We start from the raw sequence: 56,300 nt of genomic DNA, 5'->3' as shown, positions 1-56,300 counted from the left end.
GGCGAAGTACGGACCGCTCGAAGCTGCGGCGATGGTAAAGGCCGGCCAGGCTCCAGACAAGCTGCAACCCAGGGTCGAGGCACGATGCGAAATCGACACCGCCGCAGATGATCTCGATCGGCTCGACCGCCGCGGCGGACGGCTGATCACCCCAGACGACGCGGAGTGGCCACAGCTGGCGTTCACCGTGTTCGGTTCAGCGGAGGTACGGCAGAAGGAATCCGGGCGGACACCGCTGGTGTTGTGGGCGATCGGCCCGGCCCGGTTGGACCGGGTTGCGGCGCGGGCCGCGGCAATTGTCGGCACCCGGGCGGCCACCGCCTACGGCGAGCACGTCGCCGCGGATCTGGGCGCGGGCCTGGCCGAACGGGATGTCGCAGTGGTGTCGGGCGCCGCCTACGGGATCGATGGTGCCGCGCACCGGGCAGCCCTCGGCGTGGACGGCGTCACCGTCGCCGTGCTGGCCTGCGGTATCGATGTTCCTTATCCGGCAGGGCATTCCGCGCTGTTGCACCGGATCGGCGGCAGCGGGCTGGTGGTCACCGAGTATCCGCCCGGTGTGCGTCCGGCCCGGCACCGGTTCCTGACCCGAAACCGGCTGGTGGCTGCGCTGTCGGGCGCGACCGTGGTGGTGGAGGCGGGGTTGCGCAGCGGTGCCGCCAACACCGCGGCCTGGGCCGAGCTGATGGGCCGGCCGGTGTGCGCGGTGCCGGGCCCGGTGACCTCGTCGGCCTCCGCGGGCTGTCATGCCCTGCTGCGCCGTGACGACGTGCAACTGATCAGCCGCCCGGAGCAGGTGGTGGAGATCGTCGGGCGCATCGGTGAGCTGGCCGAGGACCCCGAGCATCCGCAGACGCCATTGGACGGGCTGTCCCGGGAGGAGACGCTGGTGTACGAGGCGTTGCCGGGGCGGGGCACCCGCACCGTGGAGGAGATCGCGGTGGCTGCCGGTATGCCCGCCGAACAGGTGCTCGGGCCGCTGGCGTTACTGGAGATGTCCGGGCGGGTACAGCGACGAGAGGGCCAGTGGCGGATCGCGCGGGGATGAACAATGTCCGCCGCGTAGCCGACCACCCGGGTGGACCGGCTCGTAGAGTGGTCCGGGAGATGCTGAAACGATTGCGAAGGAAGATTGTGGCGGGACGTCCGATTCACACATTCGAGGTGATCAGCACCGAGCAGCTGGCACCACACATGATCCGACTGATCCTCGGCGGGGTCGGGTTCGACACCTTCAAACCGGGTGAATTCGCCGATTCCTACGTCAAGATCGCCATCGTCGATCCCAGCGTGGACATCCTGGAACTCCCGCATCCGCTCACCCTGGACAGCTTCGACAAACTTCCCGAGCACAAGCGACCCACCGTGCGCACCTACACCGTGCGCTCGGTCGACGACTCGCTACGCCAGATCGCCATCGACTTCGTCGTGCACGGCGAGCAGGGCGTCGCCGGACCGTGGGCGGCCGCGGCCAAACCCGGTGACCCCGTCTACCTGATGGGACCGAACGGCGCGTACGTCCCCAACCCGGATGCGGACTGGCATCTGCTGGCAGGTGACGAAGCAGGCCTGCCCGCCATCAGCGCGGCGCTGGAGGCGTTGCCGCCCAACGCGATCGGCAAGGCCTTCATCGAGGTGAGCGGGCCGGACGACGAGATCCCGCTCAAGGCGCCCGAGGGCGTCGACGTGCACTGGATCTACCGCGGCGGCCGCGCCGACCTGGTCAGCGACAACATCGCCGGGGACAACGCGCCGCTGGTCGCCGCGGTCAAGGAGATGGCGTGGCTGCCCGGGCAGGTGCAGGTGTTCGTGCACGGCGAGGCGCAGACCGTGATGCACAATCTACGGCCCTACCTGCGCAAGGAACGCGGCGTGGACGCCAAGTGGGCATCCATCTCCGGGTACTGGCGGCGCGGCCGCACCGAAGAGACCTTCCGGCAATGGAAGGCCGAACTGGCCAAGGCGGAGGCCGGACAGCAAGACTGACCCCATGGCATTCGGCGACTACCAGCTCGAGATCTACCTGCAGGGCCTGGCCGGGGTGGTGCCATCGCTACCGATGGCCTTCGCCGAACTGGAGACCCGCGCCCAGTCGGCGATGTCACCGTCGGTGTGGTCCTACGTCGCCGGCGGGGCCGGTGACGAGCGGACCCAGCAGGTCAACGTCACCGCCTTCGAACACTGGGGTCTGATGCCCCGGATGGGTGTCGGCGCCACCGAACGCGACCTGACCGTCGACCTGTTCGGGATGACACTGCCCTCGCCGGTATTCATGGCGCCCATCGGGGTCACCGGGATCTGCAGCCGCGACGGGCACGGCGACCTGGCCGTCGCGCGCGCCGCCGCCCGCACCGGGGTGCCGATGACGGTGTCCACCCTGACCGCGGACCCACTGGAGGACATCGCCGCCGAATTCGGGGACACCCCAGGCTTTTTCCAGCTCTACACACCCAAAGATCGCGACTTGGCCGCCAGCTTCGTGGCCCGCGCCGAGGCCGCCGGTTACCGCGCCATCGTGGTCACCCTGGACACCTGGGTGCCCGGCTGGCGTCCCCGCGATCTGAGCACGTCGAACTTCCCGCAGCTACGCGGACACTGCCTGTCGAACTACACCAGCGACCCGGTGTTCCGGACCGCGCTGGCCCAGCCGCCCGAGCAGAACCCGCAGGGTGCGGTGCTGCAGTGGGTGTCCACCTTCGGGCAGCCGGTCACCTGGGACGACCTGGCCTGGCTGCGCACCCTGACCACGCTGCCGCTGCTGGCCAAGGGCATCTGTCACCCCGACGATGTGCGCCGGGCCCGCGACGCCGGCGTCGACGGCATCTACTGCTCCAACCACGGCGGCCGCCAGGCCAACGGCGGGGTCCCGGCCATCGACTGTCTGCCCGACGTGGTGGCCGCCGCCGACGGCATGCCGGTGCTCTTCGACTCCGGGGTGCGCAGCGGCGCCGACATCGTCAAGGCGCTGGCGCTGGGCGCCACCGCGGTCGGCGTGGGGCGGCCGTATGTATACGGGCTGGCCCTGGGCGGCACCGACGGCGTCGTGCACGTACTGTGCTCCCTGCTGGCCGAGACCGACCTGATCATGGCGATCGACGGCTACCCGGCGCTGACCGATCTCACCCCGGATACGTTGCGGCGCGTCCCCTAGACAGCGCGGCGCCATCTGCGACGGTAGGGGAGTGCAAGCCCTTCTCGAAGAGTTCGACGAGTACCTGGCGCTGCAGCGGGGCCGCTCGGCGCACACCCGGCGCGCCTACCTCAGCGACCTGCGTTCGCTGTTCGAGTTCACCGGTGGCGGGTTGGAGACGTTGACGCTGCCACGACTGCGGTCCTGGCTGGCCGCCCAGGCGGGGGCGGGCGCGGCGCGCACCACACTGGCCCGGCGCACCTCGGCGATCAAGACGTTCACCGCCTGGGCGGTGGGCCGCGGGCTGCTCACCGCCGACCCGGCGGCCCGGTTGCAGACCCCCAAGGCGCACCGCACCCTGCCCTCGGTGCTACGCCAGGACCAGGCTCTCGACGCCATGGACGCCCTCAATTCCGGTGCGCAGCAGGGAGATCCGATCGCCCTGCGGGACCGTCTGATCGTCGAGCTGCTCTATGCCACCGGGATCCGGGTCAGCGAGCTGTGCGGCCTGGACATCGACGACGTGGACCGCTCCCGGCGGGTGCTCCAGGTGCTCGGCAAGGGCAACAAGCAGCGCACCGTGCCGTTCGGGGAACCCGCCGAGGATGCGTTGACCGCCTGGCTGGACACCGGCCGGCCCGCGCTGGCCATCCCGGCCTCGGGGCCGGCGCTGCTGCTGGGCGCCCGCGGCGGGCGACTCGACCAGCGTCAGGCCCGCACCGTGGTGCACCAGACCATGTCCGCCGTCGACGGCGCCCCCGACATCGGCCCGCACGGACTGCGGCACAGCGCGGCCACCCACCTGCTGGAGGGTGGTGCGGATCTGCGCGTCGTACAGGAGTTGCTCGGGCATTCGACCCTGGCGACCACCCAGCTCTACACCCACGTCACGGTCGCCCGGCTGCGGGCCGTGCACGACCAGGCGCATCCGCGCGCCTGACATGCTCGAAGCCGTCCGCGCCGTCATCGACCTCGCCTCGGGGCCCGTCTCCTATCTGACCTGGGTTCCCGTCCAGCCGGCTCCCGCCCCGACGGTGCTGCTGCTGCACGGCGGCGGGGTGGACAACGCCTCGTTGTCGTGGGGATCGCTCGGCCCCCGGCTCGCCGACACCGGTTACCGCGTCATCGCCCCGGATCACCCCGGTTACGGGCACAGCCCATCGGCGCCGCAGCCGGTGACCCAGGAACGACTGGTCGGCTACGTCCGGGAATTCACCGACGCGCTCGGCCTCGACCGGTATGCCGTCGGCGGGCTGTCGCTCGGGGGCGGCATGACGATCGGGCACCTGCTGGACCGCCCGGACCGGGTGACCGCCGCGATGCTGCTGGGCAGCTACGGCATCATGCCCCGGCTCTCCGACGGGCCGCTGTCGCTGCCCCGACAGCTCCTGACCTGGGCGATGCTGCGCACCGGTCTGCTGGGCTCGACGACCCGGTGGGTCGGGGCGCACCGCACCCTGATGGTCGCGAGCCTGCGCCAGTTGATCCGGAACCCGGCTCAGCTGACCGATGACCTGATCGACGAGGTGATGGCCGCCGCCGCCTGCCCGGGTGGGTTCACCGCATTCGCCCAGTGGCAGCGCGATCAGGTCCGGTGGAACCGGTTGCGCACCGACTACACGCCCCGGCTGCCGTCCATCACGGTCCCGGTGCTGTTGGTGCACGGTGATCGCGACACCGGTGTGCCGATCGCGCGTGCCCGAGCCGCTGCCCGGGCGATCCCGGGTGCCTGGCTGACGGAAGTCCCCGGGGTCGGGCACTGGGTGCAGCGCGATGCCCCCGACGTGGTGCTCGATGCGATGGTGGAGTTCCTGGGCGGGCCCACGGTCAGCCGGGGCGCACGGGCTTGAGCCGGATCGGCGTGACCTCCAGCAGGCCCAGCGGATCCACGTAGTCCGCCCGCGCGGCCGGGCCCCACATCGCACCCCAGTGCAGGCACGCGGCCACCGGACAGCCGGCATGCCCGTCCAGCAGCACTCCCAGCGCCGACCCGGCCTGCACCGCCTGCCCGGGCCGCACCGCCGCGCGCACCGGTTCATAGCTGGTGCGCAACCCGCCCGGGTGCTGCACCGAGACCAGCGGCCGCCCGGCCAATTCACCGGCGAACACCACCGTGCCCGCCGCGCCCGCGTACACCGGCTGACCTGTGACCCCGGCCAGGTCCACCCCGCGGTGACCGCGGGTCCAGTCCGGTCGGGGTGCGTCGAACGCACGGGTCACCGTGGGCTCGGGGTGCAGCGGCCAGCGCAGTCCGGCGCTCTCGGCCGACGCCGGCGCAGCGCACAGCAGCACCGCCGCGAACACCGCGAGAAGCCGCATCACTTCACTTCAGTACGCCGGAGACGTCGGCAGAAGGGGCTCGGGCCAGGATGTGGACGAACCGGGGACTGTGCATTCTTCGGGTGGTAAAAGCACAGGTTCCAACGGTGTAAACTTCTCCCCGCAGCTCACATCCGTGGGCTGACTTCGCGCGCCTGCACCGCAACCGCTCCCACCGGGTTGCGACCAGCATGCCGGGCGGTCCTGATCCGGGAAACCGAATCGGGTCCGGCAGCAAGCAGGCGCCAGGGTCCGGTATCACCCGATTCCGGACGACAACCGAGAATGAAGGCTGGCCAAAACATGGCTGTTGTAACCATGAAGCAGCTGCTCGACAGCGGCGCTCACTTCGGGCATCAGACCCGACGCTGGAACCCCAAGATGAAGCGGTTCATCTTCACCGACCGCAACGGCATCTACATCATCGATCTGCAGCAGACGCTGACCTACATCGACTCGGCCTACGAGTTCGTCAAGGAAACCGTCGCGCACGGCGGCAGCATCATGTTCGTCGGCACCAAGAAGCAGGCGCAGGAATCGATCGCCGAAGAGGCCACCCGCGTCGGCATGCCGTACGTGAACCAGCGCTGGCTCGGCGGCATGCTCACCAACTTCTCCACCGTGCACAAGCGCCTTCAGCGGATGAAGGAGCTGGAGGCCATGGAGCAGACCGGTGGCTTCGAGGGTCGCACCAAGAAGGAAATCCTCATGCTCACGCGTGAGAAGAACAAGCTGGAGCGGTCGCTCGGCGGTATCCGCGACATGGCCAAGGTTCCCTCGGCCGTCTGGGTCGTCGACACCAACAAGGAGCACCTGGCGGTCGCCGAGGCTCGCAAGCTGAACATCCCGGTCATCGCGATCCTGGACACCAACTGCGATCCCGACGTGGTCGACTACCCGATCCCGGGCAACGACGACGCGATCCGTTCGGCCGCACTGCTGACCAAGGTGATCGCCTCCGCGGTCGCCGAGGGCCTGCAGGCGCGTTCGGGTGGCAAGGCCGAGGCCGAGACTGCCGAGCCGCTCGCCGAGTGGGAGCAGGAGCTGCTGGCCGGTGCGACCACCAGCCCCGCCGAAGGCGCTGCTGCCGCCGAAACCCCCACCGACGCTTCCTAATCTCCAGGAGAGAGCTGTTATGGCGAACTACACCGCTGCCGACGTCAAGCGACTGCGGGAGCTGACCGGCGCAGGAATGATGGACTGCAAGAACGCGCTGGCCGAGAGCGACGGCGATTTCGACAAGGCCGTCGAGGTGCTGCGCATCAAGGGTGCCAAGGACGTCGGCAAGCGCGCCGAGCGCGCGACCGCCGAGGGCCTGGTGGCAGCCAAGGACGGCGCACTCATCGAGCTGAACTCGGAGACCGACTTCGTCGCGAAGAACGCCGAGTTCCAGGCGCTGGCCGACAAGGTCGTCACCGCCGCCGCGGCCGCCAAGGCCGGCGACGTGGACGTCCTCAAGGCCGTCGAGGTCGACGGCACCACGGTCGAGCAGCTGATCGCCGACCTGTCGGCCAAGATCGGCGAGAAGCTCGAACTGCGCCGGGTGGCCTACTTCGACGGTCAGGTCGAGACCTACCTGCACAAGCGGGCGGCCGACCTGCCGCCCGCCGTGGGTGTGCTCGTCGAGTTCACGGGTGACTCGCAGGACGCCGCACACGCGGTCGCCCTGCAGATCGCTGCGCTGAAGGCCAAGTACCTCACCCGCGAGGACGTGCCCGAGGACATCGTCGCCAACGAGCGTCGTATCGCCGAGGAGACCGCCAAGGAGGAGGGCAAGCCCGAGCAGGCGCTGCCCAAGATCGTGGAGGGTCGCGTCACCGGCTTCTACAAGGACGTCGTGCTGCTGGACCAGCCGTCGGTGTCCGACAACAAGAAGACCGTCAAGGCGCTGCTCGACGAGGCCGGCGTGACCGTGTCGCGGTTCGTCCGCTTCGAGGTCGGCCAGGCCTGATCCAGACCAGAAGAACCCCGCGTCACCTCGGTGGCGCGGGGTTCTCTGCTTTTACGGCCACCCGCTGGTACGTGCTGGTACCGTCGGGGCATGGCTCGCATCCACGCCTTCGGCGATGACGCTCTCGGGGATCTGGACGCGGTGGGACTGGTCGCCGCGCTGCGCGAGGGTGCGGTGTCCCGGCGCGAGCTGATCGACGCGGCGATCGCGCGTGTCGAGGCCGTCGATCCGGTGCTCAACGGGCTGGCGTACCGGGCGTTCGACTCGGCTCGCGCGGCCGCCCCGCACGGCGGTTTCCTGTCCGGGGTTCCTACCTTCGTCAAGGACAACGCCAACGTGGCGGGCATGCCCACGATGGAGGGCACCGACGCCTGGACGCCGCGACCGGCTGCCAGGGACGGCGACTGGGCCCGCACCTACCTGGGCACCGGACTGGTGGCGCTGGGTAAAACGCAGCTCTCCGAGTTCGGTTTCAGCGCCTCGGCCGAGCATCCCCGCCTGGGCTCCGTACGCAATCCGTGGAACACCGAGTACACCGCCGGGGCCTCCTCGTCGGGGTCGGGGGCGTTCGTCGCCGCCGGGGTGGTGCCCATCGCGCACGCCAACGACGGCGGCGGATCGATCCGGATCCCGGCGGCCTGCAACGGGCTGGTGGGCCTCAAACCCTCCCGCGGACGGCTGCCGCTGGACAAGCAGATGCGTCAGATGCCGATCCGCATCGTCGCCAACGGTGTGCTGACCCGCTCGGTGCGCGACACCGCGGCCTTCTACCGGGAGGCCGAACTGCTCTGGCGCAATCCGAAGCTCCCCGCGATCGGTGACGTCGCGGGCCCCGGCAGGCGTCGGCTGAACATCGCCATGTGCACGGAATCGATTGCGCGGCAAGCCAGCCCGGAGGTCTGCGAGATCGTCGAGAAGTCCGTCGCACTGCTGGAGGGGCTCGGCCACCGGGTGACCCGGATCGGCAATCCGGTGCCGGCCAGCTTCATGGAGGATTTCCTGCTGTACTGGGCGCTGCTGTCCTACGCCCTGGTGCGTGGCGGCAAGCGGACGTTCGGGCCGAGTTTCGATCGCACCCGGCTCGACAACCTCACCCTCGGGCTGGAGGACCACGCGGCCCGCAATCTGGCCAAGCTGCCCCTGACGATGACCAGGCTGGCCCGCACCCGTCGGGCCACCGCCCGGGCCACCGCTCGCTACGACGTGGTGCTCACCCCGACGCTGGCCGAGGCGACCCCCCGACTGGGTCACCTGGACCCCACCGCCGACTACCGCCAGATCATCGACCGGCTGGTGGATTGGGTGGCGTTCACGCCGCTGCAGAACGTCACCGGCGAACCGGCGATCTCGTTGCCGCTCGGGCAGTCCGAGTCCGGGTTGCCGGTCGGGATGATGTTCGGCGCCCCGGTCGGACACGACCGGAGGCTGTTGGAGCTGGCCTACGAGATCGAGCAGGCCGCACCGTTCCGGCGCATCCAGGACTGAACCGGCGACGAATTCCGTTGCGGGCGCGACATCTTGTCTTAATGGCGATGGGATCGGCGTAACCAGGCCGATACCTCAGGTCGCTTTCGACGAAACACGGCGGGCTCAACATTCCCTTCGTGGAGCCCCTCGCACCCACAATCGTTCGGTCACCGGAGATCGCCCGCGTATCGGGAAACACCTTCGGGTGCCTGGTCCGATTCGCGGTCGCGAACATCCGGCGGCGCCCGGAACGCTTTGTGCTCGCTGTCCTCGGCATCGCCCTGGCGATCGCCTGTGTCACCGTCGTGCGCACCATCTCGGCGAGTTTCGCCGCCACCGGCGCCGACTCGGTCACCGATGTCCTTGGTGCCGACCAGCTCTGGGTGGTGCCCGCCGGCGGCGTGCGCTACGACCCGGACGCCCGGGCGCTGATCGCCGACGGTCCCGCGCCGGCCTTCACCGCCCCCGCGGGCTGGACGGCCACCCGCACCCTGTCCGGTACGACCACCGTCGACGGCGCCACGGTGTCGCTGCGCGGATCCGACGCGGTGCCCGGCGGACAGGCCACGGTCGGGGTCGCGGCCGCCGCCCGGCTCGGGATCGCGGCCGGGGACACCGTGGCGATCGGCGGTCGTCCGGTCTCCGTGGGCATCGTCGGTGACGGCGAAACAATCACGGTGGCAACAGATCTGGCCCACGGTATCGTCGGCGAGAACGGATGGTGGACGGTCGCCGCACCGGCCGGGGAGGAGCATCGCCGCGATCTTGCCAAGGTATTCGGTGCCGCCACCGGGCTACCGTCGACGGCCGACCCGTCGGTGCGGCCCGAGCCCGGCGGGCCCGGCCTGATCTATGACACGGTGGGCGGATCGGGACCGTTGACCTTCGAGCAGAAGTTCTCCGCCCTGTTCTCGGGCAAGGTCACCGGTTCCACCCTCGGAGTGATCTCCACGATCGGTCTCATCCTGGGCTTCGTCATCGCGGTGTCCTCCTTCCTGGCCGCGGTGTCCGAGCGCAAACGCGAGTTCGGCATCATGTCCAGCATCGGGCTCGCCGACGAGGTGCTGTACTTCTTCCTGGTCGAATCCGGCATCGTCTTTTTCACCGCGTACCTCGTCGGGATCCTCGGAGCGGGAGCGGCTGTCGCGCTGGTCATCCCGGAGATCGCGACGCTTGCGGCATGGGCGCAGGCAGCGGGCATGGTGGCGGCGTTCATCCCGGCCATGGCCATCGTCGGCGCGCTGGTACCCGTGCACCGGCTGTTGCAGCAGCGCCCGGTCGATCTGCTGGGGGGCCGGTGATGAGATACGGCCTGACCTACGGCTGGCTGTCGGCGCGGCGCCGGTTGCGCGAGATGATCCTGCCGGCGGTCACCACCGCCACCGGCGCATTCCTGGTCGTGATCGTGTTCGGGATGTCGGCGGGCATCACCACCCAGGCCGCCGCACTCGGCAACGCCGACGAAATCGCCGCGGCCGTGGTGCTGATCGCGGTCACCGTACTGCTCGTCGGCGTGGTCGAGGTCGCGGTGGCAACCACCCGCACCGTGGCCAACCGCACCCGCGAGCTCGGCGTGCTCGCAGCCAACGGCATCCGGCGGACGCCGGTCGTGACGGCACTGCTGGTCGAGCCGGTGCTGGCGGCGGTGGCGGGGGCCGCCGGCGGCGCGGCGCTGGCCGCGATCACCGGAATCACGCTGGGGCTCACCGGGTTCGCACCCGGAGGTGTCGACGCCGCCGGACTGGCGTCGGGGGCTGCCATCGCGGTGGTGGTCAGCATCGTGGCGGCCGTGGCCACCAGCATCGTCCCGACCTGGAATGCCGCGTCGCGGCCACCGATCCGATCACTGAACAGCGGAGGATAGACATGACCGCCATCGACGAGACCGCCGTACCGGTCGCGCCCGAGACCACGCCGACCCCCGTCGTCGACGTCACCGACGTCTGGAAACTCCACAAGCTCGGCGACGAGGTGGTCAAGGCCCTGATCGCCGTCGAACTCAAAGTTCTGCCAGGCGAGTTCGTCTGCCTGATGGGGCCCAGCGGCAGCGGCAAGTCGACGCTGCTGAACATCATCGGCGGCCTGGACCGGCCCACCAAGGGCACGGTGTCGATCGCCGGACGCGACACCGCGACGCTGACCGAGAGCCAGTTCGCCGCGCTGCGCCACGACACCGTGGGGTTCATCTTCCAGAGCTACAATTTGATCCCGTTCCTGTCGGCGGTCGAAAACGTGGAACTGCCATTGATGTTCGAGCCGTATGACCGCAAGGCTCTGCGCCGGCGGGCCGTCGAACTGCTGGAGATCGTCGGGCTCGGGCACCGAATCCACCACCAGCCGACCAAGATGTCCGGCGGCGAGCAGCAGCGGACCGCCATCGCACGGTCGCTGATCAGCAATCCCACGCTCGTGTTGGCCGACGAACCGACGGCCAACCTGGACCACCGTACGGGGGAGACGGTGGTCCGTATGCTGCGCGACCTGTGCTCGACGCTGGGCGTCACGGTCGTCGCCAGCACCCATGACCCCACGGTGGCCGACGAAGCGAGCCGTGTCGTACGGATGAAGGACGGACAGATCCTATGACAGCAGAACTTGAGGCGGTCACCCCGGCCGAGCGGGACAAGCTGATGACCACCGAGCTTGTCCCCGAACAGATCCTGCCCAAGGTGATGACCACATTCGGCCTGACCGCGGCCTACGTGTTCATCATCTGCTGGATCACCGGTTCGTCGGTGATGGCGGGCGGCGGCTGGACCGCGATCCCGATGTGGGTGCTGGGCATCCTGACCTTTTTGGTCCCGGCCGGGATGGCCGTCGTCGAACTCGGTAACCTGTGGCCGGGACAGGGCGGTGTGTACATCTGGGCCACCCGCACGATGGGGGAGACCTGGGGCTTCATCGGCGGATACCTGTCCTGGGTGCCGGTGATCCTCAACGCCGCGTCCTCGCCGGCGATCGTCCTGCAACTGTTGCTCTTGGCGTTTCACGCCGAGATCGGGCTCACCGCGAGCATCATCCTGCAATTGGTCATCCTGTGGACCGTGATCGGGCTGGCGCTGGCCAAACTCGCAGCCAACCAGAAGATCATGAACATCGTCTTCGTCGTCTACGGCGTCCTGACACTCACCATCTTCATCTCGGGTCTGCTGTTCGCGGTGAACAACGGTTCGGCGACCCCGTTCAGCTGGGCGGAGGCCACCATCCCGAACTTCGCGGTGGCCGGATTCCTCTACGGCACCGTGCTGCTCTACCTCCTGGGGGTCGAGACGCCCTACAACATGGGCGCGGAATTCCTGTCCGTGCGCAAGAGCGGTCCCAAGATGATCCTCTGGGGTTCAACGGCTCTGGTGGCGATCTACCTGCTGACCACCCTGGGCACCATGATGGCGTTGCCCGGCGACCAGATCGATCCGGTGACCGGGGTGATCGGCATGCTGGACGTCGCCGGGTTCCCCGGCCTGATGGAGGTCGGCGCCGTCGTGCTGGCCTTCATTGTCATCGTGGCGTTGATGACCTACCAGGTCGCCTATTCCCGGCTGATTTTCGTCTCCGGGCTGGAACGGCACCTGCCGCGGATCTTCACCCACCTCAACCCGCGCACCCGTAACCCGGTGAGCGCCATCCTGATCCAGGGCGTCATCTCCTCGCTCATCCTGGTCGGGCTGTACTCCCAGAGCAGCATGGCCAATGTGACGGTCTATCTGCAGGGCGGGCTGAGCACGGTGTGGCTACTGTCCGGCTTTTTCTTCCTCATCCCGGTCGTGGTGGCGCGCAAGCGGTATGCCGACCGCTATGCGAACGAGGAGTTCTGGCGTATCCCCGGCGGCATGGTGGGGGTGTGGATCACCGTCACCGTCGGCTCCCTGGCCACCGTCGGCGGCATCTACTACTCCTTCGTCACCCCATGGCTGGATGTCCCGCAGGCGACCTGGATGACCTGGGTCGGCTGCATCAGTCTCGGCATGTTCGCCCTCGGACTCACCGTCTATATCTTCGGTCGCCGCTCGGCGCGCAAGGTGTCCCAGGACGACGCACTGGCCCACCTGGCCGTATTCGACCTCACCAAGACAGAACCGGAGGACACCACCCCATGACGATGGAGCACACCGTGCTGGGCACCGAACTCACCGAGGGCGCCACCCGGTACCCGCTCGATCCGCTGAGCGGGGCCGAGATCGAGGCGGCGGCCGCCGTCATCACGGGGTCGGATTACGCCACCCCGACGCTGAAGTTCGTGATGATCCAGCTGGCCGAGCCGGCCAAGGCCGCTGACCTGACGTTCAAGGGGCGCCAGGACATTCCACGACAGGCGTTCGTGACGATGTATGACGCCGCGGCCAAGTCGATCTACGAAGCTGTCGTCGACATCGAGGCCCGGGTCATCGACTCCTGGACCCCGATTCCGGGCCGGTTCCCGTCCTATCTCGTCGAGCACATGACCGGCGTGGAGGAGAAGGTGCGCGAGGACCCGCGCTGGCAGGAGGCGCTCCGCAAACGGGGCGTCACCGACTTCGGGCTGGCCATGATCGACCCGTGGCCCGCCGGGTACTACGGTGCACAGGACGACCATGAGAACTCGCCGCTGATCTGTCGCCCACTGACTTTCATCCGGGCCGCCGCATCGGAGAACGGGTACGCCCGCCCGGTCGAGGGGCTGATCGTCACCTTCGACCTCGACACCATGACCGTGCTCGACATCGAGGACCACGGGGTGGTGGCACTGCCCGGCAAGGGAGGCAACTACACCGAGCGGTTCATGTTCAGCCCCGACAACCGTCCGGCGTTCAGCGGATTCCGCGACGATGTGAAGACCATCGAGATCACCCAGCCCGACGGTCCCAGCTTCACCGTGGACGGCTGGAATGTGCAGTGGCAGAAGTGGTCGCTGCGGGTCGGATTCAACCCGCGGGAAGGCCTGGTGCTGCACGAGATCACCTACGACGACCGGGGCACCGTGCGGCCCATCATGTACCGGGCGGCGCTGTCGGAGATGGTGGTGCCCTACGGGGATTCCTCGCCGACGCACTGGAACAAGAACGTCTTCGACATGGGTGAGGTGGGCATGGGCTTCTCGGCCAACCCGCTCACCCTGGGCTGTGACTGCCTGGGGGAGATCTTCTACTTCGACGGCACCGTCAACGACTCCGACGGGAACGCCGTCACCATCCCCAACGCCATCTGCATGCACGAGGAGGACTACGGGATCTCCTGGAAGCACACCGATTTCCGCACCGGTGAGGTCGAGGTGCGCCGTTCCCGGCGACTGGTGATCTCGATGATCTGCACTGTCGGCAACTACGAGTACGGCTTCTTCTGGTACCTGTACAACGACGCCTCCATCGAGATGGAGGTCAAGCTGACCGGCGTGCTGACCACCGGGGCGGTGCCCGAGGGGGAGACGCCGCGCTGGGGCAAGATGGTGGCGCCGGGGATGTACGGCCCGAACCATCAGCACTTCTTCAATTTCCGGATGGACATGAGCATCGACGGGCCGGGAAACAGTGTCTACGAAGTGGATTCGATCCCCGAGCCCGACCCGGCGCTCAACCCGCACCACAACGCGTGGATCACCCGGGACACCCTGGTGGCCTCCGAGGCCACGGGTGCGCGCGATTGGGACCACGCCACCGGGCGCTACTGGAAGGTGGTCAATCCGTCCAAGCTCAACGAGTTCGGTGCGCCGGTGGGCTACAAGCTGATGCCCAAGGACATCGTGCCGGTGATGGTGCAGAAGGGTTCGGTCATCTACGACCGGGCGCGGTTCGTGCAGCACAACCTGTGGGTGACCAAGTACGACGCCAAGGAGCTCTACGCGGCCGGGGACTATATGTACCAGTGCGCCGACGCGCAGGGGCTACCCGAGTACGTGGCCGACGACGCGCCGCTGGAGGACACCGATGTGGTGCTCTGGTACACCGTCGGGGCCCATCACGTGGTCTGCCCCGAGGACTGGCCGGTGATGCCGTGCCACTACACCGGATTCAAACTCAAGCCGGTGGGGTTCTTCGACGGCAACCCGGCCTTGGATCTGCCACCGTCACCGCCGAAGGCCTGCCACAGCCACTAGGTACGTCCGTGTTCAGAGCTCGGCATCGGTACCGACGGCGGCCAGGATGCGCTTCAGCGCATCCCGGTCCTCGGCGCTGAGATGGCCGAGCACCCGCCGTTCGGCCGCGCGCACCCCCTCGTCGGTGCGCTTGAGCAGCGCGTGACCCTCCCGGGTGAGTTCGGCCGGCCGCGCGCGCCCCGAGGGCACACTGGTCGGCCGCGCCACCAGTCCGCGGTCCTGCAGCGCGCGCAGCACCATGTTCATCGCCTGCGGGGAGACGGCGACGTCCCGGGCCAACTCGGCATTCGACCGTCCGGGCGCCTTGGCCAGGATGCGCATGCAGATGTACTGCGGGAACGCGAGATCCAGCGGCTCCAGGACGTTGGTGGTGACATCTGCGCGCAGCGTCGACGCCGCTCGGTTCAGCAGGTAGCCGAGCGGCTGATCCGTCAGGTGCTCACCCATGTCAAGCATATTGACACATATCAACCACGTTGATATACCGGAGTCATGACCACACCACAGCCGGAAATGTTCGAGCAGGCCTACCGAGGCGATGCTCCCGAGTTCGAGAACGCACGCCCGCCGTGGAGCATCGGCGCGCCCCAACCCGAGATCGCGGCCCTCATCGAGGCCGGCAAGGTGCACGGCGACGTGCTCGACGCCGGCTGCGGTGAGGCGGCGACCGCCCTGGATCTGGCCGCCCGGGGGTTCACCACCGTCGGCCTCGATCTCTCACCCACCGCCATCGACCTGGCCCGTGCCCAGGCCGCCGAACGCGGGCTGACCAACGCCACCTTCGAGGTGGCCGATATCAGTGCGTTCACCGGCTACGACGGCCGGTTCGGCACCATCATCGACAGCACGCTGTTCCACTCCATGCCGGTCGAGCTGCGCGAGGGTTACCAGCAGTCCATCGTGCGTGCCGCCGCCCCGGGCGCCTCGTACTTCGTGCTGGTCTTCGATGCCGCCGCGGTGCCCGCCGGCAGCCCGATCCACGCGGTGACCGAGGACGAATTGCGCGCGGCAGTGGGCAAGCATTGGCAGATCGACGAGATCCGGCCGGCCCGCATCCACGCCAACCTGCCCGATGCGGTGGCCGAGGCCGGTGTCTTCACCGTCGACGGCATGCGCGACGAAGGCGACGGCCGCCGCTCGGTCGGCGCCTGGCTGCTGAGCGCACACCTGGGCTGAACAAGCGCACGGATCGCATCCCGCCGCCGACAGGACACGCCCTCGCCACCCGAACGTGGCGAGGGCGCCCTCATGAGGCAGGATTGCAGGGGCCGTCCGCGCGGAGTCGCCTGGATGGCGATTCGGTGTGTCGGGACAGCTAGGAGTCTGATGACGGAGCCAGACAACGCCGGCCCGGGAGTCATCCGGCCTGCGTACAGGCGGGTACTGCTGAAGCTCGGTGGCGAGATGTTCGGCGGCGGGCAGGTCGGTCTGGATCCTGACGTGGTGGCCCTGGTGGCCCGTCAGATCGCCGACGTCGTCCGCGCAGGTGCGCAGGTCGCCGTGGTCATCGGTGGCGGCAACTTCTTCCGCGGCGCCCAGTTGCAGCAGCGCGGCATGGAGCGCACCCGCAGCGACTACATGGGCATGCTCGGCACCGTGATGAACAGCCTTGCCCTGCAGGACTTCCTGCAGAAGGAAGGGATCGACACCCGCGTGCAGACCGCCATCACCATGGGCCAGGTCGCCGAACCGTACATCCCGCTGCGGGCGCGGCGGCATCTGGAGAAGGGCCGCGTCGTCATCTTCGGGGCCGGTATGGGCCTGCCGTACTTCTCCACCGACACCACCGCCGCGCAGCGCGCCCTGGAGATCGGTGCCGAGGTGGTGCTGATGGCCAAGGCCGTCGACGGGGTCTTCACCGACGACCCGCGCAAGAACCCGGACGCCGAGCTGCTGACATCCATCACCCACCGCGAAGTCATCGACCGCGGACTGCAGGTGGCCGATTCCACCGCCTTCAGTCTCTGCATGGACAACGGCATGCCGATCCTGGTGTTCAATCTCCTCACCGACGGAAATATCGCGCGAGCGGTCGCAGGTGAGAAGATCGGAACACTGGTCACCACCTGAGCAGCTGCGCATCTAAGGAGAACCCGTGATCGACGAGACCCTCTTCGACGCCGAAGAGAAGATGGAGAAGGCCGTAGCGGTGGCCCGCGACGATCTGGCGTCGATCCGCACCGGCCGCGCCAACCCGGGCATGTTCTCCCGGTTGAACATCGACTACTACGGTTCTCCGACCCCGGTCACCCAGCTGTCCAGCATCAACGTGCCCGAGGCGCGCCTGGTGGTCATCAAGCCCTACGAGGCCAGCCAGCTCAAGCCCATCGAGGACGCCATCCGCAACTCGGACCTCGGCGTCAACCCGTCCAACGACGGCAACGTCATCCGCATCTCGATCCCGCAGCTCACCGAGGAGCGTCGCCGGGACCTGGTCAAGCAGGCCAAGTCCAAGGGTGAGGACGCCAAGGTGTCGGTGCGCAACATCCGCCGCAAGGCGATGGAGGAGCTGGCCCGGATCAAGAAGGACGGCGAGGCCGGCGAGGACGAGGTCGGTCGCGCCGAGAAGGATCTGGACAAGACCACCGGGAACTACGTCGCGCAGATCGACGAGCTGGTCAAACACAAAGAAGGCGAGCTGTTGGAGGTCTGATGACCTTTCAGCAAGGCATGCCTGTGGTAGACGCCGAACCACCCAAGAAACAATCGCGCGCAGGTCGTGACCTGCCGGCCGCCATCGCCGTCGGCGTCGTCCTCGGCGCCATGGCCATCGGCACCCTGCTGTTCGCGCCGCTGTGGTGGCTGCCGCTGCTGGCCGTGGCCATCGCGATCGCCACCCACGAGGTCATCCGCCGATTACGTGAGCACGGCTACGTGCTGCCCACCGTGCCACTGCTGCTCGGCGGACAGGCCATGATCTGGCTGACCTGGCCCTTCGGTGCGGCCGGTCTGCTCGGCGCCTACGGCGGCACCGTCGTCGTCTGCATGGTGTGGCGGCTCATCGGCCACGGCCTGGACCAGCAGCCCGTCAACTACCTGCGCGATATCGCCGCCACCGTGCTGCTGGCCACCTGGGTGCCGATGTTCGCCGCGTTCACCGCGCTGATGATCTTCGCCGAGGACGGCGGCGCGCGGGTGTTCACCGTGATCGCCACCGTCGTCTTCGCCGACATCGGCGGCTACGTCGCCGGGGTGCTGTTCGGCAAGCATCTGATGGCCCCGGCAATCAGTCCCAAGAAGTCCTGGGAGGGCCTCGGCGGATCGCTGGTGTTCGGTGTCACCGCCGCCGTGCTGATCGTGATGTTCCTGCTGGACAAGCCGGGCTGGGTCGGTGTCCCTCTCGGCGTGCTGCTGGTGATCACCGGTGTCCTCGGCGACCTGGTCGAATCCCAGGTCAAACGGGATCTGGCGATCAAGGACATGGGGACGCTGCTGCCCGGCCACGGCGGGATCATGGACCGCATCGACGCCATGCTGCCGGCGGCGGTCATCGGATGGATCGTGCTCACGCTGCTCGTCTGAGGTTCTGAACTCCGCAAATCACGGTTTCGGCGGCGGTGATGAGATACTGGGCGGACATCATGGCCACCTCCCTTCCACTCGTTTTCGACGCTCCGCGACGCGCATTGCCGCCGCGGCACCTTGCCGACCTCGATGCCGAGGGCCGCGCTGCCGCCGTGGCCGAGCTCGGACTGCCCAAATTCCGTGCCAAACAGCTGGCCAACCAGTATTACGGGCGCCTGATCGCCGACCCGCACCAGATGACCGACCTGCCCGCCGCGGTGCGCGAGCAGGTCTCCGAGGCGCTGTTCCCGACGCTGATCACCCCGGCCCGCCAGGTCCAGTGCGACGCCGGGGAGACCCGCAAGACGCTGTGGCGTGCGCAGGACGGCACCACCTTCGAATCGGTGTTGATGCGCTATCCGCAGCGCAACACCGTGTGTATCTCCTCACAGGCCGGCTGCGGGATGGCCTGCCCGTTCTGCGCCACCGGGCAGGGTGGTCTACAACGCAACCTGTCCACCGCCGAGATCCTGGAACAGGTGCGCGCGGCGTCCTATGCGATGCGCGAGGAGCACGACGGGCGGCTGTCCAACATCGTCTTCATGGGCATGGGGGAGCCGCTGGCGAATTACAACCGGGTACTGGCAGCCGTCAAGCGCATCATCGCGCCGGCCCCGGAAGGGTTCGGCATCAGCGCCCGCTCAGTGACGGTCTCCACCGTCGGTCTGGCGCCCGCCATCCGCAAGCTGGCGGACGAGAAGCTGGGTGTGACGCTGGCATTGTCATTGCACACTCCGGACGACGAACTGCGCGACACCCTGGTGCCGGTGAACAACCGGTGGAAGGTCGACGAGGTGCTCGACGCGGCGCGCTACTACGCCGACGTCACCGGGCGCCGGGTGTCGGTGGAGTACGCATTGATCCGGGATGTGAACGACCAACCCTGGCGGGCCGATCTGCTCGGTAAGAAGCTGCACAGCAAGCTGGGGCCGCTGGTGCACGTCAACCTCATCCCGCTGAACCCCACCCCCGGCAGTGAATGGGACGCCAGTCCCAAACCGGTCGAGCGGGAATTCGTGAAACGAGTGCTGGCCAAGGGCGTGTCCTGCACGGTGCGCGACACCCGCGGCCGCGAGATCGCCGCCGCCTGCGGGCAGCTCGCCGCCGAGGGCTGAGGCTGCGCTCAGCGCGCCGGCGGGTTGCTGAACCAGACGTTCTCCTCCCGCAGGCTGGCACTGCGCCAGCCGTCGGCGGTGCGCACCAGTTCGTGGTGGTAGTAGCCGCCGCATGCGCTCTGGGCGTCCATACCCGGCAACTGCATCGGGTTGTAGAACATGGCCCGCACCGTCGCCCGGTCCCCGTCGATGTCCGCCTCGACATTGGTGATGTAGTGCATGCTCCACGGGATCGTCGCGAAACCCGCTGAGAGCCAGTTGATCACCTCTTCGCGGCTCCCGACGGCTGCGCCGGCCGAGGAGTAGTCGATGTGCGCGTCCTCGGTGAACACCGAGCGGTAGGTGTCCCAGTCCTTGGTGTCCACGCCGCGCGCATAGCGGGCCAGCAGTGCCCGGATCTCCAGCTGGTCCTCGACCTCGCTCATCCCAGTACCTCCAATACCAGATTGCTTATGCGCCAGCCATTTTCGGTGCGCACCAGATCGTCGTGCCAGCGGCCGAAGAAGAACCGGACGTCCTCGGAGCCCGGCAGCGTGACGGCGTTGAACCACATGGCGATCACCGTGGCGGTGTCACCGTCGTCGGTGGCCCCGATGTTGGTGACGTCGATGTTGGTGACGTCGATGTTGGTGACGTAGTGCATGCCCACCGAGATGGCCTGCTGGTGGCGGCCCAGATAGCGCACCGCATCCTCGACGCTGCCGACCACCAGTCCGGCCGCCGAATAGTCCACCCGTGCGTCGTCGGTGAACATTGCGCGGTAGGCCGCCCAGTCCTTGGAGTCGACGGCGCGGCAGTACCGGGTGAGCAGGTTCTCGATCTCCAGGGTGGCCGCGGCCGTCACTGGTCCGGCATGCCGATGGTCTTGGCGTCCAGGTACTCCCTGTAGCCCTCTTCGCCGTTGCGGTAGCCCAGGCCGCTCTGCTTGGTGCCGCCGAACGGGCTGTTGATGCCGAAGTGGCTCTTGCCGTTGATGGTGACATTGCCGGTGCGCATCCGGGTGGCCACCGCGAAGGCCCGGTCGACGTCACCGCTGCTGACCTCACCGGACAGGCCGTAGATGGAATTGTTGGCGATGGCGACCGCCTCGTCGTCGGTGTCGTAAGGCGTGACGGTCAGCACCGGGCCGAAGATTTCCTCCTGAGCCACCTGCGAGTCGGGGTCCACGTCCGCGAGCAGGGTGGGCTGGGTGTAGTACCCGACCGGGAGGTTCTCCGGGATGCCGCCGCCGGTGATCAGGCGGGCGCCGGAATCGATGCCGCTGCGGATCAGGCCGAGCACCTTGTCGCGCTGGCCAGCGCTGATCTGCGGGCCCTGCATGTTGCCCGGGGTCCACGGGTCACCGACCGGGAAACCCTCCATCATGGTCTTGAGGATCTCCAAACCCTCGTCATAGCGACTGCGGGGCAACAGGATCCGGGACGGCAGGATGCAGGACTGCCCGCTCATCACACACGCCATCATGGCGGCCAGCGGCAGCGACGCGGACAGATCGGCATCGTCGAGGACGATGTGCGCCGACTTCCCGCCGAGTTCGAGCAGCGTCTTCTTCACGGTCGGGGCTCCGGCGGCCAGAATCGCCCGGCCGGTCGCCGTCGACCCGGTGAAGGTGATCATGTCCACCCGCGGATCCGCGGACAGCGCGGCGCCGACCTCGTTGGCGTTGGACGACACGACGTTGAACACTCCGGCCGGGATGTCGGTCTCCTCGGCGACGATGCGGCCGTACTCGGTGCCCGACCACGGGGTGAGCTGGGCCGGCTTGAGCACGACGGTGTTGCCGGCCATCAGCGCCGGCACCGTCTCGGCGATGTTGAGGTAGAACGGCACGTTCCAGGGGGTGATCGCGCCGACCACCCCGACCGCCTCGTAGTGGATCTTGCGCCGGGCCGGGCCCAGGGGGGTCTCGTGCACACCGTTGTCGACCAGGTACTGGAAATTCCGTCCGTGCTCGGCCCAGTGCTTGACCTCTTCGATGGGGCTCTCGATCTGGCTGCCGCTGACGGTGACCGGGCAGCCCACCTCGGTGATCAGGATCCGGCGCAGCCGCTCCTTGTTGCGTTCGAGTGCCTCGTGCAACTGGGTCATGCAGTGATAGCGGAAATCGAGGTCGCGGCTCCAGTCGGTCTCGTCGAAGGCGCGCCGGGCCGCGCCGACCGCGCGCGCCATGTCCTCGACCGTCCCGTCGGTGGCCTGACCGGCGACCTGTTCGCTGGCGGGGTGGACGACGTCGAAGGTCGCCCCGCTGCCGGTGAACTGCAGCTCCCCGTCGATCAGCATCCGTTGTTCGCCGGCCAGCACGCCGCTTTCAGTCTGCACCTCGGTCATGCCCCACAGCTTTACAAATCTCAGACGAAATGTCAGCGAGATCGCAAGTTTCACGGATCCGATTCTCTACGTTCGTAGAGTGCTGACCCCGGGCCGAGTTCGAGGTCGTGCAACGGCGGTTCGCCATCGGCGTGCGGTCGTCCCCAGAGTTCGAATACCTGTCGCGGCAGTGAGTTCGGCGTGGTTGGCTGATCGATCGCCCGACCTGCCTGAAGATCTGACCGACTCCTGGTTCGGGTTACTCGGCAGCGACTGACCCGGCCAGCGCCTGCTCGGCCTCTTCGGCTTCGTCGACGGGCACGTGCCCGCGGGTGAGCAGGAACAGCGCCGCCGCCGCGGCCAGCGCGGCACCGAACATCGTCCAGCCCATCGGCACGGCGCTGTGCTGACCGGCCAGGCCGACCAGCGGCGCGGCCAACGCGCCGGTGCCGTACTGCAGGAAGCCCAGCACCGCCGATCCGGTACCGGCGGCGTGCCGCACCTCGGTCGTGGCAAGCATCGCCGCATTGGAGTAGATGAACCCCATGCAGCCCATGAAGCAGGCCATCAGGGCGACCGTGGGCCAGTGTGGGACACCGCCGATGGTGACGGTGACCAGCAGCAGCGCGCTGACCACGACCATGGCGGCGACCCCGCCCATCAGCACCCGGCGCGGCGTTCGGGACTCGACCAGGCGGGCCGCCACCGCGGTGCCGGCCCCCACGGCCAGCGAACAGGCGCCGAAGGTCAGCGAGTAGTGGCCGGGGGACAGGCCCATGATGTTCTGCAGCACGAACGGTGACGCGGAGATGTAGCCGAACATCGCGGCCGAGGTGAACGCCATGGTCAGCGTGTAACCGATGTAGAAGCGGTTGGTCAGCACGCTGCGGGTGCTCGACGCCAGCGCCTTGATGCCGCCGGGCCGGCGGAGTTCCGCCGGCAGCGACTCCTTGACCGCGAACAACACGCCCAGCAGCATCAGCAGGCACAACAGCGCGAGTGCCCCGAAGACCGCGCGCCAGCCGAGGCTGGTCACGATGGCCCCGCCGATGATGGGCGCGGTCAGCGGAGCGAGCACGCCGATCAGCATCATCACCGCGAACAGTCGGGCGGCCTGCGATCCACGGGCGCGATCGGCGATGACGGCGCGGGCGATGACGACTCCGGCGGCCCCGCCGACGCCCTGGACGAACCGCAGGCCGATGAGGATTTCGACGGTCGGGGCGAAGGCGCACAGGATGCTCGCGACCAGGCAGGCCATGGTGCCGACGACCAGTGGTTTGCGGCGGCCGTACCGGTCCGAGAGCGATCCGATCACCAGTTGGCCGACGGCCAGGCCGATCAGAAACGTGGTCAGTGTCAGCTGGACCGAGGTGGCGGGGGTGTCGAGGTCGACGGCCATCTGTGGGAAGGCGGACAGGTACATGTCGATCGCGAACGGGGTGACGGCGTTGAGCAGTGCCAGTACGGCGATCAAACCCATCGAGGGCGCACCGGGCAAGGCAGTGGCAGAACGCATGGGACCCCTTCGGAAGTCGTCGATTCCCGGCCCGGTCGAGCGCCAGCCCAGATATGTATAACAGAATATGTATTTCTGAAAACGTATGTCAAAATAGGCTATGGCCGAAGTGACGGAAGACACCACCCGCATTCGCGACCTGGCGGTGACGCTGCACGATCTGTCCTGGCGGATCTCGCGGTTCGCACCGGCCCAGGTCGGGCTCGATCCGTTGCCGGCCTCCGAACTGCTGGTCCTGCGTGCGGTGATGGACGAGCCGGGCCGCAGTGTGTCGGAGGTCGCGTCCGCGGTGGCGATGCAGCCGAGCAACGTCAGCGCCGCGGTGCGTGGACTGTGCGGACGAGGGCTGCTGGAAAAGCGCGCCGATCCCGCCGACCGCCGGGTGTCGTTGCTGCACCCCACTGCGCGGGCGGCCGACGATCGCGACGCGATCGAGGACGTCGTGGTCCGCACCGTCAGCACCGCGCTGGCCGAACTGCCCCGCGGGGCCATCGACGTACTGCTGGCGGCAACCCCGACGCTGCGGGAGTTGGCCGTTCAGGTGGCCGCGACCCGGCCGGGGCGGTCTAACTCTGCTTGAGCCCCACCGCATGCCGCAGCTGAGCCAGGAACTGTCCTTCGTCGTCGCTGCGGACGATGTAGTGCGACACTGCCACCCGGATCGCGGTGGACGCCTTCACCTGGGCGTTGGAACCGCTGAGCAGTTTGAGCAGCCGGGCCCGCATCACCGGGAGCACGTGGCTCAGCTGGGCGATGACCACCTCGGGCTCGATGTCGATGATCCGGACGCCGGAATAGGACTGCTGGTACTCGACGATGAATCGCAGTGCCGCATCAAGCTTTTCGGTGCCGCGCAGGCCCGCGGTCGCGGTACTGATGCCGGTGTCGAACATCTCGCGCTCGTAATCGCCGAAGGCCTCCAGTAATTCCTCCTTGGAGGCGAACCACCGGTACAGCGTCGGCCGGGACACCCCGGCCTGCAACGCCACCTCGGACAGGCTCAACTTGGTCTGCCCGTTGCGTCCGAGCACTTCGGCCGTCGCGGCAAGGATCCGGCGCCGCGTCGAGGTGTCCTCGGCGGCGTCGGCGTGCGCGGACAGCGACTTGTTCACGGTACCGATGGTAGAGGGTGTGCCATCACATCGAAGCCTTCAGTGCATAAACCGTGTCGAGATCTTCCAGTGCGGCCACCGACCGGGCGAGCCCCTTGGCCGCGATGTTCTCGTCCTGCATGCCGCCCATCCCGGCGGTGATCAGCGTCGCGATGTAGGCGTACAGCGCACCCTGGCGGAACCGTTGCCAGAGTTGCTCGCGATCGATCTCGGGCCCCCCGGCGGCGCGCAGCTCGGCGCGGTAGACGTCGAGCAGATCGCGTTGGGTCTGCACCCGCTCGGCCGTGGTCATACCGGTGATCAACGTGTACGCCAACTCGCGGGACGGATGACCCCGGCGCACCGCCTGCCAATCCAGCAGGCCGGCGCTTCCGTTGCGGAAGTACACATTTCCCGGATGCGCGTCGCCGTGCATGACGGTGTGCGGCCCGCGGTCGATCAGGGCGGCCACCGTGCGGTAGTTGTCGATGATGAACTGGCCGGCGCGTACCGGGATCTCGGTGCGCCCCTCCAGCTTGCGCGCCGCGGCGTTGGCCAATGAGCCGGTCAACAGTGAGGTCGCGTCCGCCGACGCGGAGTACACCCAGGGGTAGGGGTCCAATCGCTGCCAGAACGTGGCGTGCACCCGGGCCAGCAGTTGCACGATCAGCGTCGCGCGGTCCGGGTCGAGCGGATGCAGAGTGTCGGGGAACTCACAGGACCCCGCGGCGGCCAGGTCTTCGAGCACGAGCACGAACCGTCCCGTCACCGGATCGAAGGTCGCGCCGTGGCAGGTCGGCACATCGGCCAATTGGCCGGACAGTTCCCGATAGAACCGGACCTCGGTGTCGGCGAGGCGCCCGAGTTCCCCCATCAACCGGGTGGCGACCGTTTCGGCGGGCATCTTGACGAATACCGAGGCCGGCACATCGTCTCCGGTCAGGGCCATCCGGGCGCGCGCGGAGGTGCCGGCGTCCCCGTCGAGCAGCGACACCGAGGTGACCCGGCGTCCGAGCAGGCCGGACAGATAGTCCGGGTCCAGATCGGCGACGCGTCGGGGGACGGCGCGCGTTCGCCCGAAGACGGCGTCGGTTGCGATACGTTGCAATCCGCGCCCGAGATGTGCGGCCAGACCGAACACCGGGGCGACGCTGCTGACCTGCGGAGGCATCGTGCAAGCTTACAAATCAAAACGAAATTGTAAAGCGCTGTGATGGGATTTCCAATGACTGGTCCGATGGAGGGCTTCCGGGTGGTGGAACTCGGGGTCTGGGTGGCGGCGCCCGCGGCGGGGGCGATCCTGGCCGACTGGGGTGCCGACGTGGTCAAGATCGAACCGCCCGGCGGAGACCCGGCGCGCTCCTTCGGCCGGATGATGGGCCTGGATTCTGATCTGGGCAGCGCCTCGAACCCGCCGTTCCAGATGGACAACCGGTCCAAGCGCAGCATCGTGCTCGACCTGACCACCCCGGAGGGTCGGGGGACCGCCGTCGAATTGATGGCCGGCGCAGACGTTTTCCTGACCAATGTGCGGCCGCCCGCATTGAGCCGGCTCGGACTGGATTTCGCGACGGTGGCCACCCACAACCCGCAACTGGTGTACGGGCTGATCACCGGTTACGGCACCGACGGCCCGGACGCCGGGCGCGCGGCGTACGACGTCGCCGCGTTCTGGGCCCGCGCGGGCATCGCCGACCTGCTGACCCGCCCCGGTGACACCCCGCCGTTCCAGCGCGGCGGCATGGGCGACCACTCCGCCGGGATGACGCTGGCGGCCGCGGTGTGCGCGGCGTTGCTCGCCCGGACCCGTACCGGCACAGGTCAACTCGTCACCACCTCGCTCTACCGCCAGGGTGCGTACACGGTGAGCTTCGACCTCAACACCCTGTTGATGTCCGGACAGCAGGTCGCCATCGGGCAGCGCGAGACCATGGCGAACCCGTGCATGAACAACTACACCGCGGCCGACGGCAAGCGATTCTGGATCGTCGGGCTCGACGTCGACCGGCACTGGCCGCCGCTGTGCCGGGCGGTGGGCCGCACCGAGTGGCTCACCCGCTACCCGACGCCACGGGACCGGTTCACCAATTCCCGGGAGATCATCGCCGAACTCGACACCGTCTTCGCCACCAAGACGCTCGCCGAATGGGCTGCGGTGTTCGCCGGCGAACCGGACTTCTTCTGGTCACCGATCAACTCGCTCGACGATGTGGTGGCCGATGAACAGTTCCACGCTGCCGGCGGAATCGTCTATGTGCCGGAAGGAGATTCGAGCACGCCGATGGTGGCGAGCCCAGCCGACTTCTCGGCCACCCCGTGGCGGCCGCGCGGCCCGGCCCCCGAACTCGGCGAGCACACCGAACAGATCCTCGCCGAACTCAGGACCGCTGACGGTTGACCGTCGCCAGCACACCGTCGAGCTGGTCCCGGCTGAACGCGCCCCCGCTGAACGACACCAGCCGTCCGATCGGGATGGAGCCGAGCATCCGCATCAGGTCGGTGCCTATCGCAGTCGAAGGGCCGGCAGTGGGTGCCTGCTGGCCGGTCGCGGCCAGCAAGTCGGCCACGATCGGTCCGGCCACCGGGTCGTCGAGCAACTCCGCCAGGGTGGAATCCGGGGTGAACGGGAGCGCCGGGGGAGCATCGCCGGACACGCCGACGGCGGTGTGCAGCCGAAGATCCCGGCTCGACGCCCCGACGGCAACGGTGTAGTCGCCCGACTCGACCAGCCGGCGCCCGGCCCGCACATCCCAGTACCCGAGCTCGTCCCGGGGCACCGGGATCCGGACCTCACGCAGTTCCCCGGGAGCCAGCGTCACATCGGTGAATCCGGCCAGCCAGCGGGGCGGTCGGGCCACCCGGGAGACCGGCAACCCGGCGTATACCTGCACCACCTCGCGGCCGGTCCTGGCGCCGGTGTTGACCACCGACACCCGCACTGTGAGCCCGTCGGCGTGCGCATCCACCGACAGATCGGTGTACTCGAAGGTGGTGTAGGACAGCCCGTGTCCGAACGGGAACATCACCGCCGCATCGCGGGCGTCGTACCACCGGTATCCCACGAAAACACGCTCCCCATAAAGGATTCGCCCGTCCTCGGCAGGAAAGTTCAGGTAGGCCGGCGAATCCTGCAATCGCACCGGCACCGTCTCGGCGAGTCGCCCGGACGGGTTGACGGCGCCGAACAACACATCGGCGATGCCACCGCCACCACCCTGGCCGAGCAGCGCGCCGTCCAGGATCGCCGGGGCCAGCCCGGCCACCTCGTCGAGTCGCAGGACCCCGCCGTGGGCCAGCACCACGACGGTGCGCGGTTGCACCTGCACCACGGCCGACAGCAGGTGCAGTTGTTCGGCGGGCAGGTCGATATGGGTGCGGTCGAAACCCTCGGACTCCTCCTCGGCGGCCAGGCCGAGGAACACCACCGCGGTATCGGCATCGGCTGCAGCGGACAGCGTCTCGGCGGTCAGGTCCTCGGCGTAACTGACCGCATGCTCGCCGGCGTGGCGGCGGATCTCCTCCAGCGGCACATCCACCCGGGTCGGATTCACGTGGGAACTGCCGCCGCCCTGGAACCGCGGGGTCACCGCGAACCCGCCGATGACCGCGATCGAGGACGGTACCAGCGGTAGCAGATCATCGTCGTTCTTCAACAACACGATCGACCGCGCGGCGGCTTCGCGGGCCAGCAGGTGATGGGCCTCGGCATCGAAGGTGGCTGGGCCGGAATCGTTTCCGGTGACCCGGGCGGCCAGGCCGGCTACCCGTTCCGCGGCGCGGGCCACCGCGGCCGCATCGAGGGTCCCCGACTCGACGGCGGCGACGACGTCGGCGTCGGTCACCCCGTTGCTGGACGGCATCTCGAGGTCCAGCCCGGCGGCCACCGCTGCCACCCGGTCGCGGACCGCGCCCCAGTCGCTGACGACGGCACCGTCGAAACCCCACTCGCCGCGCAGGACATCGGTCAGCAACCAGCGGTTCTCAGCGGCGTACACCCCGTTGATCCGGTTGTAGGAGCACATCACCGTCGCGGGCCGGGCCTGTTTGACAATGTGTTCGAAGGCGCGCAGGTACAGCTCGCGCAGGGTGCGTTCGTCGACGGCCGAGCTCGAGCGCATCCGGTCGTCCTCGGCATTGTTGACTGCGAAGTGCTTCAGCGATGCGCCGACGCCGCGGCTCTGCACCCCGCGCACCCACGCGGCCCCGAGCGCACCGGCGAGCAATGGGTCTTCGGAGAAGTACTCGAAGTTGCGTCCGCAGCGCGGATCCCGCTTGATGTTCACCCCGGGACCGAGCAGCACGTGCACACCGAGCGCCCGGCTCTCGACCCCCAGTGCTGCGCCGATGCGTTCGACGAGTTCGGGATCCCAGGTCTGGCTCAGCCCGACGGCGGGCGGGAAGCAGGTCGCCGGTTGGCTGCGGGCCAGGCCGAGATGGTCGGCGCTGCCGGCCTGTCTACGCACTCCATGTGGACCGTCGGTCAGCAGGATCGCCGGGACATCGCCGACCGTCTTGGTGGTCCAGAATGTCGCGCCGCTGCCCAGTGCGGCCTGTTCGGCGAGGGTGAGGTGCTCAGTCACCGTTCCTATTCTTCACCCTCGCCGCGTGCCGCAGCTGCGCCAGGAACTCGTCGCCGTCGTCACTGCGGACCAGATAGTGCGAGATGGCCACCCGGATCGCGGTGGCCGCGGCCACCGCGGCGTCACTACCGGGAGTCAGGCGCTCCAACCGCTCCCGCATCAGCGGGATGAACTGAGCCAGCCGGGCGATGACATGCGCGGGTTCGATGTCGACCATCCGCAACCCGGGATAGGACCGCTGGTAGTCCACGATGATCTGCAAGGTCGCGTCGAGGCGTTCGTCGGGGCTCAGTTCGGCGGGCACCCGGGCCACCGCGCGGTCGTAGTGTTTGCGCTCCCAGACCACGAAGGCGTCGAGCAGCTCGTCCTTGGAGGCGAACCAGCGGTACAGGGTGGGGCGCGACACCCCGGCCTGGGCGGCCACTTCGGAGAGGCTGAGCTTGGTCATCCCATGGTTGCCCAGCACCTGGGCGGTGGCGGCCAGAATCCGCTCGCGGGTGCTGTTCTCCGCATCCGCGGGTGTTGCCTCCGGCATCGCTATACCTTTACAAATTATCGACGTACTGTCACGCTAAATGAGCGCAACGCCGTCGTTGCACGCCCGTAGGAGGGAATCGCCGTGACAGTTGCCAGCGCCCCGCAGGCACGCGAATACAGCCCGTTCGACATCACGTCCCACAACTTCTGGAGCCGGCCCTTCGACGTCCGCGACCAGACCTTCGCGCAGTTGCGGGCGCAGGACGGGGTGAGTTGGCATCGGCCGCTGCCGACCCTGTTCGACATCGAGGAGCCCGGTTTCTGGGCGCTGACCCGCCGGGCGGACATCCAGTTCGCCAGCCAGAATCCCGAACTGTTCACCTCCACTCTGGGGGTGGCACTCGATCCGATGCCCGCCGAGGTGCAGAAGTTCGCGACGTTCTTCCTGGGCATGGATCCGCCCGAGCACACCACCTACCGGCGGCTGATCAGCTCGGCGTTCACCCCGCGCAATGTGCGCCGCATCGAGGAGCAGATCCACGCCAACGCCGTCGCCATCGTCGACGATCTGATCGGTGCCGGTGACATCGATTTCGTCGAAGCCTGCTCGGCGCAACTGCCGATGCGGACGATCTCGGACATGCTCGGGGTGCCTCCCGCGGACCAGCCTGCGCTGGCCAAGGCGGCCGAAAAGCTGTTCAGCATGAGCGATGACGAGTACTCCTCGCTGGAGGAGCGGGCGATGGACACCGTCAACGAGATCATGCTGATCTCGGGTACCGGGGTGGAGCTGGCAAAGTTTCGCCGCGCCAACCCGGGCGATGACCTGATGACCGCCATCGTCAACGCCGAGGTGGACGGGCACCGGCTCACCGACGAGGAGATCGGGGCCTTCTTGATCCTGCTGGCCTCGGCGGGCAACGACACCACCAAGCAGACGACCACGCATGCGATGCTCGCGCTGGCTGCTAATCCGGACCAAAGAGATTGGCTGATGGAGGATTTCGAGGGCCGGATCGGGATGGCCACCGAGGAGTTCGTGCGCTGGTCCACCCCGGTGCTGCAGTTCGCCCGGTTCGCCACCCAGGACGTCGAGGTTGCCGGTCAGCAGATCAGCGCCGGGGACAAGGTCGGCCTGTTCTATTGTTCGGCCAACCGGGACGAGAGCGTGTTCGCCGACCCGCAGCGGTTCGACCTGAGCCGTTCACCGAACCCGCAGGTGGGTTTCGGTGGGGGCGGGCCACATTTCTGCCTGGGCAACCAGCTGGCCAAGAGCGAACTGCGCAACATCTTCCGTGAGTTGCTGACCCGGCTCAAGACCATCGAGCTCGGCGAGCCGGATCTGTTGTACAGCAGCTTCGTACACGGCATCAAGCGGCTGCCCGCGCACGTGCAGTGACGGCTCAGCCGCTCAGTTCGGCGGCCAGCGCCGCGCTGATCGCGCGGTAGGCGAGATCGGCGGCGGCCTGCCAGTCATGGTCGGCGTCGACGATCAGGGCTGCGGTGAAGTGCGGGCTCAGATGCGCCGTCACGGTGGTGACCAGGGTGTCGGGAGCAGCGTCCCTGCCGCCGGCGGAGCGCCACAGGGTGGCGGCGATGTCGGCCATGGCGCCCCGGAAGTCGTTGCGGCGCCGCCGCTCTGCGGCAGCCAGGTCGGCGGGCAGGTTCCGGCGCGATGCCAGCTCGAAGAATCCCGGACCGATGGTGGAGTTCATCCGGTGGGCGGTGTCGCAGGTGTCGCGCAGCCAGTCGGCGGGATCGCCGGCCTGGTAGGCGGGCAGGCCCCGCAGGTAGCCGCTCATGCCGGCCTCGAATGCAGCCCCGAGCAGTTTCTCGCGGGATTCGAAGAGTCGGAACAGCGTCCGTCGACTTACCCCGGTGACCTCGGCGAGCTGATCCATCGTGACATCCAGGCCGTTCTGCAGCACCGATCGCCGGGCCAGGGTGAGGATGTGGTCGACCGTGGCCTGGCGCTTGGCTTCGGCCACTGTGGCGGTCTTGGGCACCGTCGGAGTTTAGCCTGGGCCGCGCCTGTTGACACTCATGAGTGTCATAAGTGACACTTGGCCGTGTCGATACGGAGGTTCCCATGCCCGCGCGTCACCTCGCCACGCACTCCATCGTCGACGTCGATGACGACACCATCGCCGCGGCACTCGAGCAACTGTCGGTGCCTGCCCTGATCGCCTCGGTTGTCCAGATCACCGGTGATCCGTCCGTCATCCGCGGTCCGGTCCGCCCGGTCCAGTTCGTGCAGAACGAGTTTCAGGGCCTGATCGACGAGGACGGCAAGGCGCTGCTGCGTCGCCGCGCGCATCGCGAGATCTGCGCCTGGCGTGACGCGGGCTGCCCGGAAACACCGTCGCTGAGTACCGATCTGATCCGGGAACTCATGGACTGGATAGCCTGCGAACCGGTGCCCGACGACAACGCCGCGCTGTACCTGGAAGAGATGGACCTCGGCGGCGGCAACCCCCGTGCCATCGCCGGACCGGATGGGCTGAGCCCGCCGCCGGGATTCTCGGTGCTCATCATCGGTCTGGGTGCGTCGGGCCTGCTCGCGGCGATCCGGCTGAAGGAGGCCGGCATTCCGTTCGAGGTCGTCGAGAAGAACCCCGATGTCGGCGGCACCTGGTTCGAGAACAGCTACCCGGGCTGCCGGGTCGACGTGGCCAGTCACTTCTACTCGTACTCCTTCGAGCACGTCGGCGATTTCACCGCGTACTACACGCGTCAGCCCGAACTCCACGACTACTTCCGGTCGGTCATGATCCGCCACGACATCGGCACGCACGTGAGCTGGGGCCGCGAGGTGGTGCGCGCCCGGTGGGACGACGAGTCGGGGCATTGGTCGGTGACGCTGCGCGGCGCCGATGGAAGCACCGAAGACCGGACCGCCACGGCCGTCATCTCCGGTGTCGGCTTCCTGAACCGGCCCATGATCCCGGAGTTGCCCGGGCTGCAACGGTTTCAGGGACCGGCGTTCCACTCGGCGCGATGGGACCACGAGGTGGATCTGCGCGGTAAGCGGGTGGCCCTTATCGGTGCGGGGGCCAGCGGCTTCCAGATCGGTCCCGCCATCGTCGACGACGTCGACGAGTTGGTGGTCTTCCAGCGCACGCCCCAGTGGATGGCGCCCAACCCGCGCTACCACGCCGGCGTGACCGACGGCGAACGCTGGGCGATGCGGCACCTGCCCGGCTACTCCCGCTGGTACCGCTTCATGCTGATGTGGCAGTCCAGTGACAAGATGCTGGAACTTGTTCGCGCTGACCCGGATTGGCACGACTTCCCGCGGACCGCGAACGAGGCCAGCGCCGCGCGGCGCGAGATCTTCGCCAACTGGATCAACGATCAGGTCGGCGACATCCCGGACCTCGCCGAAAAGGTCACCCCGCAGTACCCGCCGATGGCCAAACGCATGCTGCAGGACAACGGAAGCTGGCTGCGGTGTCTGCGCCGGGAGCACGTGACGTTCTGCAACGACCCGATCATCGGTATCGACGAGAAGTCCATCCGCACGGCCACCGATCAGTTCGAGGTCGACATCATCGTGCTGGCCACCGGATTCCGGGCCTCCGAGGTGCTGTGCCCGATGGAGGTGATCGGGCGGGAGGGTGTTCCGATCTCGCAGGTGTGGGACGGTAAACCCGAAGCCTTCAACGGCATCTCGGTGCCCGGCTTCCCGAACTTCTTCATGATGGCGGGTCCGGGCACCGCACTGGCTCACGCCGGCAGTGTCATCTTCATGTTGGAATGCCAGATGCGCTACATCGGCGCGGCGCTGCGGACCGTGATCGAGCGGGGCGGGCGCAGCATCGAACCCACCGCCGAAGCCTATGCGCGCTACAACCGGGAACTGCAGGACGAGGTCGCCACCCTGATGTGGGGGCACCCGTCCATCGAGCACTCCTGGTACAAGTCACCCGACGGTGGCGTGTACGTGCTCAGCCCGTTCGGGTCGGTCGAGTACTGGAAGCGCACCCGTGCTCTCGCGGACGAGGATCACGTGCTGGGCTGATCGGCCGTCACCGATGTCCTGATACATCACTTGCGCGCCTGGGCTTTCGGGTGTAGTGTCGAACACAAGTTCGAATGCGATGTTGCTCCCAGTGCTCCACGGTGAGCTTCAGACTGCGACTCCGGTCGCCGAGGGGTTCGATGGTCCTGCGGGACTGTGCGGACCGTGTTGCCTGATCGTGCCTTTGGGCACCTTCTGTGAAAGTCGGTATCCGTCATGGACGCCATTCATCTGGACACGTTCGTCGATACGTTGATCGATGATCTCGCCGTCACCGCTGTCCCGGAGGACGATGCCGAGCGCACGTTGTTTCATCTGCTGGACTGTCCCCGGTTGGTCGATGAGCCCTCGCTGCTGGCGGTGCTGGTGGCCGCAGTCACCGCCCGCAACCTGCTCGACCATGTGATCGCCCAAGCGGTTACGGCCGCCGAACGGCTCGGGGTCCCGGCGCGCCGGCACCTACGTACCGGAGCCGATCTGCTCACCAGTCTCGGAGTGGCCCCCGGCGCGGCGCAGCGGGCGGTACGGGTGGGCCGTGCAGCACCCGCCCTGCCCGCCCTGACCGGCCAGCAGCGCCTCGGCGGAGTGGGTATCGAGTTCGCCGACGCGGTCGGGCGCGGGATCACCCACATCCACAACCGGACCCCTCTGTCGGAGGAGGACCGGGCCAGGGTCGTGACGAAGCTGATGATTCAGACCACCCCGGCGCAGGTGAGCAAGAAGGCCCGCGAGATCGCCATCGAGCGTGCTTCGACGGTGCCGGGCGACGCAGGCGCGGTGCCGATCGCCGAGAACACTGACCTCAACGAGATGACGCTGATCCAGACCGACGAAGGACGCGTCGCGGCGACTCTGGATCTGGATGCGCTCACCGGGGAGGAACTGTTCGCGGCGCTGGATCCGTTGTGCCGGCCGGTTCCGCTGCCGGACGGATCGCCGGACCCGCGGCCCACCCGGCGGCGCCGCGCCGATGCGTTGGGTCAGGTGCTGCGCACCTATCTGTCCGGCCAGCAGCGCCCGATGTCGGGGGGTGTGCTGCCGCACGTCACCCTGATCCGGCCCGCCGGTGTCGACAGCCTCGGTTTCACCGGGCCGGTCAGCGCGCTCACCGCCGATCTGATCTGCTGTGACAGCACCCTCACCGCGGTAACCGTCGACGACGCCGGTGCGCCGCTAGACGTCGGGCGCTCCGAACGGTTGTTCACCCCTATCATCCGAAAAGGCTTGGCGGTACGTGACCGTGGCTGCGCATTCCCCGGCTGCGGAAGGCCCGTGTCCTGGTGCGACGCCCACCACATCCAACCCTGGAACAGCGGAGGCAGCACCTGTATGGACAACGGGGTGCTGCTCTGCCGCAGCCACCACACCGCCATCCACCACGGCGGCTGGCAGGTCTACCTCGGCCCCGACCACCACCCCTGGTTCATCGCACCCCACGACCCGGCCGGACCTGAACCGGCGCGGCTGCGTTCGCACGCCCGACGCACCATGACCGACCTACCCACCGCCGCATAACCCAGCCACAGGCACCTTGACAACTCCACAGCGAACCCGCACACGCGGCGGGAACCGGCACCGAGGACGCCCCGGACCCGCCACGATGAAGCACGGCACGGCGCCGAGCGACCGCTAAGGCTTCTCCCGCCGGCGCACCAGCACCGACTGCTGGATCGCGCCGACCGGGCCCTGTTCATCGAACAGAGTGCCCAGTGTGGTGCCGATCCCGTCCGGTCCGTAGTTGGTCTCGGCTCGGATGCCGATCCACTCGCCTTCGGGCACCCGGTGGATGTGCACCACCAAATCGGTGTTCATGAACGTCCACTGCCGGATATCCAGCTTGGTGCCGATCCCGTTGGCGTCATCGGCGACCGCGAACAGCCGTTGCAGTGGCGTCATCACCTCACCCTTGACCACATCCACCGTCGGGCTCAGCCAGGATTCACCCGGACCGTCGGCCAATGGTGTTGTCAGCCAACGCCAGTCGACGCTGTGCACATAGTTGCGGTCCCAGTCCTTGGCCATGTCCCGGCTGCGGGCCTGGGCCAGTGGGGCCAACGGCGCGGCCGGAGCGTGCAGCACCGCGCTGGTGTCCTGCTGCTGCAGCCGCCATCCGCTGGCCCGGGCCACCGGTCGCGGGGTGCCGTCCGGCCCGGGAGCGAGCATCTCGGCGGTCACCAGTTCGATCTGCTTGCCGGAGCGTTCCCGCTGCGCCCGCACCCACAGATCGCCCTCGGCGGGCACCGGCCCCAGCAGATCGATCAGCACCCGGCTGAGCCGGGTGTCCTCGCGCTGCTCACAACGTTCCAGGGCGCGGGCCAACAACGCCGACACCGGGGCGCCGTGCTGGATGGAGGCCGACCAGGTGCTGCGCACCAGATCGGTGGCGGCGAACTTCTCGCCGATGGGATCGTCGGCGTCGATGAGTTCGTAATAGCAGTCCGACATGGGTCTTCTTTCAGGGTGCGGGAACGTCGACGCTGACCGCGTCGAGGGTGGACAACCTGGTGCCGACCAACCGCTCCGGATAGGCGTCCGTGCTGGACAGCAGGAACAAGGTGCGGCCCTCGGCGCCGCCCAGCGCACACGCGATCGCGGTCCGCCCGGAGATGTCGATCCGGTCGGTCACGCCCTCGTCCGTGATGCGCTCGAACTGGTGAGCCAGCGTCATCGCCGCCCACACCCCGCCCTCGGCGTCCACCGCCAGCCCGTCCGGTGGGCCGTCCAGGCCGTCGGCGAACACCCGCCGATCGTGCAGGGCGCCGGAGTCCGCCACGGTGTAGGCGGTCAGCCGCCGCGCGGTGGACTCGGCGACGATGAACGTCCCGTCGGGGGAGATGACCATGCCGTTGGGGAAGTCCAGGTCCTCAGCGACCACGGTGAGCCGGCCGTCGGGGTCCAACCGGACGATCACACCGCCGTCGCGGGCCTGCGAACCGATGTAGGCACGGCCGTGCGCGTCGACGACCATGTCGCCGAGGTCGGCCGGCACCAGATCGGCGAGATCGGCCAGCACGGAGACGCTTTCACCGTCATAGGCCAGGATCTGATGCGCCTTGGTGGAGACGATCAACAGGGTGCCGTCCGGGCGGAAACCCAGGCCCGACGGCGCGTGGCCGGGCAATGCCAGGGTGGACATCTCGCCCTGCGGGGTGACGGTGTGCACGGCCTCTCCGAGCATGTCGGAGAACCACACCAGCCCCTCGAACCAGCGCGCGCCCTCGCCGAAGCAGAACCCATTGGCCAGCGGCTGGACTGTCATGCGGTAACGATAGCCGACACGACAGCCATACCTTTACAAAACACGCCTCAAATGTCACGCTCCCTGGGTGCGTAAATATCACCGCCACACGTTGTTGTATCTGCACGAGACGATCGAACTGGGCCGCGGCACCAGCGCTCAGTTCACGGAGTGCTTCAACGGGATCTACCACCCGATGATGCAGCAACTCGGCGCCCGGTTGTTCGCGCTCTGGGAGACCACGCCCTACAACGGAAACTGGCCGCAGGTCACCGTCATCTGGGAGATCGACGCCTTCGCCGACTACGCCCGGATCGGCAAGGCGCAGGCCCCCGGCGGCAGCCACGCGGGCGCGGCGGCGGAATGGACGGCCTATCTGTCCGGCATCGGAGCCCACGGTGAGGGCCGGATCATGTACGCGGCCCCGCAGAACCGGAACCTGGCGCAACTGCAGGAAGAGGGATTCACGGCCGAACTGGTGATCCAGGAGATCATGCAGACGAAACCCGGCAAACAGGACGACTACATCCGCGAACTCGAGCGGCTCTACGTACCGTGGTCGGAAAGTACCGGTAAGCGTTGGCTGGGATCGTTCACCACCACCTTCCGCTTCAACGAGGTCATCCACTACTGGGCGCTCGACGGGGGCTGGGAGTGCTTCGAGAACCACTACCCGTCCTGGAAGGACGCGCCACCCGCCGAGATCGTCACCTGGATGTCGGTCGCCCCCGCGCTGCGCGACGGTTGGGAGGATTCCATCCTGGCCGCCCTGCCGCCCTCGCCGCTGCAATGAGAGCCACCGTGCCGCAATCATTCTCATACGATCCCTTCGATCCGGCGGTGATGGCCGACCCGCTGCCGTACTACCGGGTACTGCGGGATGAGCATCCGGTGTACTACCTGCCGAAGTGGGACACCTTCGCGTTGTCCCGGTTCGACGACATCTGGGAAGCGTTGCGGCTGGCCGATGGAACCTTCGTGGCATCCGAGGGCACCTTGCCGTCCGCGGCGGTGCTGGAACGACACAACAGCGGCCCGGTCGCCGATCCGCCGCTGCACCCCATGCCGTTTCACGCCAACTTCGACTCGCCGATCTATGAGAATGTGCGGCGCTGCACCTCGGCACAGTTCCGGCCCCGTTCGGCGGCCACCCTGGCCGACCGGATCCGCACCGTGGCCAACGAACGCCTCGACGAGTTGTTACCGCGCGGCACCTTCGACCTGACCCAGGACTACGGCGGACACGTCGCAGCCACCATGGTCTGCGAATTCGTGGGTCTGCCGGTCGAACTGGCGCCCGAGGTGCTGGCGACGGTCAACGCCGGCAGCCTCGCGCAGCCCGGTGAAGGTGTGGAGGTCGCCAACTCGCGGCCCGGCTACTTGTCCTATCTGACCCCGATCATCGAACGCCGTCGCGCCGAAGGGGCGGACGGCAGCGTGCCGATCGCGGACAGTCTGGTCAACTTCGTGCTGCCGGACGGGTCCGGCTTCAGCGACACCGAGGCTGCCACCCAGATGCTCGGGGTGTTCATCGGCGGCACCGAGACCGTCCCGAAGATCACCGCAGCCGGGCTGTGGCAGCTCGCCCGGCATCCCGACCAGCTCGCCGCGGTGCGCGCCGACCTGGACACCAATGTGCCGATCGCCCGCGAGGAGATCCTGCGCTACACCGCGCCGGCCCAGTGGTTCGCGCGAACCGCGCGGCGCCCGTACGAGATTCACGGCACCACCATCAACCCGGGGCAGCGCATCATCACCCTGCTGGCCTCGGCGGCCCGTGACGAACGCGAATACCCGGATCCGGATGCCTTCATCTGGAACCGGCCCATCGAACGGTTGTTGGCGTTCGGGCACGGCCAGCACTTCTGCCTCGGTGTGCATGTCGCCCGCCTCGAGGTGACCATCATGATCCAGGAGTGGTTCAAACGCGTGCGTGATTACCGGATCATCGCCGAGGCCGCATCCCGGCCACCGTCGAGTTTCCAGTGGGGCTGGAACAATATCCCCGTCGAAGTGCCCGTGGAGGTCTGACATGTGGGGATACCGTCTGATCGCGCCGTTCACCTTCGAACGCACCGACCGCCCCGTTCCCGACCCGGACGCCCTGGCCCCGGGTCAGGTGCTGCTACGGTTCCTGGCCGCCGGCATCTGCGGGAGCGACCTGCCCGGCTTCCGCGGCACCCAGGGCAAGCTGCCTGCTGACACCGGATGCTGTGCCGCCGAGATGGACGGTTTCCCGATCCACGAGATCGCCGGGGAAGTCCTGGCCAGCGCGCATCCCGCACACGCGGCGGGGGACCGGGTGGTCGGCTGGGCCTCCGGATTCGACGGACTGCAGGCGCAGGTGGTCGCCGACGGTGACGGATTGTTCTGTCATGCACCGGATCTCAGCCCGGCCCAGGCCGTCGGCCTGCAACCGCTGGCCTGCGTGCTCTACGCCGTGGAGCAACTCGGCGATGTGGCCGGTGCCCGCGTCGCGGTGATCGGGCAGGGCTCCATCGGCCTGTTGTTCAGTTATGTGCTCAAGGCCGCCGGCGCGGCCCACGTCACCGGCGTCGATCCCGTCGACCGGGCGGCCCTGGGACCGGCCTTCGGCGTCGACGAGGTGGTGCGCGCGACCAGCGACCGGTGGGTGCGGCACCTGACCGACAAATTCGACGTCGTGGTGGAGACCGTCGGGCACCAGGTGGCCACCCTGAACCACGCGCTGGAGGCCGCCGCCGTCGGAGCCACGGTGTTCTACTTCGGGGTCCCCGACGACGACAGCTACCCGATCAGCATGCGCACCATGCTGCGCAACAACCTGACCCTTAAATCCGGTGTGACGCTGGAACGCCGGCGGGTGCTGGCCGCCGCGGACGCGTTCGCCGGCGAGCATCCCGACCTGCTGCCCGCCTACCTCACCCACACCTTCGCGGCCGATCACGCGCAAGCCGCCTTCGAACAGGCCTGCCGCCCCGACCCGACCCGGGTCAAGATCGCGATCGTGGGGGACCCCGCATGAGCCGCCTGCAGGACGCCCTGGCCGCCAGCGACCAGATCTGGGGCGGCTGGGTGGTCGGGCCCACCATCATCGGCCCCGAGGAATTCGCCCAGGCCGGATACGACTACGTGGGATTCGACGTCCAACACGGCTATCTCGACGACGCGGATGTGGCGCTGTTGCTGCGCCGCTTGGAACACGTTCCCATCGCCACGGCGGTGCGACTGCCCTCGGCCGATCCCGCACCCATCGGCCGGGTGCTCGACGCCGGTGCGGACGCCGTCATCATCGCCATGGTGGAAACCGCCCAGCAGGCCGCCGCCGCGGTCGCCGCGACCCGATACGCCCCGGCCGGGGTACGCAGCTTCGGACCGCTGCGGGCATCGCTCGGCCACGACACCGCGGCACTGGAGGCGGGGGCGAGCGTCTACGTGATGATCGAAACCGCCCGAGGGCTGGCCGCACTCGACGAGATCTGCGCGGTACCGGGTTTGACCGGCGTCTATCTCGGGCCCGCCGATCTGGCCATCTCGATGGGCCACCGGCTGTCGGAAGCCTGGACCCACCCGGATGTGGGCGCGGCGATGGCCGAGATCGAGTCCACCGCGGCCGCCGCCGGATTGGTCACCGGAATACACGCAGGCACCGGCGAACTCGGAAAGGTCGCGGCCCGGATGGGGTTCCGGATGATCACCTTGGCATCGGAATCCCAGGCGCTGCGCCGCGGGGCCGCCGCACATCTGGCCGAGGCAACCGCCGGGACCGTGGACCCGGCCGGACAGGACGGATACCTACAGTGACGACACAACCTGTGGCGCTGGTGACCGGTGCGGCGCGCGGACAGGGCGCGGCCATCGTCGCGCGACTGCACGCCGACGGATTCCGGGTCGCGGCCTGCGATCTGCTGCCCGACGAATTGCGCGACAGTACAGCCGGATACGGCGACGACGTGATCGCTGTCGAGCTCGACGTCACCGACGAGGCGCAGTGGCGCGCCGCGGTCGCCGCGACCGTCGAACGTTTCGGCGCCCTGAGCGCCCTGGTCAACAACGCCGGCGTGCTGCACCGGGCCGGGCTTGCCGACGAGACCGCCGCCGGGTTCGAGGGCAGTTGGCGGGTGAACTGCCTGGGCCCGTTCCTGGGCATCCAGGCGGTGCTGGAACACCTCAAGGCCGCCGACGCTGCCTCGATCGTGAACACCTGCAGCACCAGCGCCATCCGGCCGTTCCCGAACCATTCGGCCTACGGTTCGTCGAAGTGGGCCCTGCGCGGCCTCACCCAGGCGGTCGCGGCGGAACTGGCCCCCAGCGGTATCCGGGTCAACGCGGTCTTCCCGGGGCCGATCGCCACACCGATGCTCGACGAACGCACCCAGTCCCGGCTGGCCGAGACCTCCACCGCCGGCCGGTTGGGCAGCCCGGTCGAGGTGGCCGATGCGGTGGCCTTCCTGGTATCGCCGAAAGCTTCCTTCATCACCGGCTCGGAACTGGTGGTCGACGGCGGCCAGATGCTGCAGATCGGATAGCGCGGATGGCCGACGACACGACCGGCGGTATCGCCGACCGGCTGGACCCGGCCCTGCGTCACCTGGCCGCGGCCCGCACCGATCTGTCCGCCGAGACGCTACCTGCGGTACGGGCCTTCCTCGACCAGCGTCGCGCCGACGGTGTGGCCGGCATCGACACGGCCGGTGTCGACATCGAGGATGTGGCCGCCGAGGGGATCCCGGTCCGCATCTACCGGGGCGGCACCGCCGGTGCCGTGGTGTACTGCCACAGCGGCGCGTTCGTGCTGGGCAATCTGGACACCGACCATCTGCAATGTGTCGAATTGGCGCGCCGGGCCGGCGTGACCGTGGTGTCGGTGGACTACCGGCTGGCCCCCGAACACCCGTACCCGGCCGGCCTCGACGATGCCCTGGCGGTACTGCACTGGACGGCGCAGAACGCGAACGGGTGGGGGATCGGTGCGGACCGGGTGGCGGTCGCGGGCAGCAGCGCCGGCGGTGCGCTGGCGGCCCGGTTGGCCCAGTGCGCCGCGAACGGGACCGCACCGCGGATCCGGTTCCAGCTGCTGCACCAGCCGGTGCTCGACGACGGCCTCACCCCGTCCAAGCAGGAGTTCCACGACACCCCCGGATTCGACGGTCCCGCAGCGGAACTGATGTGGCGCTACTACCTTGCCGGCACCCCGCCGACGGCAGGATCGGTGCCCGCCCGGGCTGCCGACCTCAGCGGTCTGGCACCGGCGTTCATCAGCTGCTCGGAACTCGACCCGTTGCGCGACGAGGCCGTCGACTACGCGCTGCGGCTCATGTGGGCGGGCGTGCCGACCGATCTGCACGTGTTCGCCGGCACCTGCCACGGGTTCGATTCGCTGCTGCCGGACTGGGAGATCAGCACTCGGCTGTTCGACATGCAGGGCGCGGCCGTGCGCCGCGCCCTACAACTCAGCTGAGCGCGTCGAGTTCGCGGGCGACCGCGGCGTGATAGGCGTCGATGTGGGACGGGTTGACGATCCGGAAGAACCCGTCGCCCATCGGCTGGTCCCGGTAGGCCTCGATGGTCATGGTGCGCTTGAACAGCGTGACACCAGGATCGGGCCGGCTGAAGTGGTATTCGATGGTCATCCGGCCCTCGAAGCCACCGTTGCCGTCGTAGTCGGTGCCGAGTCGGCCGACCGAACTGAACACCCACATGCGCGGCCGGGTGGCGATCGCCAGCTGCCAGGTGAACACCCGGTCCTCGGTGGGATGGGCCTCCTGCCAGGTGTCACCCACCCGCAGCGGCAGGGTGTCCCGCACGCCGGTGATCCGCGGCCCGCCCGGATAGGTCTTGGCCCAGTTGACCGGGTTCGTGACGAAATCGTAGATCGCCTCCGCCGATTGGGTGAACGCGGTCTCGGAGCTGGTGGTGACGATGCCCAACAGGGTGCCTTTCCTGGACAGGGGTGGTGATCAGCAACCGCAGTCGCCGGTGCCGCCGCCTGGCAGCTCGGCGATCATATCCACGCGGGTGTCATCGAAACTCAGGAATCCTTTGATGGCAGCGGATTCCGGAGGCGTGTCCGGGTAACTCCACGCCACGTCCGCCACCTCGACGCCGCCGATCACCGCCGACCAGTACGTCGCATGGCCCTTGTAGTTGCAGTAGCTCGTGGTCGCACTGCGGCGCAACAGATCGGTACGCACCGTCGCCGGGTCGACGTACAGCCTTGGCGCCAAGGAGGTTTCGTAGAGGATCACGGTGTCGACGGTGTCCACCAGTACGGTGTCGCCGATGCTGACCCGCAACCCCCGGTCGGTGGGCAGGCAGTCCACCCGGTGGTACGGATTCGGCGGATAGTGCACCAGCAGGCGCCCTTCCTCGAACCAGCTGTCCACCGCATCCCATGGCACCCGCACATAGCCGGGTTTCTGCGGAACGGGCTCGCTGGGCAGGCCGCCGACCTCGGCGGCGGGGAAGGCGTAGCTCAGCGGGTGGTCGCGGCGGTGCACCATCAGCGCCGACTCGGTGTCGATCACGTTGTGGCCGTTGCGGACTGCCTGGATGCGCCGCGGGTGGGGCTCGATGAACACCAGGTCATCGGGAATTGCCGGGAAGAACTGGCCGGCCGGATCCCGGCTGAGCGGCCCGCGTCCGGCGTACAGAGTCATGCGGATAGCTTTACAGATTGTCGAATAAATGTCACGCTGGGGGTGCGGCCCCGCCGCCTCCGTCCAGATCGGATCGCGAAGGAGACAGCCACCGTGAAACCCACCCCCATCAGACCCGATGGACGTCACCCGTTCGGCGAGCGAACAGGGGTGGGCGTGCGCGCCTCGGCGAGCGCGCTGCTGTCCTACGACCTCACGGTGGTGGCGACCGACGTCCGGGACGTGGTCGCCGGCGCCGGCGGCTGGCTCTATGACCGGGTCCGCGCCGGATGGAAGGTCACCGTGGTGATCCCCGCCTCCAGCGATGCGCGCCCGTTGGAGGTCCTCGGCGTCCGCACCGTCACCGCGGGCGCAGAGGCCAGGGGGCTGGCGACCGAACCCGCGGCGCTGGCGGTGCCCGCGCACCTGCTCGACGCCGATCCGGCCGTGCGGCGCCACGTCGTCGGGGCGCTCAAGCGCGGCAGCGCGGAGGTGACCATCTGGGGCGACTGCACGAGCCTGGATGTCGGCTGCACCGTCGGCCCCGCGCAGTACCGGCTCGGGCCGGCCGCGCGTGCGTTCAAGACCCACGCGCTGGCCGCTGCGGGGCTGAGCTCGGCGGCCGCGCCCGTCGAGCATTTCCACAGCCGCGCCCTCTGGTATCCGGCCGACGGGCCGGATCTGACCGCAATCCGCTGACGCACACACGAAAACGCCCCGGAAGCCGGTCCGTTGCTAGGAGGCCTCCGGGGCGTTGTCGTCGATTTCGGTTAGCGGTACCAGCCGCGGCTGCGGGCGATCCAGTCGCGCGCCACGATCCCGAGGATCACGACGGCGAAGATGATGAGGAACAGGTCCTCGACATGGCCGACGTGGTTGCCGTGCGTCATCAGCAGAAGGAACAGTGCCGCGAAGATACCGATGAAGTGCAGGACGCGTGGGTTCTCGGCGGACCAGCCCCATTTGGCCGACGGCACTTCTACTTCGTCGACGCCGATGTAGCGCTCGACCTCGGTCTTGCCCACGGATACTCCTCACGCGTATGCCCGGATTGCTGCGGCCATTCTGGCATACCCCGGGGATTTCGCCCGATAGGTGGGTACGTTGCGTACGTGGCAGAGCGCTGGCGCAGGAAATCGGTCGAGCAGTCCATCGCCGACACCGACGAGCCCGATACCCGGCTCCGCAAGGATCTGACGTGGTGGGACCTCACCGTCTTCGGGGTGTCCGTCGTCGTCGGCGCCGGCATCTTCACGGTCACCGCATCGACCGCGGCGAATATCACCGGCCCGGCGATCTCGCTGTCGTTCATCCTGGCCGCGGTCACCTGCGGGCTGGCGGCCCTGTGCTACGCGGAGTTCGCCTCCACGGTGCCGGTGGCCGGCAGCGCCTATACGTTCTCCTACGCCACCTTCGGTGAGTTCGTCGCCTGGATCATCGGCTGGGATCTGATCCTGGAGTTCTCCATCGGCGCCGCCGTGGTCGCGAAGGGCTGGTCCAGTTATCTGGGCACGGTGTTCGGCTTCTCCGGCGGGGTCGTCGCGATCGGTCCGCTGGACCTGGACTGGGGTGCCCTGCTGATCGTCGGCGTGGTGGCCGTGCTGCTGGCGATGGGCACCAAGTTGTCCTCGCGCTTCAGCCTGGTGGTCACCGCCATCAAGGTCTCGGTGGTGCTGCTGGTGGTGATCGTCGGGGCCTTCTACATCAAGATCGCCAACTACGACCCGTTCATCCCGCCCGCCGAAACCGGCGCCGAGGCCACCGGATCGGGCCTGGACCAGTCGCTGTTCTCCCTGCTGACCGGCGCGGCCAGCAGCCACTACGGCGTCTACGGGCTGCTGGCCGGCGCGTCGATCGTGTTCTTTGCCTTCATCGGTTTCGACGTGGTGGCGACCACCGCGGAGGAGACCAAGAACCCGCAGCGCGATGTCGCCAAGGGCATCCTGGCGTCCCTGGCCATCGTCACCGTGCTCTATGTGGCGGTCGCGGTGGTGCTGGCGGGCATGGCGCCGTACCTGGACCTCAAGGAGGCCGGGGCGGGCCACCCGAACCTGGCCACCGCCTTCGAACTCAACGGGGTGAACTGGGCCGCCAAGGTCATCTCCATCGGCGCGCTGGCCGGGTTGACCACCGTGGTGATGGTGCTGATGCTCGGGCTGTCACGGGTGCTGTTCGCGATGTCGCGGGACGGTCTGCTGCCGCGGTCGATGGCACGCACCGGGGAACACGGCACACCGGTGCGCATCACCGTGCTGGTCGCGGTGTTGATCGCCATCGCCGCGTCGCTGTTCCCGGTCGGCAAGCTCGAAGAGATGGTCAACGTCGGCACCCTGTTCGCATTCATCCTGGTCTCGGCCGGCGTGATCGTGCTGCGCCGCACCCGCCCGGACCTCAAACGCGGATTCCGGGTGCCGCTGGTGCCGCTGCTGCCGATCGCCTCGATCATCGCCTGCCTGTGGCTGATGCTGAACCTGACCGGGCTGACCTGGGTCCGGTTCGCCGTCTGGATGGCGGTCGGGGTGCTGATCTACCTGCTCTACGGCCGTCGGCACTCACTGCTGGGCAAGCGTCAGGCCGGGCTGACGCCGGAGGTCCACTGAATGCAGTTCTGGAGTGGGACTCCGTTCATGCCCACCCGAGCGGCGCTGCAGCTCGCCCAGCTCCTCGACGAGGCCGGGTTCGACGGCGTGATCTGCGCCGACCACATGATCTATCCGAGGGAACTGAGGTCGCGGTATCCCTCCGAGAGCGGGAAACCGGGCTGGGCGCCGGAGACGGCCTGGCCGGACTCCTGGGTGATGATCGGCGCGATGGCGGCGCTGACCAGCAGGCTGCGCTTTCTCCAACGCGGTGTACGTCGCCCCGTCACGGCCACTGCTCGACGTCGCCAAGGTGGTGGCCACCGCCGCAGAGGTGTCCGAGGGCCGGGTCTCGCTCGGGGTCGGCGTCGGGTGGATGCGCGAGGAATACGAGTTGATGGGCCAGGATTTCGCGACCCGCGGTAAACGGCTCGACGAGATGATCCCGGCGCTGCGTGCGCTCTGGCAGGGCGGGTGGGTGTCCTGGAGTGGCGAGTACTACCAGGTGCCCGAGCTCATGCTCGAGCCGCACCCGCCGGCGCCGGTGCCGATCCTGTGTGGTGGTGAGTCCGAGGTGGCGTTGCGCCGGGCCGCCCGGCTGTGCGACGGCTGGGTCGGCACCGCCTATCTGCTCGAGGAGGCGACGCGCTACGTGGACCGGCTGACCGACCTGCGCCGCGAGTACGGCCGGGCCGACGAGCCGTTCGAGGTGTTGCTCGCGCTGCTGGACCGCCCGTCGGTCGAGCTGTACCAGCGGGCGGAGGAGGCCGGGATCACCGCGGTGCTCTGCGCGCCGTGGGCCGCGGCCGAGGACCAGCGCGGCGCGACCATGCGGTTCGCGGAGAAGATCATCAGCCGTTTCCGGTGATCCCGGCCCCCTGCGATCACATCGGCGGCATCAACACCGAATCGACCAGGTACACGGTGGCGTTGGCGGTCTGCACGCCTCCGCACACCACGTTCGCATCGTTCACCCTGAGCTCACCGGGCGCACCGGAGGTGACCGCCACATCGGCGCCCTGCAGGGTGGTGTGGGAGCCCACGACCTGAGCGGGCCCGGCCTGTCCCTGGACCACGTGGTAGGTCAGGATGCTGGTCAGCAGCTCCGAATCGGTCTTCAACCGGTCGATGGTCGCCGGGTCGATCTTCGCGAACGCCTCATCGGTGGGCGCGAACACCGTCAGCGCGGGCGCGCTGTTGAGTGTCTCGATGAGGTTGACCTGTGGGTTCAACTGGCCGGACAGCGCCGAGGTGAGGGTGGTCAGCAGCGGGTTGTGCGAGGCCGCGACGGCCACCGGATCGTGCGCCATCCCGGCCACCGACGCCGGGCCCTCCGGGTTCTGCGCGGCGTACGCGGCGCATCCGGGACCGACGAGTTCGGCGTTCGCCACGCCGGTCGAGGTGAGCAGGAGGCCGGCCGCCGCCGCTGCGGCACACGTGACGCCGGCGAGCTTCTGGCTGTTCATCGAGAGCTTCATGAGCATTCCTTCGTTGTGGCGTATGTGTTTCGGATGAGGTGTACGAAGTGGGGGCGGGGCAGCCCGCTCGGGGGGAAAGGCTGCCCCGCCGGTCTCATGGGGCGCGCCGAGCTAGTTGGCCGGCGGCATCAGCACCGTGTCGATCATGTAGACGGTGGCGTTGGCAGTCTTCACGCCGCCGCACACCAGGCCGGCATCGCCGAACTTGAGATCGTCGCCGGCACCGGTCACGGTGATCGCCTCGCCCTGCACGGTGGTGTGCTCACCGGCCACCTGGTCGGGGGAAACCTGGCCGGGCACAACGTGATACGTCAGGATCGAGGTGAGCAGGTCGGAGTCCGTCTTGAGCGTCTCCAGGGTGGCGGGGTCGACCTTGGCGAACGCGTCGTCGGTGGGGGCGAAGACGGTGAACTCACCGCCGTCGAGCGTGGACACCAGGTTGACGTTCGGGTTCAGTTGCCCGGAGAGGGCCTGCGTCAGCGTCTTGAGCATCGGGTTGTTGGATGCGGCCACGGTGACCGGGTCGGCGGACATTCCCTGGACCGAGCCGGGTCCGCTGGGCACCTGCTCGGCGTACGCGGCGCAGCCGGTACCGATCAGCGCGCCGGCCGGCGCCGCCATCGTGGTCGAGGTCTCCGGTGCCATCGAGGAGGTCATGGACTCCGTCATGGAGGACACCGAGGAACTGGCGTCACTGCTCTCGTCGGATGACCCCGAACAGGCGGACAACCCGAGTGCCGCCACCGCCGCGACTCCGGCGAAGGCGATCCGATGGTGAGTGAGTTTCATCAGGCTCAACTTCCTTGTTGGCGGGCCGGCCGGTGCCGCACCCGTGTGCACCTACATCCGCTATTCGGTGCCGCGCGCCGGATGGATGGGTTCGGATCGAAGTCGGGGCACAATGGGTGCGTGAGCTCACCCACCTCCCGCTGCCGCGTCCTGATCCTGGGCAGCACCGGATCGATCGGTACCCAGGCGCTGGAGGTCATCGCCGCCAACCCGGACCGCTTCGAACTGGTGGGCCTGGCGGCCGGGGGCGGCAACCCGGATCTGCTGGCCGCGCAGGCCGCCGAGACCGGGGTGACCAACGTCGCGGTCGCCGACCCGGACGCCACGATCGAGGCCCGCTACCGCGGCCCGGACGCGGCCACCCGCATCGTCGAGGAGACGGGGGCCGATGTGGTGCTCAACGCCCTCGTCGGGGCGCTCGGCCTCAAACCGACCCTGGCCGCCCTGCACAGCGGCGCCCGGCTCGCACTGGCCAACAAGGAATCGCTGGTGGCCGGGGGCCCGCTGGTCCTCAAGGCGGCCGCACCCGGCCAGATCGTGCCGGTGGACTCCGAGCATTCGGCGCTGGCGCAGTGCCTGCGCTCGGGCAGCCCCGAGGAGGTGGCCCGGCTGGTGCTGACCGCCTCGGGGGGCCCGTTCCGTGGCTGGGCGGCCGCGGACCTGGAGTCGGTCACCCCGGAGCAGGCCGGCGCCCACCCCACCTGGTCGATGGGGCCGATGAACACGTTGAACTCGGCGTCTCTGGTCAACAAGGGGCTGGAGCTCATCGAGACACATCTGCTGTTCGGCATCGACTACGACCGCATCGACGTGGTCGTCCACCCGCAGTCCATCGTGCATTCGATGGTGACCTTCACCGATGGTTCCACCATCGCCCAGGCCAGCCCGCCCGATATGAAGCTGCCGATCGCGTTGGCGCTGGGGTGGCCGGCGCGCGTCCCCGGCGCCGCCGCGGCATGCGACTGGACGACGGCGTCCACCTGGACGTTCGAACCGCTCGACGATGCGGTGTTCCCGGCGGTGCGGCTGGCCCGGGAGGCCGGGCAGCGTGGCGGAAGCCTGACCGCGGTGTACAACGCCGCCAACGAGGAGGCCGCGGAGGCCTTCCTGGCGGGACGGATCCCGTTCCCGGCGATCGTGCGGACGGTGGCCGATGTGCTGCACGCCGCAGATCAGTGGGCCGCTGAACCCGCTACCGTGGAAGAGATACTCGATGCGCAGGACTGGGCCCGTGACCGGGCGCGGCGCGCAGTCAGCCAGGAGGTAGCAGCAAGCCGATGATGTTGTACGTATTGGGCATCGCGGCGATGGCGCTGGGCATCCTGTTGTCGGTGGCCTGGCACGAGTGCGGTCACATGTGGGTGGCCCGGGCCACCGGCATGAAGGTGCGCCGCTACTTCGTGGGATTCGGGCCGACGCTGTGGTCGACCAAGAAGGCCAACAAGCTCGGGTACACCGAGTACGGGGTCAAGGCCATCCCGTTGGGCGGCTTCTGCGACATCGCGGGCATGACCACCCACGACGAGATCGCTCCCGAGGACGAGAAGTACGCGATGTACCGGCAGAAGGTGTGGAAGCGCGTCGCCGTGCTGTTCGCCGGGCCCGGGATGAACTTCGTCCTCGGGCTGGTCATCATCTACGGCATCGCCAACATCTGGGGCCTGCCCGATCTCAACCCCCCGACCACCGCGATTGTCGGTGAAACCTCTTGTGTGGCACCGCAGGTCGCCAAGAGCGGGGAAGACCCCTACGGACCGTGCCCCCAGCCGGGTCCGGGTCCGGCCGCTCTGGCCGGAATCCAGAGTGGGGACACCATCGTCAAGGTCGGTGAGACCGACGTGGCGACCTTCGCCGATATGGCCGCAGCCATCCGTGCACTCGACGGCCCGGTCCAGGTGGTCTACGAACGCGACGGCCAGCGGCTCTACACGGTGGTCGACGTCGCGCAGACCCAACGCTTCACCTCCAAGGACGCCGAGACCCCGGACACCGTCGGGGCGATCGGTGTGAGCGCCGCACTGCCGCCGGGACCCACGCAGTACAACCCGCTCTCGGCGATCCCGGCGACCGTCGCCTTCACCGGCGAACTGTCGGTCAAGCTGGGGGAGGCGTTGCTCAAGATCCCGACCAAGGTCGGTGCGCTGGTCGAGTCGATCGGTGGTGGTGAACGCGACCCGGAGACGCCGATGAGTGTCGTCGGCGCGAGCCGGCTGGGCGGTGAGGCGATCGAGAACGACCTCTGGGTGCTGTTCTGGTTCCTGCTGGCGCAGCTGAACTTCGTGCTCGGCGCGATCAACCTGCTGCCGCTGCTGCCGTTCGACGGTGGGCACATCGCGGTCGCCACCTACGAGAAGCTTCGCAACATGGTCCGCAAGGCGCGTGGGCTGCTGCCCGGCGCGCCGGTGGACTACATGAAATTGATGCCCGCCACCTACGTCGTGCTCGCCGTGGTGGGCGTCTATATGTTGTTGACCGTCACCGCCGACGTGGTCAACCCCATCAGCCTTTTCCAATAGGAGACACGCAATGACGAACATCGGGTTGGGCATCCCGGCACCGCCGCCGCCGGTCCTGGCGCCGCGCCGCAAGACCCGTCAGCTCAAGGTGGGCAACGTCGGGGTGGGCAGCGAATCGCCGATCTCGGTGCAGTCGATGTGCACCACCAAGACGCACGACATCAACTCCACCCTGCAGCAGATCGCCGAGCTGACCGCCTCGGGCTGCGACATCGTGCGGGTGGCCTGCCCGCGCCAGGAGGACGCCGACGCGCTGCCGATCATCGCGAAGAAGGCCAACATCCCGGTCATCGCCGACATCCACTTCCAGCCCAAGTACATCTTCGCGGCCATCGACGCCGGTTGCGCGGCGGTGCGGGTGAACCCGGGCAACATCAAGGAGTTCGACGGCCGGGTCAAGGAGGTCGCGAAAGCGGCTGCGGCAGCCCAGATCCCGATCCGGATCGGGGTCAACGCCGGTTCGCTGGACAAGCGGATGCTGGAGAAGTACGGCAAGGCCACGCCGGAGGCGCTGGTCGAGTCGGCGCTGTGGGAAGCCTCGCTGTTCGAGGAGCACGGCTTCGGCGATATCAAGATCAGCGTCAAGCACAACGACCCGGTGGTGATGGTCGAGGCCTACGAACAGCTGGCCGCGCAGTGCGACTACCCGCTGCACCTCGGCGTCACCGAGGCCGGGCCGGCCTTCCAGGGCACCATCAAGTCGGCGGTCGCGTTCGGCGCGCTGCTGAGCCGGGGCATCGGCGACACCATCCGGGTGTCGCTGTCGGCGCCGCCGGCCGAGGAGATCAAGGTCGGCACCCAGATCCTGGAATCGCTGAACCTGCGCCCGCGCGGGCTGGAGATCGTGTCCTGCCCGTCCTGCGGTCGTGCCCAGGTCGACGTCTACACGCTGGCCAACGAGGTGTCGGCCGGCCTGGACGGGCTCGACGTGCCGCTGCGCGTGGCGGTGATGGGCTGTGTGGTCAACGGACCCGGGGAGGCCCGCGAGGCCGATCTGGGTGTGGCTTCCGGAAACGGCAAGGGCCAGATCTTCGTCAAGGGCGAGGTGGTCAAGACGGTGCCGGAGGCGCAGATCGTGGAAACCCTGATCGAGGAAGCGATGCGCATCGCCGCGGAATCCGAGGGGGCGGCCGGCGCTGACGGATCTCCCTCCGGCCCGCCGGTTGTGACCGTAAGCTGAAACCTGGCCCTGTGAGCGGGCTCACCAGATACGGCTTGCCAGAAAGAGTCCCGAATGTCGGCTCCACCACTGTCACGTGTCACCGGCGACCGACAGGTCTCGGTGGTTCGTGACGTCGGTCAGGTGCGGGCCGTCCTGGAGGCGGATGCCGTCGCATCCTGCATGGTGGCCTGCCGGGTGCTGGAGTTCGGGGTCGACCCGGGCGCCATCGGCGGTGAGTTGTGGACGCGCGGGACACCGGCGGACTCGCTGTGTTACGCCGGGGCCAATCTGATCCCGCTGCGCGGCAGTGCCGCCGACCTGAAGGCGTTCGCGGACAAGGCGTTGCGCGCGCCGCGGCGGTGCTCCTCGCTGGTCGGCCGTGCCGAACTGGTGTTGCCGTTGTGGCAGCGGCTGGAACCGGGCTGGGGGGTGGCCCGTGACGTGCGGGCCGATCAGCCGCTGATGGCGCTGCACTCACCCGCGCGCTGCCTGGCCGACCCCGCGGTCCGGCCGGTGCGGATGGAGGAGCTGGACGCCTACCTGGTGGCGGCGATCGACATGTTCATCGGCGAGGTGGGTATCGACCCGCGGCTCGGCGACGGCGGCCGCAGCTACCGGCGCCGGGTGGCCGGCCTGATCGCGGCGGGCCGGGCGTGGGCGCGGTTCGAGCGCGGCGAGGTGGTCTTCAAGGCCGAGGTGGGGTCGCAGTCGCCGACCGTCGGCCAGATCCAGGGTGTGTGGGTGCACCCGGAGTGGCGGGGCCGCGGCCTGGGCGCGGCCGGTACCGCGACGGTCTCGGAGGCTGTGCTGCGTGGCGGCCGGATCGCCAGCCTCTACGTCAACGGGTTCAACGAGGTGGCCCGCGCGACCTACGCGAAGATCGGTTTCACCCAGGTGGGCACGTTCGCCACCGTCCTGTTGGACTGATCTCGGCGCGATCACGTTTCTGTCTCGGTGCGCCTCCGACGCAACCCGCCGTCACACTCTTAACATCAGCCACAATGACATCGTCAACCTCATCAGTATCGCGATTGTCACGGCTGACCGCGGGCATCGCCGTCATCGTCGTCGGCGGTGCACTGAGCGCCTGCACGCCCAAGCCGGACGGGCCCGAACCCGTTGCCGCGCAATTCTTCGAGGCGCTGGTCGACGGTGACACCGCCGCCGCCGCGCGGCTGTCCGACAAGCCGGCCGAGGCGCAGGCGGCGCTCAACGAAGCCTGGGCCGGACTGCAGGCCGAGCGGCTGGACAGCCAGATCACCGGGTCCAAGTACACCCTGGACACCGGCACCGTGAAGTTCCGCTACACCTGGCACCTGCCCAAGGAACGCACCTGGGCCTATGACGGCGAGCTGAACATGGTGCGCAACGAAGGTCAATGGCAGGTGCGCTGGAGTGCCACCGGTCTGCACCCGGGACTGGGCGCGAACCAGACGCTGGCATTGCGCGCCGATCCGCCCGGGCGGGCTTCGGTGAACGAGCGCAGCGGCAGCAATGTGCTGGTGCCCGGCTACCTGTACCACTTCGCGCTGGACGCCAAGGCCGCCGGCGCGGAACTGATGCCGACCGCCCGCGCGGTCGTCGACGCGCTGCGACCCTTCGACGACACCCTCGACCCCCAGCGCCTCGCCGAGGAGGCCAGCTCGCGGACGTCGCCGCGCAGCCTGATCACGCTGCGCAAGTCCGACTACGACAAGGTGTTCGGCGCGATCGGCAACCGGCCGGGCGTGGTGATCACCCCGCAGCCCGAGATGCTGCCCACCGACGAGAAGTTCGCACCGGCGATCGTGGCCGAGGTCAAGAAGGCGGTCACCGAGGACCTGGTGGGGGAGCCCGGCTGGCGGATCGTCAGCGTCAACCAGAACGGTGTCGACGTCGCCGTGCTGAACGAGGAACCCGGCACCCCCGCCCCGTCGGTGACGATCAGTCTGGACCGTGCCGTGCAGAACGCCGCGCAGGACGCGGTCGACATGGTCGGCAAGAAGGCGATGATGGTGGCCATCAAACCGTCGACCGGGGAGATCCTGGCCGTCGCGCAGAACGCAGCCGCGAACGCCGACGGACCGACGGCCACCATGGGCCTGTACCCGCCGGGGTCGACGTTCAAGATCGTCACCGCCGCCGCGGCCCTGGAACGCGATATGGCCACCCCGAACACGCTGCTGGGCTGCCCCGGCAAGCTCGACATCGGGCACCGCACGGTGACCAACTACAACGCGTTCGACCTCGGCACGGTGCCGTTGTCGCGGGCCTTCGCGAACTCCTGCAACACCACCTTCGCCGAACTCGCCTCCACCATGCCGCCGCGCGGGCTGACCACCGCGGCGGCCCGCTACGGCCTGGGCCCGGACTTCATGGTCGACGGGATCCCGACGGTGACCGGATCGGTGCCCCCGACCGTGGACCTGACCGAGCGCGTCGAGGACGGCTTCGGCCAAGGCAAGGTGCTGGCCAGCCCGTTCGGGATGGCCCTGGTGGCCGCGACGGTGGCCGCCGGCAAGACGCCGGTGCCGCATCTGATCGAAGGTCGCCAGACCGAGGTGGACGGCCAGATCGGTGAGCCGCTGAGCCCGGAGATCATCGACGGCCTGCGCCCGATGATGCGTCTGGTGGTCACCAACGGCACCGCCAAGGAACTCAACGGTCTCGGCGACGTCCGCGGCAAGACCGGTGAGGCCGAGTTCGACGGCGGTTCGCACGCCTGGTTCACCGGCTACCGCGGCGACCTGGCTTTCGCGGCGCTGATCGTCGGCGGCGGCAGTTCGGAGTACGCGGTGCGGATGTGCCGCGACATGCTCAACGGGCTGCCCCCGGACTACCTCGCCTAACCTTGACGGTGGGAGGGCGAGATGAACGAGGATCCGGGAACCTGGCGCATCGCCGATTCGGCGATTCCCCGCATTCCCGAGAATGGGCTGCGGGTCTCCGACGCCGACCGCAACGGCACCCTGCGTCGGCTGCACAATGCGGTGGCCATGGGGCTCATCGACATCGGTGAGTTCGAGGAACGTTCCACACTGGTGGCCCAGGCCCGGCTGCATTCGGACCTCAACGCCCTCGTCGACGATCTGCCCGGACCGGGCGCGATCATCAGCTCGGCCGCCGACCGGGTGGAGTTGCGCGGTGTGCTGGGCTCGTTGAAGCGCCAGGGGGAGTGGCTGGTGCCCACCCGGCTGGCGCTGACCCGGCGGATGGGCTCGGTGGACCTGGACCTGACCCGGGCCCGCTTCGCGGGATCGATGGTGGTGGTGGAACTCGACCTCAAGTTCGGTGGCCTCGAACTGCGCCTGCCCGCCGGGGCGAGCGCGTCGATCGACGATGTCGAAGTGGTGGTCGGCAGCGCCCGTGACCATCGCGGCGACGCGCCGGCCGAGGGCAACCCGCACATCATCCTCACCGGCAAGGTGGTGTGCGGATCGGTGGACATCCGTGGACCGCGCCGCAACTGGAAGCCGACGCTGAGACGGTCCTAACGCGGCTCCAGCACCGCGAAGGTGAGCGTCGACTTGGCCGCGAGCCGTCCGCGATCCACATCGAAGACGTCGACCTCGGTGACGATGAGACGTCGCCCGGCCCGCACGATCGTCGCCTCGGCGCGGGCCTTGCCCATGATCGGCGCCAGGAAGTGGATGTTCAGGTCGGCGGTGGTGACGTCATAGCCGGCGCCGGTCGCCCGGCCGGCCAGCATGCCGGCCGCGATGTCGATCAGGGTGGCCACCAGGCCACCCTGCAGCGCACCGCGGACGTTCGCGAGATCCGGCCGGTTCTCCATCTCCAGCACCAGCCGGTCGTCGGCCGACTCGACCTCCCGGTAGTCCAGCCGCGTCAGGATGTGCGTTTCACTCACCGCCGTACGGTAACACCATTACCGCCGGGCGAGAGTTTCGCTCTCGGGCCGTCTCGACGCGGCGATTAGCATGTCACCATGCCCGTTCGCGCCCCACTTCGTTCCGGTGAGCTGTCCCCGACGCTGCCGGTGCCCAAGTCCATCCCGCGCCCCGAGTACGCGTGGAAGCCGACCGCGGTGGAGGGCCACGAACCCTGGGTGCAGACCCCGGAGGTGATCGAGAAGATGCGGGTCGCCGGGCGCATCGCCGCCGGCGCGCTCGCCGAGGCAGGCAGGGCGGTCGCCCCCGGCGTGACTACCGACCATCTGGACCGGGTGGCCCACGAGTACATGCTCGACCACGGCGCGTACCCGTCCACCCTGGGCTACAAGGGCTTTCCCAAGTCGTGCTGCACCTCGCTGAATGAGGTGATCTGCCATGGCATCCCGGACTCCACCGTCATCGAGGACGGTGACATCGTCA

General features: G+C 68.4%; 57 protein-coding genes and 1 pseudogene (2 of these 58 cut by a window edge). 39 read left to right on the top strand and 19 right to left on the bottom strand.

Annotation, left to right across the window (positions count from 1 at the left end; translation table 11 throughout):
* The 5 genes from dprA to V4U86_RS17210 form a co-directional block, all read left to right on the top strand.
* Positions 1-1,048 carry the 3' portion of a DNA-processing protein DprA gene (gene dprA / locus V4U86_RS17230; protein WP_395307172.1) on the top strand. Its footprint begins 80 nt before the window's first position, so only the last 1,048 of its 1,128 coding nucleotides appear in the window; its start codon lies beyond the left edge, outside the window; its stop codon occupies positions 1,046-1,048.
* Positions 1,049-1,134: 86 nt separating this feature from the next.
* Positions 1,135-1,986, top strand: a complete 852-nt coding sequence (locus V4U86_RS17225) for a siderophore-interacting protein (protein ID WP_395307171.1) — start codon at positions 1,135-1,137, stop codon at positions 1,984-1,986.
* Positions 1,987-1,990: 4 nt separating this feature from the next.
* Entirely contained in the window at positions 1,991-3,151 is a 1,161-nt protein-coding gene (locus V4U86_RS17220; protein ID WP_395307170.1) for an alpha-hydroxy-acid oxidizing protein, read from the top strand.
* A 31-nt stretch (positions 3,152-3,182) separates the two neighbouring features.
* Positions 3,183-4,070 carry a tyrosine recombinase XerC gene (locus tag V4U86_RS17215; RefSeq protein WP_395307169.1) on the top strand — a complete coding sequence of 296 codons (888 nt, stop codon included), beginning with the start codon at positions 3,183-3,185 and terminating at the stop codon, positions 4,068-4,070.
* A 1-nt stretch (position 4,071) separates the two neighbouring features.
* Positions 4,072-4,980 (top strand): alpha/beta fold hydrolase, encoded by a 909-nt coding sequence (locus V4U86_RS17210; RefSeq protein WP_395307168.1) that lies wholly within the window; start codon positions 4,072-4,074, stop codon positions 4,978-4,980.
* Here the strand turns inward: V4U86_RS17210 and V4U86_RS17205 are convergent.
* A complete protein-coding gene (locus tag V4U86_RS17205; RefSeq protein ID WP_395307167.1) occupies positions 4,958-5,449 on the bottom strand; it encodes a M23 family metallopeptidase in 492 nt (163 codons plus the stop codon). The genes V4U86_RS17210 and V4U86_RS17205 overlap by 23 nt on opposite strands.
* Before the next feature lie 303 nt (positions 5,450-5,752).
* Between V4U86_RS17205 and rpsB the strand changes: the two genes are divergently transcribed.
* The 8 genes from rpsB to V4U86_RS17165 all read left to right on the top strand — a co-directional run bounded on the left by rpsB (position 5,753) and on the right by V4U86_RS17165 (position 14,937).
* Positions 5,753-6,565: a 30S ribosomal protein S2 gene (rpsB, locus tag V4U86_RS17200; RefSeq protein ID WP_395307166.1), complete on the top strand. Its 813-nt coding sequence runs from the start codon at positions 5,753-5,755 to the stop codon at positions 6,563-6,565.
* 19 nt (positions 6,566-6,584) lie between these two features.
* On the top strand, positions 6,585-7,400 hold the full coding sequence (gene tsf / locus V4U86_RS17195) for a translation elongation factor Ts (protein WP_395307165.1): 816 nt from the start codon (positions 6,585-6,587) through the stop codon (positions 7,398-7,400).
* Between the two features lie 90 nt (positions 7,401-7,490).
* Positions 7,491-8,885 carry an amidase gene (locus V4U86_RS17190; RefSeq protein ID WP_395307164.1) on the top strand — a complete coding sequence of 465 codons (1,395 nt, stop codon included), beginning with the start codon at positions 7,491-7,493 and terminating at the stop codon, positions 8,883-8,885.
* 119 nt (positions 8,886-9,004) lie between these two features.
* Positions 9,005-10,168 (top strand): ABC transporter permease, encoded by a 1,164-nt coding sequence (locus tag V4U86_RS17185; RefSeq protein ID WP_395307163.1) that lies wholly within the window; start codon positions 9,005-9,007, stop codon positions 10,166-10,168.
* The gene (locus V4U86_RS17180) at positions 10,168-10,731 is read left to right on the top strand and encodes an FtsX-like permease family protein (protein WP_395307162.1); all 564 of its coding nucleotides are present in this window, start codon (positions 10,168-10,170) and stop codon (positions 10,729-10,731) included. The genes V4U86_RS17185 and V4U86_RS17180 overlap by 1 nt, the downstream gene beginning before the upstream one ends.
* A gap of 2 nt (positions 10,732-10,733) precedes the next feature.
* On the top strand, positions 10,734-11,453 hold the full coding sequence (locus V4U86_RS17175) for an ABC transporter ATP-binding protein (RefSeq protein WP_395307161.1): 720 nt from the start codon (positions 10,734-10,736) through the stop codon (positions 11,451-11,453).
* Positions 11,450-12,964, top strand: a complete 1,515-nt coding sequence (locus V4U86_RS17170) for an APC family permease (RefSeq protein WP_395307160.1) — start codon at positions 11,450-11,452, stop codon at positions 12,962-12,964. The genes V4U86_RS17175 and V4U86_RS17170 overlap by 4 nt, the downstream gene beginning before the upstream one ends.
* A complete protein-coding gene (locus V4U86_RS17165) occupies positions 12,961-14,937 on the top strand; it encodes a primary-amine oxidase (RefSeq protein WP_395307159.1) in 1,977 nt (658 codons plus the stop codon). The genes V4U86_RS17170 and V4U86_RS17165 overlap by 4 nt, the downstream gene beginning before the upstream one ends.
* A 12-nt stretch (positions 14,938-14,949) precedes the next feature.
* On the opposite strand, the gene V4U86_RS17160 is transcribed toward V4U86_RS17165, so the two are convergent.
* The gene (locus V4U86_RS17160; RefSeq protein ID WP_395307158.1) at positions 14,950-15,393 is read right to left on the bottom strand and encodes a MarR family winged helix-turn-helix transcriptional regulator; all 444 of its coding nucleotides are present in this window, start codon (positions 15,391-15,393) and stop codon (positions 14,950-14,952) included.
* A gap of 36 nt (positions 15,394-15,429) precedes the next feature.
* On the opposite strand from V4U86_RS17160, the gene V4U86_RS17155 reads away from it, so the two are divergent.
* The 5 genes from V4U86_RS17155 to rlmN all read left to right on the top strand — a co-directional run bounded on the left by V4U86_RS17155 (position 15,430) and on the right by rlmN (position 19,616).
* Complete coding sequence (locus tag V4U86_RS17155) at positions 15,430-16,113, top strand: class I SAM-dependent methyltransferase (protein WP_395307157.1); 684 nt, start codon at positions 15,430-15,432, stop codon at positions 16,111-16,113.
* A gap of 150 nt (positions 16,114-16,263) precedes the next feature.
* Entirely contained in the window at positions 16,264-17,007 is a 744-nt protein-coding gene (gene pyrH / locus V4U86_RS17150) for a UMP kinase (RefSeq protein WP_395307156.1), read from the top strand.
* Between the two features lie 25 nt (positions 17,008-17,032).
* A complete protein-coding gene (gene frr, locus V4U86_RS17145) occupies positions 17,033-17,590 on the top strand; it encodes a ribosome recycling factor (RefSeq protein WP_395307155.1) in 558 nt (185 codons plus the stop codon).
* Positions 17,590-18,459: a phosphatidate cytidylyltransferase gene (locus tag V4U86_RS17140; protein ID WP_395307154.1), complete on the top strand. Its 870-nt coding sequence runs from the start codon at positions 17,590-17,592 to the stop codon at positions 18,457-18,459. The genes frr and V4U86_RS17140 overlap by 1 nt, the downstream gene beginning before the upstream one ends.
* Before the next feature lie 59 nt (positions 18,460-18,518).
* On the top strand, positions 18,519-19,616 hold the full coding sequence (rlmN, locus tag V4U86_RS17135) for a 23S rRNA (adenine(2503)-C(2))-methyltransferase RlmN (protein ID WP_395307153.1): 1,098 nt from the start codon (positions 18,519-18,521) through the stop codon (positions 19,614-19,616).
* A gap of 8 nt (positions 19,617-19,624) precedes the next feature.
* Here the strand turns inward: rlmN and V4U86_RS17130 are convergent, their stop codons facing one another.
* From V4U86_RS17130 to V4U86_RS17115, 4 genes are all read right to left on the bottom strand, one after another.
* A complete protein-coding gene (locus V4U86_RS17130; RefSeq protein ID WP_395307152.1) occupies positions 19,625-20,041 on the bottom strand; it encodes a nuclear transport factor 2 family protein in 417 nt (138 codons plus the stop codon).
* On the bottom strand, positions 20,038-20,460 hold the full coding sequence (locus V4U86_RS17125) for a nuclear transport factor 2 family protein (RefSeq protein ID WP_395307151.1): 423 nt from the start codon (positions 20,458-20,460) through the stop codon (positions 20,038-20,040). Before V4U86_RS17125 ends, V4U86_RS17130 begins: the two co-directional genes overlap by 4 nt.
* A complete protein-coding gene (locus tag V4U86_RS17120; protein ID WP_395307150.1) occupies positions 20,457-21,944 on the bottom strand; it encodes an aldehyde dehydrogenase family protein in 1,488 nt (495 codons plus the stop codon). Before V4U86_RS17120 ends, V4U86_RS17125 begins: the two co-directional genes overlap by 4 nt.
* 238 nt (positions 21,945-22,182) lie before the next feature.
* Complete coding sequence (locus V4U86_RS17115; RefSeq protein WP_395307149.1) at positions 22,183-23,442, bottom strand: multidrug effflux MFS transporter; 1,260 nt, start codon at positions 23,440-23,442, stop codon at positions 22,183-22,185.
* 100 nt (positions 23,443-23,542) lie between these two features.
* Between V4U86_RS17115 and V4U86_RS17110 the strand changes: the two genes are divergently transcribed.
* The gene (locus V4U86_RS17110) at positions 23,543-24,022 is read left to right on the top strand and encodes a MarR family winged helix-turn-helix transcriptional regulator (protein WP_395307148.1); all 480 of its coding nucleotides are present in this window, start codon (positions 23,543-23,545) and stop codon (positions 24,020-24,022) included.
* Here V4U86_RS17110 and V4U86_RS17105 read toward each other — a convergent pair.
* The gene (locus tag V4U86_RS17105; protein ID WP_395307147.1) at positions 24,009-24,554 is read right to left on the bottom strand and encodes a TetR/AcrR family transcriptional regulator; all 546 of its coding nucleotides are present in this window, start codon (positions 24,552-24,554) and stop codon (positions 24,009-24,011) included. The genes V4U86_RS17110 and V4U86_RS17105 overlap by 14 nt on opposite strands.
* 25 nt (positions 24,555-24,579) lie before the next feature.
* Positions 24,580-25,704 (bottom strand): phosphotransferase, encoded by a 1,125-nt coding sequence (locus tag V4U86_RS17100; protein WP_395307146.1) that lies wholly within the window; start codon positions 25,702-25,704, stop codon positions 24,580-24,582.
* Between the two features lie 54 nt (positions 25,705-25,758).
* On the opposite strand from V4U86_RS17100, the gene V4U86_RS17095 reads away from it, so the two are divergent.
* On the top strand, positions 25,759-26,931 hold the full coding sequence (locus tag V4U86_RS17095) for a CaiB/BaiF CoA transferase family protein (RefSeq protein ID WP_395307145.1): 1,173 nt from the start codon (positions 25,759-25,761) through the stop codon (positions 26,929-26,931).
* Here the strand turns inward: V4U86_RS17095 and V4U86_RS17090 are convergent.
* Together V4U86_RS17090 and V4U86_RS17085 are read right to left on the bottom strand one after the other, a co-directional pair.
* The gene (locus V4U86_RS17090; protein WP_395312089.1) at positions 26,912-29,122 is read right to left on the bottom strand and encodes a glycoside hydrolase family 3 C-terminal domain-containing protein; all 2,211 of its coding nucleotides are present in this window, start codon (positions 29,120-29,122) and stop codon (positions 26,912-26,914) included. The genes V4U86_RS17095 and V4U86_RS17090 overlap by 20 nt on opposite strands.
* Positions 29,106-29,648, bottom strand: coding sequence for a TetR/AcrR family transcriptional regulator (locus V4U86_RS17085; RefSeq protein ID WP_395307144.1), 543 nt, complete (start codon positions 29,646-29,648; stop codon positions 29,106-29,108). Before V4U86_RS17085 ends, V4U86_RS17090 begins: the two co-directional genes overlap by 17 nt.
* Before the next feature lie 84 nt (positions 29,649-29,732).
* Here V4U86_RS17085 and V4U86_RS17080 point away from each other — a divergent pair, with 84 nt between their 5' ends.
* A complete protein-coding gene (locus V4U86_RS17080; protein WP_395307143.1) occupies positions 29,733-30,989 on the top strand; it encodes a cytochrome P450 in 1,257 nt (418 codons plus the stop codon).
* A gap of 4 nt (positions 30,990-30,993) precedes the next feature.
* On the opposite strand, the gene V4U86_RS17075 is transcribed toward V4U86_RS17080, so the two are convergent.
* Positions 30,994-31,596 carry a TetR/AcrR family transcriptional regulator gene (locus tag V4U86_RS17075; RefSeq protein ID WP_395307142.1) on the bottom strand — a complete coding sequence of 201 codons (603 nt, stop codon included), beginning with the start codon at positions 31,594-31,596 and terminating at the stop codon, positions 30,994-30,996.
* A gap of 83 nt (positions 31,597-31,679) precedes the next feature.
* On the opposite strand from V4U86_RS17075, the gene V4U86_RS17070 reads away from it, so the two are divergent.
* Positions 31,680-33,611, top strand: a complete 1,932-nt coding sequence (locus V4U86_RS17070) for a flavin-containing monooxygenase (protein WP_395307141.1) — start codon at positions 31,680-31,682, stop codon at positions 33,609-33,611.
* 216 nt (positions 33,612-33,827) lie between these two features.
* A complete protein-coding gene (locus V4U86_RS17065) occupies positions 33,828-35,126 on the top strand; it encodes an HNH endonuclease signature motif containing protein (protein ID WP_395307140.1) in 1,299 nt (432 codons plus the stop codon).
* Between the two features lie 114 nt (positions 35,127-35,240).
* Here the strand turns inward: V4U86_RS17065 and V4U86_RS17060 are convergent, their stop codons facing one another.
* Both V4U86_RS17060 and V4U86_RS17055 read right to left on the bottom strand, forming a co-directional pair.
* Complete coding sequence (locus V4U86_RS17060) at positions 35,241-36,056, bottom strand: thioesterase family protein (RefSeq protein ID WP_395307139.1); 816 nt, start codon at positions 36,054-36,056, stop codon at positions 35,241-35,243.
* Positions 36,057-36,066: 10 nt separating this feature from the next.
* Positions 36,067-36,870: an SMP-30/gluconolactonase/LRE family protein gene (locus V4U86_RS17055; RefSeq protein ID WP_395307138.1), complete on the bottom strand. Its 804-nt coding sequence runs from the start codon at positions 36,868-36,870 to the stop codon at positions 36,067-36,069.
* Positions 36,871-36,937: 67 nt separating this feature from the next.
* Here V4U86_RS17055 and V4U86_RS17050 point away from each other — a divergent pair, with 67 nt between their 5' ends.
* The 6 genes from V4U86_RS17050 to V4U86_RS17025 are packed head-to-tail and all read left to right on the top strand — an operon-like array spanning position 36,938 to position 42,289.
* Positions 36,938-37,642 carry an NIPSNAP family protein gene (locus tag V4U86_RS17050; RefSeq protein ID WP_395307137.1) on the top strand — a complete coding sequence of 235 codons (705 nt, stop codon included), beginning with the start codon at positions 36,938-36,940 and terminating at the stop codon, positions 37,640-37,642.
* The gene (locus V4U86_RS17045) at positions 37,639-38,880 is read left to right on the top strand and encodes a cytochrome P450 (protein WP_395307136.1); all 1,242 of its coding nucleotides are present in this window, start codon (positions 37,639-37,641) and stop codon (positions 38,878-38,880) included. The genes V4U86_RS17050 and V4U86_RS17045 overlap by 4 nt, the downstream gene beginning before the upstream one ends.
* Before the next feature lies 1 nt (position 38,881).
* Positions 38,882-39,853: a zinc-binding dehydrogenase gene (locus tag V4U86_RS17040; protein ID WP_395307135.1), complete on the top strand. Its 972-nt coding sequence runs from the start codon at positions 38,882-38,884 to the stop codon at positions 39,851-39,853.
* Positions 39,850-40,632 (top strand): HpcH/HpaI aldolase family protein, encoded by a 783-nt coding sequence (locus V4U86_RS17035; protein ID WP_395307134.1) that lies wholly within the window; start codon positions 39,850-39,852, stop codon positions 40,630-40,632. The genes V4U86_RS17040 and V4U86_RS17035 overlap by 4 nt, the downstream gene beginning before the upstream one ends.
* Positions 40,629-41,357, top strand: a complete 729-nt coding sequence (locus tag V4U86_RS17030; protein WP_395307133.1) for an SDR family NAD(P)-dependent oxidoreductase — start codon at positions 40,629-40,631, stop codon at positions 41,355-41,357. Before V4U86_RS17035 ends, V4U86_RS17030 begins: the two co-directional genes overlap by 4 nt.
* A 5-nt stretch (positions 41,358-41,362) precedes the next feature.
* On the top strand, positions 41,363-42,289 hold the full coding sequence (locus V4U86_RS17025; protein ID WP_395307132.1) for an alpha/beta hydrolase: 927 nt from the start codon (positions 41,363-41,365) through the stop codon (positions 42,287-42,289).
* On the opposite strand, the gene V4U86_RS17020 is transcribed toward V4U86_RS17025, so the two are convergent.
* Both V4U86_RS17020 and V4U86_RS17015 read right to left on the bottom strand, forming a co-directional pair.
* Positions 42,282-42,758, bottom strand: a complete 477-nt coding sequence (locus V4U86_RS17020; RefSeq protein WP_395307131.1) for an SRPBCC family protein — start codon at positions 42,756-42,758, stop codon at positions 42,282-42,284. The two genes, V4U86_RS17025 and V4U86_RS17020, sit on opposite strands and share 8 nt — an antisense overlap.
* A gap of 30 nt (positions 42,759-42,788) precedes the next feature.
* On the bottom strand, positions 42,789-43,487 hold the full coding sequence (locus V4U86_RS17015) for a DUF427 domain-containing protein (RefSeq protein WP_395307130.1): 699 nt from the start codon (positions 43,485-43,487) through the stop codon (positions 42,789-42,791).
* A 93-nt stretch (positions 43,488-43,580) separates the two neighbouring features.
* Between V4U86_RS17015 and V4U86_RS17010 the strand changes: the two genes are divergently transcribed.
* A complete protein-coding gene (locus tag V4U86_RS17010) occupies positions 43,581-44,165 on the top strand; it encodes a hypothetical protein (protein WP_395307129.1) in 585 nt (194 codons plus the stop codon).
* A 71-nt stretch (positions 44,166-44,236) separates the two neighbouring features.
* On the opposite strand, the gene V4U86_RS17005 is transcribed toward V4U86_RS17010, so the two are convergent.
* Entirely contained in the window at positions 44,237-44,491 is a 255-nt protein-coding gene (locus V4U86_RS17005; protein ID WP_395307128.1) for a DUF2631 domain-containing protein, read from the bottom strand.
* Between the two features lie 87 nt (positions 44,492-44,578).
* Here V4U86_RS17005 and V4U86_RS17000 point away from each other — a divergent pair, with 87 nt between their 5' ends.
* Positions 44,579-46,066: an amino acid permease gene (locus tag V4U86_RS17000; protein WP_395307127.1), complete on the top strand. Its 1,488-nt coding sequence runs from the start codon at positions 44,579-44,581 to the stop codon at positions 46,064-46,066.
* Positions 46,067-46,913: pseudogene (locus V4U86_RS16995) on the top strand (TIGR03619 family F420-dependent LLM class oxidoreductase).
* A 16-nt stretch (positions 46,914-46,929) separates the two neighbouring features.
* Here V4U86_RS16995 and V4U86_RS16990 read toward each other — a convergent pair.
* Complete coding sequence (locus V4U86_RS16990; protein WP_395307126.1) at positions 46,930-47,523, bottom strand: fasciclin domain-containing protein; 594 nt, start codon at positions 47,521-47,523, stop codon at positions 46,930-46,932.
* A gap of 111 nt (positions 47,524-47,634) precedes the next feature.
* Positions 47,635-48,312: a fasciclin domain-containing protein gene (locus V4U86_RS16985; RefSeq protein ID WP_395307125.1), complete on the bottom strand. Its 678-nt coding sequence runs from the start codon at positions 48,310-48,312 to the stop codon at positions 47,635-47,637.
* Between the two features lie 81 nt (positions 48,313-48,393).
* Here V4U86_RS16985 and dxr point away from each other — a divergent pair, with 81 nt between their 5' ends.
* The 6 genes from dxr to V4U86_RS16955 all read left to right on the top strand — a co-directional run bounded on the left by dxr (position 48,394) and on the right by V4U86_RS16955 (position 55,463).
* Positions 48,394-49,593 (top strand): 1-deoxy-D-xylulose-5-phosphate reductoisomerase, encoded by a 1,200-nt coding sequence (gene dxr, locus V4U86_RS16980; RefSeq protein WP_395307124.1) that lies wholly within the window; start codon positions 48,394-48,396, stop codon positions 49,591-49,593.
* Positions 49,593-50,828: a M50 family metallopeptidase gene (locus tag V4U86_RS16975; protein WP_395307123.1), complete on the top strand. Its 1,236-nt coding sequence runs from the start codon at positions 49,593-49,595 to the stop codon at positions 50,826-50,828. The genes dxr and V4U86_RS16975 overlap by 1 nt, the downstream gene beginning before the upstream one ends.
* A 10-nt stretch (positions 50,829-50,838) precedes the next feature.
* The gene (ispG, locus tag V4U86_RS16970) at positions 50,839-52,008 is read left to right on the top strand and encodes a flavodoxin-dependent (E)-4-hydroxy-3-methylbut-2-enyl-diphosphate synthase (protein WP_395307122.1); all 1,170 of its coding nucleotides are present in this window, start codon (positions 50,839-50,841) and stop codon (positions 52,006-52,008) included.
* Positions 52,009-52,062: 54 nt separating this feature from the next.
* Entirely contained in the window at positions 52,063-52,917 is an 855-nt protein-coding gene (locus V4U86_RS16965; protein ID WP_395307121.1) for a GNAT family N-acetyltransferase, read from the top strand.
* A gap of 74 nt (positions 52,918-52,991) precedes the next feature.
* Positions 52,992-54,818, top strand: a complete 1,827-nt coding sequence (locus V4U86_RS16960) for a penicillin-binding transpeptidase domain-containing protein (RefSeq protein WP_395307120.1) — start codon at positions 52,992-52,994, stop codon at positions 54,816-54,818.
* Between the two features lie 21 nt (positions 54,819-54,839).
* Positions 54,840-55,463 (top strand): DUF1707 SHOCT-like domain-containing protein, encoded by a 624-nt coding sequence (locus V4U86_RS16955; protein ID WP_395307119.1) that lies wholly within the window; start codon positions 54,840-54,842, stop codon positions 55,461-55,463.
* Here V4U86_RS16955 and V4U86_RS16950 read toward each other — a convergent pair.
* Complete coding sequence (locus V4U86_RS16950) at positions 55,460-55,837, bottom strand: PaaI family thioesterase (protein ID WP_395307118.1); 378 nt, start codon at positions 55,835-55,837, stop codon at positions 55,460-55,462. The two genes, V4U86_RS16955 and V4U86_RS16950, sit on opposite strands and share 4 nt — an antisense overlap.
* Positions 55,838-55,915: 78 nt before the next feature.
* Between V4U86_RS16950 and map the strand changes: the two genes are divergently transcribed.
* Positions 55,916-56,300 carry the 5' portion of a type I methionyl aminopeptidase gene (gene map, locus V4U86_RS16945; protein WP_395307117.1) on the top strand. Its footprint extends 473 nt past the window's final position, so 385 of the gene's 858 nt are visible here — the first part of the coding sequence; it begins with the start codon at positions 55,916-55,918; its stop codon lies beyond the right edge, outside the window.

This window comes from Mycobacterium sp. AMU20-3851, assembly GCF_043974665.1.
Lineage (GTDB): Bacteria > Actinomycetota > Actinomycetes > Mycobacteriales > Mycobacteriaceae > Mycobacterium.
The sequence above is the reverse complement of the archived record's forward strand: the minus strand, read 5'-3'. Positions and strand labels throughout refer to the sequence as shown.

Bases quoted from the DNA above. Each gene is read 5' to 3' on its own strand.
- V4U86_RS16985 (WP_395307125.1), bottom strand. From the start codon at position 48,312: ATGAAACTCACTCACCATCGGATCGCCTTCGCCGGAGTCGCGGCGGTG.
- V4U86_RS17085 (WP_395307144.1), bottom strand. From the start codon at position 29,648: ATGCCGGAGGCAACACCCGCGGATGCGGAGAACAGCACCCGCGAGCGG.
- V4U86_RS17055 (WP_395307138.1), bottom strand. From the start codon at position 36,870: ATGACAGTCCAGCCGCTGGCCAATGGGTTCTGCTTCGGCGAGGGCGCG.
- V4U86_RS17060 (WP_395307139.1), bottom strand. From the start codon at position 36,056: ATGTCGGACTGCTATTACGAACTCATCGACGCCGACGATCCCATCGGC.
- V4U86_RS16955 (WP_395307119.1), top strand. From the start codon at position 54,840: ATGAACGAGGATCCGGGAACCTGGCGCATCGCCGATTCGGCGATTCCC.
- V4U86_RS17070 (WP_395307141.1), top strand. From the start codon at position 31,680: ATGCCCGCGCGTCACCTCGCCACGCACTCCATCGTCGACGTCGATGAC.
- V4U86_RS17035 (WP_395307134.1), top strand. From the start codon at position 39,850: ATGAGCCGCCTGCAGGACGCCCTGGCCGCCAGCGACCAGATCTGGGGC.
- V4U86_RS17155 (WP_395307157.1), top strand. From the start codon at position 15,430: ATGACCACACCACAGCCGGAAATGTTCGAGCAGGCCTACCGAGGCGAT.
- tsf (WP_395307165.1), top strand. From the start codon at position 6,585: ATGGCGAACTACACCGCTGCCGACGTCAAGCGACTGCGGGAGCTGACC.
- V4U86_RS17130 (WP_395307152.1), bottom strand. From the start codon at position 20,041: ATGAGCGAGGTCGAGGACCAGCTGGAGATCCGGGCACTGCTGGCCCGC.
- V4U86_RS17165 (WP_395307159.1), top strand. From the start codon at position 12,961: ATGACGATGGAGCACACCGTGCTGGGCACCGAACTCACCGAGGGCGCC.
- V4U86_RS16990 (WP_395307126.1), bottom strand. From the start codon at position 47,523: ATGAAGCTCTCGATGAACAGCCAGAAGCTCGCCGGCGTCACGTGTGCC.
- V4U86_RS17175 (WP_395307161.1), top strand. From the start codon at position 10,734: ATGACCGCCATCGACGAGACCGCCGTACCGGTCGCGCCCGAGACCACG.
- ispG (WP_395307122.1), top strand. From the start codon at position 50,839: ATGACGAACATCGGGTTGGGCATCCCGGCACCGCCGCCGCCGGTCCTG.
- V4U86_RS17025 (WP_395307132.1), top strand. From the start codon at position 41,363: ATGGCCGACGACACGACCGGCGGTATCGCCGACCGGCTGGACCCGGCC.
- V4U86_RS17170 (WP_395307160.1), top strand. From the start codon at position 11,450: ATGACAGCAGAACTTGAGGCGGTCACCCCGGCCGAGCGGGACAAGCTG.
- dxr (WP_395307124.1), top strand. From the start codon at position 48,394: ATGGATGGGTTCGGATCGAAGTCGGGGCACAATGGGTGCGTGAGCTCA.
- V4U86_RS16975 (WP_395307123.1), top strand. From the start codon at position 49,593: ATGTTGTACGTATTGGGCATCGCGGCGATGGCGCTGGGCATCCTGTTG.
- pyrH (WP_395307156.1), top strand. From the start codon at position 16,264: ATGACGGAGCCAGACAACGCCGGCCCGGGAGTCATCCGGCCTGCGTAC.
- V4U86_RS17065 (WP_395307140.1), top strand. From the start codon at position 33,828: ATGGACGCCATTCATCTGGACACGTTCGTCGATACGTTGATCGATGAT.
- V4U86_RS17160 (WP_395307158.1), bottom strand. From the start codon at position 15,393: ATGCTTGACATGGGTGAGCACCTGACGGATCAGCCGCTCGGCTACCTG.
- V4U86_RS17040 (WP_395307135.1), top strand. From the start codon at position 38,882: ATGTGGGGATACCGTCTGATCGCGCCGTTCACCTTCGAACGCACCGAC.
- V4U86_RS17100 (WP_395307146.1), bottom strand. From the start codon at position 25,704: ATGCCTCCGCAGGTCAGCAGCGTCGCCCCGGTGTTCGGTCTGGCCGCA.
- V4U86_RS17140 (WP_395307154.1), top strand. From the start codon at position 17,590: ATGACCTTTCAGCAAGGCATGCCTGTGGTAGACGCCGAACCACCCAAG.
- V4U86_RS16965 (WP_395307121.1), top strand. From the start codon at position 52,063: ATGTCGGCTCCACCACTGTCACGTGTCACCGGCGACCGACAGGTCTCG.
- V4U86_RS17210 (WP_395307168.1), top strand. From the start codon at position 4,072: ATGCTCGAAGCCGTCCGCGCCGTCATCGACCTCGCCTCGGGGCCCGTC.
- rpsB (WP_395307166.1), top strand. From the start codon at position 5,753: ATGGCTGTTGTAACCATGAAGCAGCTGCTCGACAGCGGCGCTCACTTC.
- V4U86_RS17045 (WP_395307136.1), top strand. From the start codon at position 37,639: ATGAGAGCCACCGTGCCGCAATCATTCTCATACGATCCCTTCGATCCG.
- V4U86_RS17095 (WP_395307145.1), top strand. From the start codon at position 25,759: ATGACTGGTCCGATGGAGGGCTTCCGGGTGGTGGAACTCGGGGTCTGG.
- V4U86_RS17190 (WP_395307164.1), top strand. From the start codon at position 7,491: ATGGCTCGCATCCACGCCTTCGGCGATGACGCTCTCGGGGATCTGGAC.
- V4U86_RS17110 (WP_395307148.1), top strand. From the start codon at position 23,543: ATGGCCGAAGTGACGGAAGACACCACCCGCATTCGCGACCTGGCGGTG.
- V4U86_RS17115 (WP_395307149.1), bottom strand. From the start codon at position 23,442: ATGCGTTCTGCCACTGCCTTGCCCGGTGCGCCCTCGATGGGTTTGATC.
- rlmN (WP_395307153.1), top strand. From the start codon at position 18,519: ATGGCCACCTCCCTTCCACTCGTTTTCGACGCTCCGCGACGCGCATTG.
- V4U86_RS17120 (WP_395307150.1), bottom strand. From the start codon at position 21,944: ATGACCGAGGTGCAGACTGAAAGCGGCGTGCTGGCCGGCGAACAACGG.
- V4U86_RS17015 (WP_395307130.1), bottom strand. From the start codon at position 43,487: ATGACTCTGTACGCCGGACGCGGGCCGCTCAGCCGGGATCCGGCCGGC.
- V4U86_RS17205 (WP_395307167.1), bottom strand. From the start codon at position 5,449: ATGCGGCTTCTCGCGGTGTTCGCGGCGGTGCTGCTGTGCGCTGCGCCG.
- V4U86_RS17220 (WP_395307170.1), top strand. From the start codon at position 1,991: ATGGCATTCGGCGACTACCAGCTCGAGATCTACCTGCAGGGCCTGGCC.
- V4U86_RS17180 (WP_395307162.1), top strand. From the start codon at position 10,168: ATGAGATACGGCCTGACCTACGGCTGGCTGTCGGCGCGGCGCCGGTTG.
- V4U86_RS16960 (WP_395307120.1), top strand. From the start codon at position 52,992: ATGACATCGTCAACCTCATCAGTATCGCGATTGTCACGGCTGACCGCG.